We start from the raw sequence: 49,028 nt of genomic DNA, 5'->3' as shown, positions 1-49,028 counted from the left end.
GGGCCCGCCCCCCCCCGCACCCCCCCCCCCCCCCCGCACCGCCCGCCCCCCCCCCCCCCCCCCCCCCCCCCCCCCCCCCCCCCCCCCCCCCCCCCCCCCCACCGCGGGGGCGACCGCCTCAGAGCATCGTGCGCAGGCGCTCGCGGCGGGCGCGCAGGACCTCGACCGGCGCCGAGGCCGACGGCGGCCCCGGCACGTGCTGGCGCAGCTGCGTGTGCACCACGGCGTGCGGCGTCGACGTCTTCGCCGACACCCGGCTGACCAGGCGGTTGATCTCCCGCCGCAGCTCGGCGACGTCGCGCCAGCCGCGGCCGGCGTCGTCCTCGTCGGGGTGGTCCTGGACGATCGGCAGCTCGCCGGTGTCCTCCTCGTGCACGCGCTGGGCGATCCGCAGCCGCAGCTCGTCGTCGCGCTTGGCCAGCAGCGACGCCGTCTGCTCGGCGGTGAGCAGGCCGGGGATGCCGAGGAACTCCTCGTCCTCCGGCGCGACGGCAACCGCGCCGGCCCCCTCGCCGGTGTGCGCCGTCCCGCCGTGCAGCACGTGCGCGAAGCGGGCCTCGGCCTCCAGCGCCTCCCACTGCTTCAGGCCGACCGCCTCGCGCTCCTCGGGCGGCAGCGGGTCGAGGTCGAGCGCCTCGGGGTCCTTGGCCTTCGGCGGCGGCATGACGTGGTTGCGTTCCTTCTCCATGGACGCCGCCAGCGACAGCAGCGGCCGCACCGCGGGGAGGAACACCGTCGCCGTCTCGTGCGACGCCCGGGAGCGGACGACCCGGCCGACGGCCTGGGCGAAGAACAGCGGCGTCCGGTAGGAGGTCATCCACGCGAGGACGGCGGCGCGCGGGACGTCGACGCCCTCGGAGATCATCCGCACGCAGACGGCGATCCGCGCGGACCCGGTCGAGAAGCGCTCGATCTTCTTCGACGCCTTGGGGTCGTCGGACAGGATCAGCTCGGGCGCCTTGCCGGTGATCCGCTTGACGATGCGGGCGTAGGCGCGGGCGTCGTCCTGGTCGCTGGCGAGGATCAGCCCGGCGGCGTCGGGCATGCCGCCGTGCTCGCGCAGCTGGGTGATCCGGTCGTCCATGGCGGCGACGACGTGCGGCACCCACTGGCCCTTGGGGTCCAGCGCGGTGCGCCAGGCGGCCATCTCCACCGAGCGTGTGCCGGCCTCCGACAGCGACGCGGCCACGACCTCGCCGGCCGAGTTCCGCCAGCGCGAGGTGCCGGTGTAGGCGGCGAAGACGACCGGGCGGACGACGTTGTCGGCCAGCGCCTCCTTGTAGCCGTAGGTGTAGTCGGCGCGGCTGACCAGCCCGGCGCCGGCCTCCCCGGCGTCGCCCTCGAAGCCGTCCTCCTCGTAGCGCACGAAGGGGATCCGCTCGTCCGGCTTGGTGCGGAACGGCGTCCCGGTCAGGCACAGCCGGCGGGCGGCGAATCCGTAGGCCTCCTCGATCGCCTCGCCCCAGGACAGGCCGTCGCCGGCGTGGTGCACCTCGTCGAGGATCACCAGCGTCTTGACGGCGGTGGCGCGCGCGGCGTGCAGCATCGGCTTGCCCGCGACCTGCGCGTACGTCGTCACGTAGCCCTGGGTGCCGGCGCGCACGGGGCCGACGGCGTTGGTCAGGCCCGGGTCGAGGACGATGCCCATCCGGTCGGCGGCGTCGGCCCACTGCATCCGCAGGTGGTCGGTCGGGCAGACCACGATCACGCGGGCGACCTCGCGCCGCTGCAGCAGCCGCGAGGCCAGCGTCAGCGCGAAGGTGGTCTTGCCGGCGCCCGGGGTCGCGGTGACCAGGAAGTCCTTGGGGGAGGACTCCTCGTAGCGCTCGAGCGCCGCCTGCTGCCAGGCCCGGAGCGGTCGGCTGGTCGTCTGCGGGGCGACCGCCCCCGCCCGTGCTGCACTCGCCATCTCGCGGCCCATCCTGCCTGCGCGCGGGAGGACACGCCCAACCGGCCACCTCCCGCGCGCCCGCCCGCGGCCGTCGTATACGCGACACCCGGCACGCGTCTGAGCTGCGGTTTCGTCCGCGGCGACCGGTGCGGCGTGGCAGGCCTCACATCGGGAACGGACTGGTCCGGCGCGTCCCGCCGGCCTCGTCCGCCCCGCGGCTCAGGGCAGCCCCGGCAGCAGCTTGTCCAGGGTCACCGGCAGGTGCCGCACCCGGACGCCGGTGGCGTGGAAGACGGCGTTGACGACCGCGGCCGCCGTTCCGACGATGCCGATCTCGCCGATGCCCTTGCTGCCCATCGCGTTGACGTACGGGTCGTGCTCGTCGATCCAGTGCGCCTGCACGTCGCCGACGTCGGCGTTGACCGTGACGTGGTACTCGGCGAGGTCGTGGTTGGCGACCTGGCCGATGCGGGTGTCCCAGGCGCTGTTCTCGTGCAGCGCCATCGACAGCCCCATGGTCATGCCGCCGACGAACTGCGAGCGGGCGGTGCGCGGGTTGACGATCCGGCCGCAGGCGAAGACGCCGAGCAGCCGCGGCACCCGCACCTCGCCGGTGTCGGCGTGCACCCGCGCCTCGACGAACTGCGCACCGAACGCGTAGGTGGCGTGTTCCTGGTCCTTGGCGGCCTGGTCCACCGAGCCCTGCGCCTCGTCGCCCTCCTCGGGCCGCGGGCCGAACTTGCCGCGGAACTCCCGCGCCGCCTCGACGATCGCCGAGCCCCACGTGTTCGTCCCCGAGGAGCCACCGGCCACCGAGGCGATCGGGTAGCGGGTGTCGCCGATGCGCACCTCGACGTCGTCGACGTCGACGTCGAGCGCGTCCGCGGCGATCTGCGGCAGCACCGTCCAGGCACCGGTGCCGAGGTCGGCGGCGCCGATCTCGACGACGTACCGGCCGTCCTCGCGCCGGACGGTCGCCGTCGACTGCGCCTGCCGCATGGTCGGGTAGACCGACGACGCGACGCCGGTGCCGACCAGCCAGCCGTCCTCGTGCCGGACGCCGGGGCGCGGGTCCCGGTCCGCCCAGCCGAACCGCTCGGCGCCCTCGCGCAGGCACTCGACCAGGTGCCGGCTCGACCACGGTTGGCCGGTCTCGGGGTCCTGCTCGGGCTCGTTGCGGACCCGCAGCTCCACCGGGTCGATGCCGAGCTCGTGCGCCAGCTCGTCCATGGCGACCTCGGGGCCGAACATGCCGGGGCACTCGCCGGGCGCGCGGAACCAGGAGGGCACGGGGACGTCGAGGGCGGCCAGCCGGTGCGTCGTCCGCCGGGCGGCGGCGGTGTACATCATCCGGGCCGGGACGCCGGTCTGTTCGGCGAACTCCTTGATCCGCGAGGTCTGCTCGACGACGTCGAGGGCCAGCGCGCGGATGCGGCCGTCGCGGTCGGCGCCGAGCTGCATCCGCTGGATGGTGGGCGTCCGGTAGCCGGCCATCGTGAACATCTGCTGGCGGGTGAGGGCCAGCTTGACCGCGCGCCCGGGCACCGCGCGGGCGGCCAGGGTCACCAGGACGACGTTGGCGTGCGGGGTGCCCTTCGAGCCGAACCCGCCGCCGACGTACGGGCAGACGACCTGCACCTGCTCCTGCCCGAGCCCGAACACCTCGCAGACCGCCGCCCGGTCGGGGTGCACGCCCTGCGTGGAGTCCCACAGGGTGAGCTTCCCGCTGCCGGCGGCGTCCCAGAGCGCGGTCGAGGCGTGCGGCTCCAGCGGGTTGTTGTGCACCATCGCCGTCGCGTAGGTCTGCTCGACCCGGACCGCGCTGGCAGCGAGCTCGGCGTCGACGTCGCCCTGGACGGTGTCCGTGTCGTAGGACGGGTTGACCTCATCGGGCGCGTAGAGGTCGTCGCGGTCGGCGGCGAGGGCGCTGTCGTGCGGCTGCTCGTCGTAGGTGACCCGCACGAGGTCGGCGGCCTGCCGGGCAACCTCCGAGGTCTCCGCGACGACGACGCCGATCGGCTGGCCGCGGAAGGCGACGTCGGGGGACTGCAGGACGGCGAGCTCGGCGTCGTCGGTGGAGGCCAGCCGCTCGGCGTTCTCGTGGGTGAGGACCGCGAGGACGCCGTCGAGCGCCTCGGCGGCGCCCGTGTCGACGGCGGTGATCCGGCCGCGCGCCACCGTGGCGGTGACCGGGTGGGCGAAGGCGGGGGTGTCGACGGGCGTCTCGTAGGCGTAGGTCGCCGTCCCGCGGACCTTCTGCACGCCGTCGCGGCGGACCAGGTCGTGGCCGATGGCGCGCGGTTCGAGCAGCTCGGTCATCGGTCAGCCCTCCCGGCCTGTGAGGACCCGCAGGGCGGCGGCGAGCGTGCGCGCGACCAGCGGGAGCTTGAACGCGTTGCCGCCGTCGATGCCCGGCTGCGGGACGGCGTCGGTCAGCTCGGCCTCGGCGGCCGCGCGGGCGGCGTCGTCGGTGGCCTGCTGCCCCCGCAGAGCCTCCTCGGCGCGGGTGGCCCGCCACGGCTTGTGCGCCACGCCGCCGAGGGCGATGCGGGCGTCGCGGACCGTGCCGTCGTCGGCGAGGTCGACCGCGGCCGCCACGCTGACCAGGGCGAAGGCGTAGGAGGCGCGGTCGCGGACCTTGCGGTAGGTGGACCTGCGCGCCGTCTCCAGCGGCGGCAGCTCGATCGCGGTGACCAGCTCGCCGTGCTCGAGGACGGTGTCGCGGGACGGGTCGTCGCCGGGGAGCCGGTGCAGCTCACCGAAGGGGATGGTGCGCGCGCCTCCGGGCCCCTCGGTGTGGACGACGGCGTCGAGGGCGGTCAGCGCCACGGCCATGTCCGAGGGGTGGGTGGCGATGCAGTGGTCACTCGCGCCGAGGATCGCGTGGTAGCGGGTGTAGCCGCCGATCGCGGCGCAGCCGCTCCCCGGCTCGCGCTTGTTGCACGCGGTGGTGACGTCTTGGAAGTAGACGCACCGGGTGCGCTGCAGCGGGTTGCCGCCGACCGTGGCGAGGTTGCGCAGCTGCCCGTTCGCGCCGGCGAGCAGCGCCTGGGTGAGCACCGGCCAGCGCTCGCGGACCCGCCGGTCGGCGGCCAGCTCGCTGTTGGTGACGGCGGCGCCGACGAGCAGGCCGCCGTCGTCGGTGTCGGTGATCTCGCGGGAGGTGAGCGTCCGGACGTCGACGACGAGGTCGGGCCGGGCGACGCCGAGCTTGAGGTGGTCGACGAGGTTGGTGCCGCCGCCGAGGAAGACGGCGTTCGGCTCCGCGGCGACCTCGCGGACGGCCCCGGCGACGTCCCCGGGCCGGGCGTAGGCGAAGGGCTTCACCGCGCGCCGCCGGCCTGCTGCACGGCGGGGGTGATGTGGGCGTAGGCGGCGCAGCGGCAGAGGTTGCCACTCATCCGCTCGCTGACCTCGTCGGTGGTCAGCTCGGGGTCGGCGGTGAGGTCGCCGGTGGCGTGGCTGGGCCAGCCCCGGTCGACCTCGCTGAGCACGCCGACCGCGCTGCACACCTGGCCTGGCGTGCAGTAGCCGCACTGGAAGGCGTCGTGGTCGAGGAAGGCCTGCTGGACCGGGTGCAGCTCCCCCTCGGGCGCCAGGCCGTCCGCCGTGGTGATCTCCGCACCGTCGTGGGCGACGGCGAGCGCGAGGCAGAGCAGGGCCCGCTCGCCGTCGAGGAGCACGGTGCAGGCGCCGCACTGGCCGTGGTCGCAGCCCTTCTTCGGGCTGGTGTTGCCCAGCCGCTCGCGGAGCAGGTCGAGCAGCGTGGTGCGCGTGTCCACGGTGAGCTCGTGGAGCTCGCCGTCCACTCGCAGCCTGATGTCGGCGTCCATGGCGGGCTCGGTGCCCGGTGCGCTCGGCGTGGCAAACCGCCGTCGCGGGCCGCCTGGTTCCGGATGATGCGGGGGCTGTTCTTCGCTTCCGTGAACGACCTGGCCGGCTACTGCGCCTGCCACCACCGCGGCAAGCACCAGGCACCCGGCTGGCGCCACCACCTGGCGCCCGACGGCATCCTCACCGTCACCACACCCACCGGCCTCACCGCCGTCACCACCCCACCGCCCTACTGAGCCGGAGCCCACGGGCTCCGGTCGGCTTGAGCGCACCCTTCGTCCTCGTGGGGTGACGCCTGCGCGCCCGGGTCCGGCCCAGGCTGGGGGTCACGAGCAGGTGCACCAGGGCGGTGTCGTTCTCGCGGACGACCGAGAGGGGCAACGGATGAACGGCTGGCTCATGTGGGGCGTGATCCTCCCGTTGCTGCTGGTCGTCGCCGGGATCATCACCATCCGCCGCCGCAACCACCGGCCCTGACGGGGCATCCCGGCGTCCCTGTCAGAGGGCGGGGCTCAGTGCGTGAGCTTGAGCCCGATCACGCAGCCGACGATGCCGAGCAGGAGCAGCACCCGCAGCGCGGACAGCGGCTCCTCGCCCGACGCCATGGCGTAGCCGGCGGTCAGGGCCGCGCCGATGCCCACCCAGACCGCGTACGCCGTCCCGACGGGCAGGGTGCGCATCGCCCAGGCGAGGCCGAGCATGCTGCCGACCAGGCCGAGGACGAACACGACGGTCGGCGCGAGCCGGGTGAGGCCCTCCGTGCGGCCGAGCGCAGTGGCCCACACCGCCTCGAGGGCACCGGACAGGACGAGGACGAACCAGGACACGACGACTCCCGAGGACGCCGTCTTGTCGCTGTCCGGGTACGGCGCCGCTCGTCCGGGGGCCCGCTGCGGACCCGCCTCCACGGTCGCACACCCCGGCCGCCCCGGCTGGTGAGAACGGCCACCACCCCTGGGAGGTCAGGCCCTCCAGCACCGCGAGCGCGCGGTCGGCGTCGTCGACGGGGACGAACAGGTGGTCGTGGTGGTACCCGGCCACCACGTTGCAGCTGATCCCGGCGTCCGCCAGCGCCGTGCTCACCGCCGCGGTCAGCCCCACGGCGGCGAGGTCCGAGTGCACGTGCAGCGTCACCCGGGCGGCGAGGAACCCGTACGCCAGCCCGGCCCGGTCGGCGTCCACGCGGAGCAGGACCAGCGTCAGGCCCTCGTCCTCCCGCACGGTGGCGAACGGCGCCGGTCCGGCCGGCAGCCCGGGGCCGGGGACGGTCGTGAAGACGTACGTCCCCGGCGCGCGTCGCGGCGCCATGCCGGCCAGCAGCCGCCCGAGGTCCCGTTCACCGGCCACGGGCGCATCCTGCCCGGCGGACGACCGCGGCCCCCGGGTCACGGGGACCAGGGGGCCGCGGGCGACGGAACTCAGTCGGCGGGCTCGTCGACCCAGTCGGGGCCGTTGACCTCGCCGGGGCCGGCCAGGTCGGCGGCGTCGACGATCGTGTACGCGTAGCCCTGCTCGGCGAGGAAGCGCTGCCGGTGGGCGGCGTACTCGGCGTCGAGGGTGTCGCGGCTGACCACCGTGTAGAAGTGCGCCTGCCGGCCGTCGGCCTTGGGCCGCAGCACCCGGCCCAGCCGCTGCGCCTCCTCCTGCCGCGACCCGAAGGTCCCCGACACCTGGACGGCGACCGCGGCCTCGGGCAGGTCGATGGAGAAGTTGGCGACCTTCGACACGACGAGCGTCTTGACCTCCCCGGCGCGGAACGCGTCGAAGAGCTTCTCCCGCTCGCGGTTGGTGGTCGACCCCTGGATCACCGGGGCGTCCAGCGCCCGCCCGAGCTCCTCGAGCTGGTCGAGGTAGGCCCCGATGACCAGCTTCTGCTCGTCGGGGTGCCGCTCGAGCACCCGCCGGATCACCGGCAGCTTCGACGACGCCGTGGCCGCGATCCGGTACCGCTCCTCGGGCTCGGCGACCGCGTAGGTCATCCGCTCCTCGTCGTCGAGACCCACCCGCACCTCGATGCACTCGGCCGGAGCGATGTAGCCCTGCGACTCGATGTCCTTCCACGGCGCGTCGTAGCGCTTGGGCCCGATGAGCGAGAAGACGTCGTCCTCCCGCCCGTCCTCGCGCACCAGCGTCGCGGTCAGCCCGAGCCGGCGGCGGGACTGCAGGTCGGCGGTGAGCCGGAAGATCGGCGCGGGCAGCAGGTGCACCTCGTCGTAGACGATGAGGCCCCAGTCCTGGGCGTCGAACAGGTCCAGGTGCCGGTACTCGCCCTTCCGGCGGGTGGTCATCACCTGGTAGGTGGCGATGGTGACCGGGCGGATCTCCTTGCGCTCGCCCGAGTACTCGCCGATCTCGTCCTCGGTCAGCGTGGTGCGGGCCAGCAGCTCGCGCTTCCACTGCCGCCCGGAGACGGTGTTGGTCACCAGGATCAGCGTGGTCGCCCGGGCCTGGGCCATCGCCGCGGCGCCGACCAGCGTCTTGCCCGCGCCGCAGGGGAGGACGACGACGCCCGAGCCGCCGGCCCAGAACCCGTCGACGGCCTCCTGCTGGTAGTCGCGCAGGTGCCAGCCGTCCTGCGCCAGCTCGATCGGGTGCGCCTGCCCGTCGACGTAGCCGGCGAGGTCCTCGGCCGGCCAGCCCACCTTGAGCAGCGCCTGCTTGAGCCGCCCGCGCTCGGAGGGGTGCACCACGACGGTGTCGGGGTCGATCCGCGCCCCGAGCATCGGCGCCACCCGCTTGGAGCGGATGACCTCCTCCAGCACCGCGCGGTCGGTGGTGGTGAGCACCAGCCCGTGCACCGGGTTGTTGACCAGCGTCAGCCGGCCGAAGCGGTCCATCGTGTCGGCGACGTCGACCAGCAGCGCGTGCGGCACCGGGTAGCGCGAGTAGCGCACCAGCGCGTCCACGACCTGCTCGGCGTCGTGCCCGGCGGCGCGGGCGTTCCACAGCGCCAGCGGGGTGACCCGGTAGGTGTGCACGTGCTCGGGCGAGCGCTCGAGCTCGGCGAACGGCGCGATGGCCGCGCGGCACTCGCGGGCCGCCGGGTGGTCGACCTCGAGCAGCAGCGTCTTGTCCGACTGGACGATGAGGGGTCCGTCGTTCACGGGGATGGGTGGCCTCTCCTCGGCGGGTGGGCGTCTGTCAGGTCAACCGTTGCCGGCGGCCGGGGCTTCCTCGTCGACCAGCGCCACCGAGGTGATCCGGTGCACCGCGAAGGTGCGGTTCTCCTGCCGGCGCTCGTCCCACCCCTGGAGGAAACCACCGGCCAGTGACACCGGCTGCACCACGCGCTGGCTGCCGCTGCCCTGGGCGTCGACGTAGCCCAGCCACACGGGGACGCCCTCGCGGACGGCGCGGGACAGCAGCTCCAGCGTGCCCGCGGTGGTCACCCCGGGGACCTGCCGGACGGGGGCGGTGGGCCGGGCGGCGAGCGCGGCGTCGCCGGCGCGGATCTCGCGGACGGTCGCCTCCGCCTCGGCCGGCGTCAGCGGGCGCCCGGCGGCCGAGGGCGGCGGCCCGGGACGGCGGCCGGCGGCGCGGGGCCGGGCCGGCGGGCGGGTGAGCACCGCGCCGCCCGGCGACTCCCCGGCCGGGGCGTACCCGGCGGCCCGCAGCACGGTGAGCACCTCGTCGGCGCCCAGCCCGCTGACCAGCACACCCGGGGCCAGCCGGCGCAGCTCGGCACCCGTCGTCCGCCGGTCGCCGAGCACCTGGGACAGCAGCCCGTGGTCGTCGGAGCGGACGTAGCACTCGATCGCGCCGACCCGCAGCCGGCCGTGCTGGCGCGCCACGTCGTCGACCAGGTACCGCAGCGCCTGCGGCACCGGCGTCCGCGAGGCGCGGGTGAAGAACTCGTGCAGGTCGGTGGCCGACCACCCGGCGTCCAGCGCCCGGCGCACCGAGGACTCCGACACCCGGAACACCGTCGCCCCGCCGGAGGACTCGACGTCGGCGACGACGGCGAGGGTGTCGGCGAGGTCGGCCACCAGCGGGCCCGGCGCGACGAGGGTGAGGTCGGGCTGGGCGAGCACGTGGTCGACCGGCTCGGGCAGCAGCCCCTGGACCCCGTCGGCGGCGCCCTCCTCGCCGCGGGTCAGCAGGCCGCGCCCGCCGGAGGACAGCACCCCGCCCACCAGGACGCCGACCCGCGCGGCCTCGGCGAGCATGTCGGGCACCGGCGCGAGCCGGTCGGCGCGCCGCGGGGTCCGCCAGCGCAGCAGTGCGACGAGGTCGTCGGGCGCCAGGCCGCAGCCGGGCGGGGCGTCCAGCAGCGCGGCCAGCGCCGAGCGGCGGATCGCCGGGGCGGTGTGCCGGACCAGGTCGGGCGACAGCGCGTTGACCGCCTTGCCCGCCACGTCCCGCGACCCGACCAGGGAGGGCAGCCGGGTGCTGTCCAGCCAGCCCGCGACCAGCGCCGCCCACCGGTCGGGCAGCGGCTGCTCGCGCCACAGGTCGTAGCCGCGGGTGGGCAGCCACTCGTCGCGGTGCGGCCCGCCGACGTCGAGCAGCCCCGCGGCGAAGGCCAGCTCCAGCAGCCACCCGGCGTCGGTCTCGGACACCGACAGCGCCCTGGCCAGCCGCTTGCGGTCGCGGACGGCGACCCCGCCGCTGCGCAGCAGCCCGGCCGGCTCCTCCTCGAGCACCGCCAGCAGCTCGCCGACCCGCCCGACCGCCTCCAGCGCCGCCCCGGCCGCCTGCCGGTCGACCGCGGCGGGGTCCCGCTCCACGGCGGCGGGCTCCGGGCGCAGCCGCGGCGGGCCGTAGGGGAGGTCCCCGCGCAGCAGCAGGCCGATCTCGCGCGGCAGCTCGACGTTGAGCGCGTCGATGCGGGCCAGCAGCCCGGCCTGCAGCAGCCGCCGGGCGGGGGACGCCGCGCCGCCGCCGGTCTCGGGCAGGTGCCCGACCGGGCGGTCGCCGGCCAGCCGCTCGAGCACCTCGCGCTCGCTGGGGGCCAGCCCGCCGACGGCGGCGGCCAGGTCGGCGGGCAGGGTCACCCGCAGCTCGACGGCCCGGCGGCCGAGGCCCGCGGGGTACCGGACGGCGCGGCGCACCTGGTCGGGGGCGTGCAGGACCTCGTCGCCCCACAGCAGCGCCCGGGTGGTCAGCCGCTCGATCGCCGCGTCGACGACGTCCTCGGGCAGCCCGGGCAGCGCCGCGACGACGTCGGCGGCCGCCGCGCCGTCGGTGGGGGCGAGCAGCACGACGTCCAGCACCTGCAGGGTGGCGGCATCGAGCTCGTCGAGGGCGCGGTCCACCGACACGGGCACCGCCAGCCGGCCGGCCAGCGCGACGACGTCGGAGGGCGCGGGCCGGGCCACGTCGGGCCGCGCGGCCAGCAGCGCCCCGAGCTGGGCGTCGCTGCGGGTGCGCAGCCACGCGGCCAGCGTGGCGGGGCGGTCGGCAGGCATCCGGACCACGTTACGTCCGCCCCCGACCGTGCCGCCCCGGCGGCCGGTCCTGCCAGCATGGACGCCGTGCAGCCGGCCGCCGACGACCCGCACACCCGGACCGCCCTGGAGGGCTACCGGGCCGGCGCGCTGCGCTGGCTGGTGGGCGGGCTGATCGCCGTCGTCCTGGCCGTGCTGCTCGGCGCGGTCGTCGTCGCCGTCGCGGAGGACCGCGGCCGCCCGGTGCCGCTGGCCGGGACGGTCGTCGTCGCCCTGGTCGTCGTCGGCCTGGTCGCCGCCGGCGCGGGCCTGGGCGCGATGGCCCGCGCCCTGCGCTGGCGGCGGGCGCTGGCCGCCGTCGCCTGGCAGCGCGGGCTGCTGCGGATCGCCGGGCCGGCGATCGTGGCCTTCGAGCCCGAGGGCTACGACGAGTGGGACCCCACCCACGAGCCGGTGCGGCTGACGCTGGCGAGCACCTCGGTCTGGCGCACCCGCCAGGTGCAGGGGCTCGACGGCGGCGAGGTCCGGCTCGCGCCGGTCGGCCCGGGGCAGTGGGTGCTCACCGCCGAGGGGCTGCCCACCCTCTACGGCGCCCGGTCCGCCCGCCGCGCTCCCCGCGATCGGGGGTGACGCGGACCGGGCTGCTGCGGGTAGGACCAGGGACACGCGAGAATGACGCCGCACGTGCGCCCCCCGAGGGAGCGCACCGGACACGGAGGCGAGATGGCCAAGCGCAACGAGAAGCACGCCCACCTGGTGGAGCCGACCTGGGGCCAGTCGGAGAACGCCGGCCCGCCGGTCACCGAGTTCCTCGGGGAGATGGCCGGCCCGCTGTCGCCGTTCGGCGAGGACCACAGCTTCCCGCTCCCGCCGGACCGCATCCGCTACGCCCACCCCACCGACAAGCCCAACCGGGCCGGGGTCCAGCTGCCCGAGAACCGGCGGCCGTGACCACCCCCGCGCTGCCGTCCTACGCCAGCGGCACCTCCACCGTCCCCCTCCTCGGGGACACGATCGGTGCGGACCTCGACCGGACGGCAGCGCGGGTGGGCGACCACGAGGCGCTCGTCGAGTGCGCCACCGGCCGGCGCTGGACGTACCCGCAGCTGGTCGCCGACGTCGACGCCTGCGCCCTCGGCCTCGACGCCCTCGGCGTGCAGAAGGGCGACCGGGTCGGCATCTGGGCGCCCAACTGCGCCGAGTGGGTGTTCGTCCAGTACGGCACCGCCAAGCTCGGCGCGATCCTGGTCAACATCAACCCGGCGTACCGCACGCACGAGCTGGCCTACGTGCTGCGCCAGGCCGGCATCTCCGTGCTGGTCGCCGCGCCGGAGTTCAAGACCAGCGACTACCGGGCCATGGTGGCCGAGGTCCGCGACGACTGCCCCGACCTGCGCGAGGTCGTCTTCCTCGGCGACCCGGAGTGGGAGCGGCTGCTGGCCACCGGCCGCGCCGCCGACCGCGCACTGCTGAGCGAGCGCGCCGCCGAGCTCTCGCCCGACGACCCGATCAACATCCAGTACACGTCGGGGACCACCGGCTTCCCCAAGGGCGCCACGCTGTCCCACCACAACCTGCTCAACAACGGGTTCTTCGTGGGCGAGGGCTGCGGCTACACCGAGGCCGACCGGATCTGCATCCCGGTGCCCTACTACCACTGCTTCGGCATGGGCATGGGCAACCTCGGGGCCACCAGCCACGGCGCGACGATGGTCATCCCCGCGCCCGCCTTCGACCCGGCGGCCACGCTGCGGGCGGTGCAGGACGAGCGGTGCACCTCGCTGTACGGCGTCCCGACGATGTTCATCGCCGAGCTGGCGCTGCCGGACTTCGGCACCTACGACCTCTCCAGCCTGCGCACCGGGATCATGGCCGGCTCGCCGTGCCCGGTGGAGGTGATGAAGCGGGTGGTCGCCGAGATGGGCATGACCGAGGTGACCATCTGCTACGGCATGACCGAGACCTCCCCGGTCTCCACCCAGACCGGCGCCGACGACGACCTCGACCGCCGCACCTCGACCGTCGGCCGGGTGCACCCGCACCTCGAGGTCAAGGTCGTCGACGCCGAGACCGGCACCACCGTGCCGCGCGGGACGCCGGGGGAGTTCTGCACCCGCGGCTACTCGGTGATGCTCGGCTACTGGGGCGAGCCGGAGAAGACCGCCGAGGTCATCGACGCCGCCCGCTGGATGCACACCGGCGACCTCGCCGTCATGGACGAGGCCGGCTACCTCAACATCGTCGGCCGGATCAAGGACATGGTCATCCGCGGCGGGGAGAACGTGTACCCGCGGGAGGTCGAGGAGTTCCTCTACACCCACCCCGACGTCGTCGACGCGCAGGTGATCGGCGTCCCCGACGAGCGGTACGGCGAGGAGCTCATGGCCTGGGTCCGGCTGCGCGAGGGCGCCGAGCCGCTCACGCCCGAGGCGCTGCGCGAGTTCTGCGCCGGGAAGCTGGCGCACTACAAGGTGCCCCGCTACGTCAAGGTCGTCGAGGGCTTCCCGATGACGGTGACCGGCAAGGTCCGCAAGGTCGAGATGCGCGAGGTCTCGGTGGAGGAGCTGGGCCTGGAGGCGGCCGCCGCGGTCCGGAACGCCTAGACGAAGGACCCCGTCCTCCCCATCCTCCGCAGGCTCAGGACGGGACCCGGGACGGGGCCACCTGCCGATCGAACGGGGTCCTAGGGCGCGAGCTTCACCAGCAGCTTGGACACCAGGTTGCCGACGACGACCCAGACCAGCGCGGCGATCGCGGCGTTGACCGTCTCGCCGGTGCGCGGGTCCGACGGCCGGAACAGGTCGACGGTGAACCAGCCGAGGTCCCGGCGCACGTCCGCGGCGGCCGAGACCAGCGTGTTCGCCGGGTTCGCCTCGAAGAAGGTGAACACCGCGTGGAGCACGATCACCACCGCCACGAGCGAGGCGACCAGTCGCACCGCCGAGGCGACCAGGGTGAAGGCGCGGGTGCCGACGTCGGACGCAGCCATGGGCTGATCGTGACACCCGTCGCTGTCACGACGCCAACCGCCTCACCCGACCGCGCACGGCACCACCAGCGCGCGGTGGTCCGACAGCGGCAGCCGCACCACCTCGGCCGGGCCGGTGGCGGTCACCGGCCCGCGGGCCAGCACGTGGTCCAGCTGCCGGACCGGGACGTCGGCGGGGAAGGTCAGCCCCGCGGCCAGCGGCCGCAGCCCGCTGACCCGGGCGGCCTTGGGCGGCTCCATGTTGAGGTCGCCGAGGACCAGCAGCGGCTCGCGCGTCCCGCGCAGCGACCGCACCAGCCCGCGCAGCTGGACGGTGTTCCAGTACGGCACGAACGACAGGTGCGTGCAGGTGACGGTGAACTGCCCGGTCGGCCCGTCGATGACGGCGGCGACGGCGACCCGCGGCTCCTCGCTGACCAGCTGCGGCCGGCGCGCGCCACGGAACCACACCGGCACCCGCCCGCGCAGCGTCGGCATCCGCACCACCCGCCAGGACACCACCGGGTAGCGCGACAGCAGCGCGACGCCGTAGCTGGCCGCACCGGGCTGCTCGTCGCCGGTGGCCGCCATCCACGTGCCGCCGGGGGTCCCCGACAGCGCCGCCACGAACTGCTGGTCGACCGCGCCCATCGCCTCGGCGGCCACCGCGGTGAGGTCGGCGTTCATCGAGCGGGGCTGGTCGCGGTCGACCTCCTGCAGCGCCAGGACGTCGGCGTCCAGCGTCTTGACCGCCGAGGCCAGCCGGTCGACGTCGACCCGGTCGTCCTCGGGCGAGCGCCCGTGCAGGATGTTGAAGGTCGCGATGCGCACGGGACTCCCGTGCCCTCGCGGGCGGGACTCAACCGTGCGTGACCGGCCGGGCGCCGGGTAGACGCACCCCGTGCTGCCCTCCGACCGCGACGAGATCCGTGACCTCCTCAAGCGCACCGCCGTGGCCCTCAAGGAGGGCGGGGTGCCCTTCGCCCTGTGCGGCGGCTACGCCGCGTTCGTGCGCGGCGCCCCCGAGCCCGACCACGACGCCGACTTCCTCGTTCCCGCGGCCGAGGCCGAGCGGGCGGCCAAGGTGCTCGCCGACGCCGGCCTGCAGGTGGAGGACCCGGCCGAGGACTGGCTGACCAAGGTCGTGCAGGGCAACTCGTTCGTCGACGTCCTCTGGCGCACCTGCGGCAAACCGGTGGAGACCGACCTCATCGACCGCGCCGAGGACCTCTCCGTGCTGTCGGTGCACATGCCGGTGCTCGCGGCCACCGACATCCTGGTCACCAAGCTGATGACGCTCGACGAGCACTACTGCGACTTCGCGCGCCTCCTGCCGGTGGCCCGGGCGCTGCGCGAGCAGGTCGACTGGCCGTCCGTCCGGCGGGAGGTCGCCGGCAACGACTTCGCCGTCGTGTTCCTCGACCTGCTCGGCCGGCTCGGCGTCGTCGATCCCGAGGTGGTCAGCGGCTGAGCAGGGTCGCGGCGGCCGCCAGCGCCGTCGCGACGACGGCGACGGTGACCACCGCGGCCGCGGCCGGCGCCGGCCCGGGGGTCCGGGCGAGCGCGCGGGCCCGCCGGCGCGCGAGGACACCGAGGACGCCGAGGCCGGTGAGCGCCACCGCGGCCGCGAGGGCCAGGGGCAGCACCCGCTCGTCGAGCACGGCATGCGAGCCGAGCACCGCGGCGACGCCGAGCAGGCCCAGCCCGGTGCGCTGCCAGGAGAGGACGGTGCGCTGCGGCTGGGTCTCCGGTGCGGTCATCAGGCGACCTCGACGACCAGCAGCACCGCCACCAGCAGCACCACCGCCGTGACCAGCGCGACCAGCACCGGGACCTCGGGACCGACGCTCAGCGGGGCGTCGGTGGCGATCGCCCGCTCGTTGCGCCGCCACCGTCGGTAGCCGGCCAGCGCGGTGCCGAGCCCGGTCGCCACGAGCGCCAGGCCGACCGCGCCGCCGCCCCAGGACGCCCCCAGCCGGGGCACGTACGCCGCCACCGCCACCCCGCCGGCGACCAGCGCCAGCCCGGTGCGCAGCCAGGCCAGCAGGGTGCGTTCGTTGGCGAGGGTGAACCGGTAGTCCGGGTGCGGGGGAACCGGGTGCGCGGCGGACTCGGACGCGGGCGGCACCCGGCCAATCTAGGTGCGCGGGACGGCTAACCTGGCAGCGAGCGGTGCGCCCGCGCCGCCGTCCGCCGGCCCCGCGCCGGGACACCCGCGAGCAGAAGCGACCCGAGGGATCAACGTGCCCACCGGCAGAGTCAAGTGGTTCAACCCCGAGAAGGGCTTCGGCTTCCTCTCGCGCGAGGACGGGCCCGACGTCTTCGTGCACAAGGACGCCCTCCCCACGGGCACCGCCGAGCTCAAGCCGGGCCAGCGGGTGGAGTTCGGCATCGTCGCCGGCCGCCGGGGCGACCAGGCGCTGCAGGTGCGGGTCCTCGACCCGCTGCCCTCGGTGGCGGCCAAGGTGGCCGAGGCGCGGCGGAAGAAGCCCGACGAGCTGGTCCCGATCATCGAGGACCTCATCAAGCTGCTCGACGACGTCTCGAACTCCCTGCGCCGCGGCCGGCACCCCGACCGCGCCGAGTCGCGCAAGGTCGCGGCGGTGCTGCGGGCGGTCGCCGGGGACCTCGAGGCCTGACCGTCAGCCGGCGGGCGTCGGCGGGGGCGTCGTGGTGGGCGTCGTGGTGGGCGTCGTGCCGACGTCCCCGCCGGCGCGCAGGAAGCCGATCGGCCAGGAGCCGGTGAGCAGGCAGTCGTCGTGCTCGTCCTCGACGACGACGAGGTAGTACGCCGGCGGGACGACGTCGGAGCTGTTGATCCCGTCGAACGTGGTCGTGCCCGCGTCGACGTCCACCTCGCCGAGCCGCTCCTCGAGGCGCTCGTCGAACACCTGCACGCTCCAGCCGTTCGCGGCGACGTCGTCGGGCACGGTGAGCGCGATCGGGGTGTCGGGGGAGACCTCGACCACCGGCGGCGAGACGTCGTAGCGCTGCCCCTGGCCGGACCCGCAGTACTGGCTCGGCCGGGCGGTGACCTCCTGCGGCCCGGCGGTCACCGTGACCTCGGGCGGGGTGTCCGACGAGCCGGACGAGCCGCCGCACCCGGTCAGCACGGCGGGGAGCGCGCCGGCCAGCAGGACTGCGGCGGCGCGGGTGGGGGTCCTCACGGGCGGGGTGCCTCCGGCACGGTCGGGGCGTCGGGCGCGGCGGGGACGGCGCCCGGGACGGTGGGGGCGTTCGGGTCGACCGGCGCCCACCGGCGGCGGCGCGGTGTCCACAGCACCAGTCCGACGGCGAGCACGAGCAGGGCCGCGGCCACGGTGAAGCCGAGCCAGCCGATCGGCGGCAGCGCGATGCCGAGCGCGCCGCCGAGGACCCAGGCCAGCTGCAGGACGGTCTCGGAGCGGGCGAACGCCGAGGCGCGCAGGCCCTCGGGCACCTCGCGCTGGATGATCGCGTCGAGGGCGACCTTGCCGAGGGCGTTGGCGACCGCCGCGACCCCGGCGACGGCGGCCGCGGTGGCCAGCCCGAAGAACACCGCGGCGAGCACGGTGACCGCGGCGGCGACGCCGGCCGACCAGACGACCACCCGGTCGGGGTCGGCGTGGTGCAGCCGCGACCCGATGCCGGTGCCGAGCACGCTGCCCGCCCCGGCCGCGCCGGCGATGGCGCCCAGCGCGAGGCTGGCCTCCCACCCGCCGTCGACGGTGGCCTGCACGAGGAACGCGGAGAAGATCGTCAGGAAGCCGCCGAGCCCGCGCAGCGCCGCGTTGGCGCGCAGCGCGAGCACCACGTGGGGGTTGACCGGGCGCCGCCGGCGGCCGGCGACGGGCACCGGGCCGGTGCTGAGCACGTCGGCCGGCTGCTCGCCGGCGGGGACGTCGACGTGCCGGGGCAGCCGGACGGCGAGCACCGCGGTGACGGCGAAGACCGCGGCGGTCACCCACAGCAGCGGCTCGAAGCCGAACGCCCAGGCGAGCCCCGCGCCGATGCCGCCGAAGACGCCGGCGGTGACCAGGCCGAACACCGACAGCCGGGCGTTGGCCGAGGTGAGCGACATGGCCCCGGGCAGCACCCGGGGGACGACGGCGGCGCGCAGCACGTTGTGCGCCTTGGACAGCACCAGCACGCCGAGCGCCGCGGGGTAGAGCAGCCAGTCGGTCTGGTGCGCGGCCATGACCAGCGCCAGCGCCGCCCGGCCCAGCGAGGCCGCGCCGAGGGCCCAGCGGCGGCCGCGCTGCAGCCGGTCCAGCAGCGGGCCGACCACCGGGGCGACCACCGCGAACGGCGCCATCGTGACCAGCAGGTACAGCGCGACGTTGCCGCGCTGCGCGTCGGCGGCCGCGGCGAAGAACAGGGTGCCGGCGAGCGAGACGGCGACCATCGCGTCGCCGGCCATGTGCAGGGCGTTGACCCACAGTAGGTGGGTGAGGCCGCTCTCGGCGGCGCCGTCGGCCCGGCTGGCGGCGCGCACCCGGGCGACGGCCGCGCCGGTGAGCTCGCGGGTGCGCGCGACGGCGACCCGGGTGACGGTCACCCGCGGCGGCGCCTGCGGCGCCGCCGGCGGCTCGCCGGGCGGCGGGACCGGCGGGGGGGCGTAGCCGGGCGGCAGCGCCTGCGGCGGGGGGCCGTAGCCGGGCGGCGCCGGGGCGGTCGGCGGGCCGTACCCGGGCGGGGGTGCTGCGGCCTGCGGCTGCGTTGCCCGGCGGGGCAGGTCCAGCGGGGTGGTGTCCAGGCGCTCGGGCGGGACCGGCTCCGGTCGCGACCGGCGCAGCGGGCCCCGGCGGGACCCGGGCGGACGCGACGACGGCACGTCCCCATGGTGCCGCACCTGCCTGGCAGTCCGGGGTGGGCGTGATCACGCGGGCTGCCCGCGTGCGCGTCGCCGGCACCCCCGTCTGGGAACATGGGGGCCGTGACCCCCGATCCCGCCCCCAGCGACGTGCTGACCGGCGCGGTCGACCTCGCCCGCGCCGCGGCCGAGGAGACCGCCGGCGACCCCGCGGTGGTCGGCGAGCACCTGGGCGCGTCCCCGGAGCGGCCCGGGGACGCCGCGGCTCCCCCCGACGTCCTCGGCGAGGTGGTCACGCACTCGTTCGCCAGCCGGCTGCCCGGCTACGTCGGCTGGCACTGGGCGGTCACCCTCGCCCACGTCCCGGGCGAGGACGGGGCCACCGTCGACGAGGTCGTGCTCCTGCCCGGCGACGCCGCGCTGCTGGCGCCGGCCTGGGTGCCCTGGCACGAGCGGCTGCGCCCGGGCGACCTGTCGGTGGGCGACGTCCTGCCGGCCACCGAGGACGACCCGCGGCTGGTGCCCTCCTACACGGCCGAGGACGACGCCGCGGCCGACCCCGAGGCGCAGGCGCTGGCGAGCGAGATCGGCCTGGGCCGGGAGCGGGTCATGTCCCGCGAGGGGCGCAGCGCCGCGGCCGCCCGCTGGCTGGCCGGGGACTTCGGCCCGCGCGCGCCGATGGCCCGCCAGGCCCCGGGCCCGTGCGGCACCTGCGGCTTCTTCCTCCCGCTCGCCGGGTCGCTGCGGACCCTGCTCGGCGCCTGCGGCAACGAGTACGCGCCCGCCGACGGTCGCGTCGTCGCCGTCGACTACGGCTGCGGGGCGCACAGCCAGGCCACCCTCGTCGGCGGGGAGCCGGCCGAGGTCGTGACGTCGGCGCGCTACGACACCGCGGAGTTCGACGTCCTCACCGACTAGCGGCCGTGCCCGTCAACGGCGGGGCCCCAGCTGGCCCTGCCAGCGCATGACCGCCAGCCCCACTCCGGCCAGCACGATCCCGGCCACGCAGGTCCACGTCCACACGCGGTCCACCCGGTCGCCGAGGAGCAGCAGGACGACGAGGGCAAGCGCCCACAGCGCCGTCAGGGCGAGGACGACGCGGGCGGTGTCGACGCGTAGAGGGGGAGGGGCCTGCTTCAGGGGGCCGGGTGCAGCGGGGCGGGACACACGGCCGACACTAGGCGTCGTCCCCCGGAGACCGGCGGGGAGGCGCGCGTGCGGTGTGGCACGCTGTCGCGGCTCGCCGCCCGGCAGCCGCATGTCCGCAGGAGCACGCATGCCCGAGAAGTCCCGTCCCGCCCGCGGCGCCCGCGCAGCCCGCGTCGACACCCCCACGGGGGGCACACCGGCCGACGTCGCGGTGGAGGCGCCCCGGCCGCGCCGCAGCGCCGGCCCGCAGGTCCGGCCGCGCAACGGGCTGGACCGCTACTTCGGCATCAGCGCGCGGCGCAGCACGGTCGGCCGCGAGGTCCGCGGCGGGCTGACCACGTTCTTCACGATGGCCTACATCGTGGTGCTCAACCCGATCATCCTGTCCGGGGTCGACGTCACGGGCGCCTCGCTGCCGTTCGGGGCCGTCGCCGCGGTCACCGCGCTGGTCGCCGGGGCGCTCACCGTCCTCATGGGCGTCGTCGGCCGGTACCCGTTCGCGCTGGCCACGGGCCTCGGCATCAACGCGATCGTCGCGGTCTTCGCCGCCACCCAGCTGGCCTGGCCGGAGGTCATGGGCCTGGTCGTGCTCGAGGGCCTGCTGATCACCGTCCTCGTGCTCACCGGCTTCCGGCGGGCGGTGTTCGAGGCGATCCCGCCGCAGCTGAAGACGGCGATCGCGGTCGGCATCGGCTTCTTCCTCACGATCATCGGCCTGGCCGACGCCGGGGTGATCCGCCCCGGCTCGCCGCTGATCAGCTTCGGCGTGGGCGGCCAGCTCGCCGGGTGGCCGCTGCTGGTGTTCGTCGTCGGGCTGCTGCTCACCGCCGTCCTGGTGGTGCGGAAGGTCCGCGGCGCGCTGTTGATCGGCATCGTGGTCTCGACCGTGCTGGCCATCGTGGTCGAGGCGGTCGCGGAGATCGGGCCGCGCGTCGGTCCCGACGGCCAGGAGCTCGACGCGCGCGGCTGGGCGCTGCAGGTGCCCACCCTCCCCGCCGACGTCATCAGCGCCCCCGACCTGTCGATCGTCGGGCAGTTCTCGCTGTTCGGCGGGTTCGAGCGGATCGGCGTCGTCGCCGCGCTGCTCATCGTCTTCTCGATCATGATCGCCGACTTCTTCGACACCGTCGGCACGGTCACCGCCGTCGGCGCGGAGGGCGACCTGCTGGACGAGGACCGCAACCTGCCCGGCTCCCAGCCGGTCCTGCTGGTCGACTCGGTGGCCGCGGCGGCCGGCGGCGCGGCGAGCGTCTCGTCGAACACGACCTACATCGAGAGCGCCTCCGGCGTGGCCGACGGCGCCCGCACCGGCCTGGCCAGCGTCGTCACCGGCGTGATGTTCCTGCTGGCGATGTTCTTCACGCCGCTGGTGCAGGTCGTGCCCTCGGAGGCCGCCGCCCCGGCGCTGGTGATCGTCGGCGCGCTGATGATCAGCCAGATCCGCACGCTGACCTGGGACGACATGTCCCTGGTCATCCCGGCCTTCCTCACCATCGCGCTCATGCCGTTCACGTACTCGATCACCAACGGCATCGGCGCCGGCGTGGTCAGCTACGTCCTGCTGCGCACGGCGGTGGGCCGGCGCCGCGAGGTGCACCCGCTGATGTGGGTGATCGCGCTGGCGTTCGTCGTCTACTTCGCGCTGGAGCCACTCCAGCAACTGTTCTGAGCGGCGCTAACGACCGGTAGTCTGGACCCGTGACCCGGTCGACGCTGGACACCGCAGCGCTCGCCCACGACCTGCGGCTGGCGGTCATGCGCTTCTCCCGCCGGCTGCGCAACCAGCGGGTCGACACCTCGGTCACCCTCACCCACCTCGCCGCGCTGTCCACGCTCCAGCGGCACGGCGCGATGAGCCCGGGGGAGCTGGCCGCGCACGAGCGGGTGCAGCCGCCGTCGATGACCCGCGTCGTCGTCGCGCTCGAGGGCATGGGCCTGGTCACCCGCACGCCGCACCCGACCGACGGCCGGCAGGTAGTCATCGACCTGACCCCGGCCGCCGAGACGCTGCTGGCCGAGGAGGCCCGGGCCCGGGAGGCGTGGCTGTCGGGCCAGCTGCAGCGGCTCACCCCGCAGCAGCGGGCGACCCTGCGCGAGGCCGCGGAGATCATGGAGGAGCTCGCCGGTGGGTGACGTCGACGCCTGCTGAACCGAGCCCGGGGGGACCGGCTGCCGGCGGACGCAGCCCGTTCCGGTCCCTCCGGGTGCACAACTTCCGGCTCTACGCGTCGGCGAACCTGGTCAGCCTGACCGGCACGTGGATGCAGCGCATCGGCCAGGACTGGCTGGTGCTGCAGCTGTCCGGCGACAGCGGGGTGGCGCTCGGCCTGATCACCGCCCTGCAGTTCGGCCCCACCCTGCTGCTGAGCATGTACGGCGGGGTGCTGGCCGACCGCTACGACAAGCGCCGCGTCCTCGTCCTCACCCAGGCGCTCATGGGCCTGCTCGCGCTGGGCCTCGGCACGCTGGTGGCCACCGGCGCCGTCGCGCTCTGGCACGTGTTCGTCCTGGCCGGCGCGCTGGGGTGCGTGTCGGCGGTCGACGCCCCGGTGCGCCAGGCGTTCGTCTCGGAGATGGTCGGCGGCGACCTGCTGGCCAACGCGGTCGGGCTCAACTCGACGATCTTCAACGGCGCCCGGCTGGTCGGCCCGTCGCTGGCCGGGCTGCTCATCGGCGCCTCGGGCGGCGACACCGCGCCGGCGTTCCTCGTCAACGCCGGCAGCTTCGCGTTCACCATCGGCGCGCTGCTGCTCATGCGGGCCGGGGAGCTGCGCCGCAGCGAGCCGGTCGCGCGGGCCCGCGGGCAGCTGCGGGCGGGGCTGGCCTACACCTGGTCGCGCCCGGACCTGCGGCTGGCGATGGCGCTGGCGTTCGTGATCGGCACCTTCGGGTTCAACTTCCAGGTCACCATCGCGCTCATGGCCCGCGAGGTGTTCGACCTCGGCGCCGAGGCGTTCGGCCTGCTGTCGACGACGTTCGCCGTCGGCTCGCTGACCGGCGCGTTCCTGTCCACCCGCCGCAGCGCCCGCCCGCGGCAGCGGTTCCTGGTCACCGCGTCGGTCGTGTTCGGGCTGTTCACCGTGGCCTGCGGCCTGATGCCGGGCTTCTGGGCGTTCGCCGTCCTGCTGGTGCCCACCGGCGCGGCCGCCCTGGTGTTCAGCGTGGCCAACAACAGCTTCGTGCAGCTGGGCGCCGACCCGCAGATGCGCGGGCGGGTGATGGCCCTCTACTTCACGTGCTTCATGGGCGGCACGCCGCTGGGCGCCCCGCTCATCGGCTGGGCCTCCGAGCACCTCGGCGCGCCGTGGGGGCTGATCCTGGGCGGGCTGGTCGTCGCCGCGGCCGGCGCCGTCGCCGGGCTGTGGCTGGCCCGGGGGCGGCGGGTCCGGCTGGAGGCACGCGTCGTGCCGCCGCGGCTGCGGTTGCACGTCGGCGCGCGGGAGCCTGCGGGTCCCTGACCGGACCCCCTGGCGGAGCGCGGTGTCCGCACGTACCGTCGCGGCCACCGTCCCCACGGAGTGACGATGACCTCCGCCCTGCTGCAGCTGGCCGGCATCACCGCGATGCTCGTCGGCGCCTTCGCCCTGATGGGTTTCGCCTTCCGCCTGCTCACCGGGCAGTTCCTGTGCGACCTGCGCGCCCGCCGGAGGGCCCGCGAGCAGCCGGCGCCCGTGCGGGCCGCGCCCCGGCCGGTCCAGGCCGTCGCCGCCGACCTGCGGCGGCTGGGCCGCCAGCTCGACGCCGTCCCCGCCGGGGTGCCCCAGGCCCGCCGCCGGGGCCTGCAGGCGGCCTACGACGACGTCCTCGCCGAGGCCGCCGTGCTGCTCGACATCCGGCACGAGCTGGGCGCCGTGCCCCCCGGCTTCCCGCGCGACGTCGAGCGGCTGCGGGTGGAGACCGAGCTGGCGGGGGCCGGCCTGGTGGTGCGCTGAGCGCGCCGGCGCCGCTGCGGCTGTTCGTCGCGGTGACCCCGCCCCCGCCGGCCCGGGACTCCCTCGCGGCGGCGGTCGCGCCGCTGCGCGAGGCCCCCGGCGCGCCCCGCTGGGGCGACCCCGCGCGCTGGCACCTCACCCTGCTGTTCCTCGGCGCCGTCCCGCCGGCCCTGCTGGAGCAGCTCACCGCCGCGGTCGGGTCCGCGGTCGCCGGCACGCCCCCGACGGTGCTGCGGCTGGCCGGCGCCGGCCGGTTCGGGTCCGCGCGGCGGCCGCAGGTGTTCTGGGCGGGCCTGGACGGCGACGTCGCCGTCGTCACCGCCCTGGCCGGGCGGCTGGCCCGCGCCGCCCGCGGGCTGGGCCTGCCGGTCGAGGACCGGCCGTTCCGCCCGCACCTCACCCTCGGCCGCTGGCACCCCCGCCGCCCGGCCGACGGCGACCTGCCCGCCCGGCTGGCCGGCTACCGCGGGCCGGAGTGGGCCCTGGCGGAGGTGACCCTCGTGCGCAGCACCGGCGGGCGGCACGAGGTGCTGGGCACCTGGCCCGTTCCCGACCGGGCCGATCGCGGGAGCGGGCCCGCGGTCAGGTGACGGCGCCGGGCACCGGGACGACCGCCTCGGGGTCGACCTCCTCGCCCGGCTCGAGCTCCTCACCGCCGTCGGGGACCTCGTCCCCCGGCAGCTCGTCCTCCGGCAGCTCGTCCTCCGGCAGCTCGTCCTCCGGCAGCTCGTCCTCCGGGGTCTCCTCCTCGGGCGCCTCCACCGCCCGCGGGTCGATCGCGTCGGCCCACAGGAGGAAGGAGCCGAACCCGTAGCCCGGGCCGGGGTCGAAGTCCGGCGCGGCGTTGAAGTAGGAGGTGCCGTCGCAGGCCATCAGCCCCAGGACCACCTCGGCGACGATCGTGCCGCCGACCGGTCCCAACCGGGTGCCGCCGAGCAGCTCGGCCTCCTTGAGCACGTAGAACCACAGCGGTGCCCTGCCCTGCCAGCCCGGCTCGGTCAGGCCCAGCTGCTGGTTGGTCAGCGGGGTGATCCCCATCGCGGCCGCGACGTCCTGGCCGGCGGGCAGGCCGAGCCGCTTGCCGCGGAGCAGGTTCCGCTCGGCGAGGGAGGTGATCGCCCCGGCCGTCGGGGCGACCACGGTCGGCGGCAGGGTCGACAGGGGCAGCGACAGCCGGGTGTCGATCAGCCGTGCCAGGTTGCGGTCGTCGGGCGTGGTCATCCCCGGGATCTCGAAGAAGTAGTTCCAGTCGATCCACAGGTCGGCGGGCACCGGCCGGTTGCCCCGCAGGTCCTGGTGGCCCTCGTTCGCGAAGACCGGCACCGTGTGCCGGTCGTGCACCTCGTACTCGGCCCGGATCATGCTGTGCCCGAACCGGTAGGCCGCCCCGGAGTACTCGACCGGCATGTACGGCCGGCGCCGGTCGCGCGGCCGGTAGAAGCGCGCCGTGCACTCGATCGGGCCGGTGCCCCGGCGGCGGAGCAGCCGGCTGACCACGTCGCGCCCGACGATCCGCGGCAGGTAGTCGTTGACGATCAGCCACTGGTAGTGCCAGCGGACCTGCTGCCGGGCCTGCTCGAAGGTCATCCCCTCGTCGCGCAGCCGGTTGTGCAGGCGCAGGAAGACCGCGTGCAACTGGGCCACGACGAGGTTCTCGTCGTTGCGGGGGTCGCCGAGCCAGGCGGCGCCCACCTCGTCGCGGGGCAGGTCGCGGACGCCGTCGTGGTCGTTGCACAGCAGGTACCCCGGGCGGGCGGGGTCGTAGAGCTCGGGGCTGCCGGCCGGCCCACGGCCGTAGACGTTGCCCAGGTCGAAGCGCGGGGTGTCGTAGTTGACCGTCCCCCGCGGGTCCTGCTGCTGGAGGGTCAGCGGCGTGCGGTCCAGCGTCATGTCGTGGTCGATGAACTGGCCGAGGTAGATGTAGCCGGCCGGCATCCCCGGGTTGTCCGACGCCGGGTCGCTGTCGGCCACGTCGTCGAGCGGCGGACGGTCGTCGGTCATGCGCACCGCCAGCGCGGTCAGCAGCGCGTCCGGCGGGCTGAAGGCCGGGAGCTGCTTGAACATCACCCCGAACCGCGCCTCCCGGTCGCGGCCGATGCGCACCGCGACGTCGCTGCCCCGCGGGTTGCCGACGGCGTGCGCGCCGCGGGGAGCCCGGCGCGGAGCCGGTGGGGCGGGGGAGCGGGGCGGCGCTGCGGGCGGCCGCGGTGCGGCCTGTGCCGTCCCGCCGAGGACCGGCAACGCGGTCAGGGCCGCGAGTCCCGCCAGCACCGAGCGCCGGGTGAGCCGGACCGCGGCCGCGTCACGTGACCCGCTGAACGGGCAGCCGCCCCCGTCTCCCTCGAGACCCCGCACGATCCGCCCCCGCCGTCGGTGAGCGTGCCCCCCGCCGGCCGCTCTCGTCCCGGGGAGCGTCACGGCCGGACCAGCGGGCGGGACATCTCCGGGCGAGGGGTCGGTGCACCCCCAGTCCTGGGGACCGGTCCGGCGGGCCGCCGCGCTCGGGGTCCACGCGGTCACCGAGCGTCGACGGGCTCACCACGCGTACTCCATCGGAGCGGGCCGGAAGCCGGGGAAGACCTCGTCGAGGCGGTCGAGCTGGGCCCGCTCCAGCCGCACGTCGAGCGCGGCCAGCGACCCCGCGAACTGGTCCATCGTGCGCGGGCCGACGATCGGCGCGGTGACGCCGTCCCGGTGCAGCAACCAGGCCAGCGCGACGTCGGCCGGGGCGAGCCCCCACCCGCGGCAGGCGTCCTCGTAGGCCTGCAGGGCCGGGCGGTGCCGCTCGATGCGCCGCTGCTGGCGGTCCTCCGTGCGGCGGGTGCCCTCCGGCTGCCCCAGCGCGCCGGCGAGCAGGCCGCCGGCGAGCGGGCTCCACGGGATGACGCCGATGCCGTAGTGCCGCGCGGCGGGGAGCACCTCGAGCTCCACGTGCCGGGTGAGCAGGTTGTAGTGCGACTGCTCGCTGACCAGCCCGAGGAAGTGCCGGCGGGCGGCGGCCTCGTTGGCGGCGGCGAGCTGCCAGGCGGCGTGGTTGGACGACCCGACGTAGAGCACCTTGCCCTGGGCGACGAGCGTCTCGCAGGCCTGCCAGATCTCGTCCCACGGCGTCTCGAGGTCGACGTGGTGGAACTGGTAGAGGTCGATCCAGTCCGTCTGCATCCGGCGCAGCGACTCGTCGGCCGAGCGCACGAGGTTGCGCGCGGACAGGAACGTGTCGTTGGGCCACTCGCTCATCGAGCCGTAGACCTTGGTGGCCAGGACGGTGCGCTCGCGGCGGCCGCCGCCCTGCGCGAACCAGGTGCCCAGCACCTCCTCGGTGCGGCCCTTGCCGGCGTCGAAGCCGTAGACGTTGGCCGTGTCGAAGAAGTTCACGCCCTCGTCGTGCGCGCGGTCCATGATCGCGTGGGCGTCGGCCTCCTCGGTCTTCCAGCCGAAGTTCATGGTGCCCAGGCACAGCCGGGAGACCGACAGGCCGCTGCGCCCGAGGTGCGTGTACTCCACGGGGGACCACCCTGGCACCCTGTCCGCCGTGCCGCAGACCGACACCGTGCAGTCCGCCTTCGACCGGGCCACCGCCGTCACCCGCACCGAGGGCGGCGGTGTCCGGGCCGAGCTGGACCCGGGCTGGGACGTCGGCAGCGGCGTCCTCAACGGCGGCTACCTGCTCGCCGTCGTGGCGCGGGCGGCGCTGCTGTACAGCCCGCACCCGCACCCGGTGGCGCTGTCGGCGAGCTACCTGCGCGCCACGCCGGGCGGGCCGGCCGACCTCGCGGTCACCGCCGGGCCGGCCGGGCGCACGCTCGCGCACTCCTCGGTGCTGCTCGCCGGGGCGGGCGGGCCGTCCCTCGCCGTCCAGGTGACGACGGCGACCCTCGGCACCGACCCCGCGGACTACACGGTCAACCCGGCGCCGGAGCTGCCTCCGCCCGGCGAGTGCGTGGCGACCCGGACCACCGAGGGCGGGCCGGCCGTGGGCCTGGCCCGGCAGCTGGACACCCGGCTGGACCCGGCGACGGCGGGCTGGGTGTCCGGCCGGCCCTCGGACCGCCGGCTGCTCCGCGCCTGGATCCGGCTGGCCGACGGCCGCGACCCCGACCCGCTGGCGCTCCTGCTGTTCGCCGACGCGCTGCCGCCCACCGCCTTCGCCGTCGGGAAGCCCGGCTGGGCGCCCACCGTGCAGCTGCAGGTGCTGGTGCGCGCGCTCCCGGCGCCGGGCTGGTGCGTCGTCGAGTCCCGGTCCACCGAGGTCACCGGCGGCTGGTCGGACGAGGAGTGCCGGATCTGGGACTCCACCGGCCGGCTGGTCGCCCAGGCCCGGCAGCTGGCCCGCGTCGCGCGCTAGTCCCGCCTCGCCTGCTCGTCCCGCCGGCCCGGGAGGGCGACGTCCCCGGTCAGGTAGCGCTGCAGGGTGGGTCCGACGGCCGCGACCAGTTCCTCGGCCGGCGCGGAGGCCAGCGGCTCGACGCGGAGCACGTAGCGGGTCATCACCACGCCGACCAGCTGGGAGGCCACCAGCGCGCCGCGGGCCTCGCCCTCGGCGGGCGGCAGGTCGAGGGCGCCGAGCACCCGTCGCAGCACCTGCGAGACGAGGAACTCGCGCAGCAGCCGCGCGGTCCACTCGTTGCCGACCGCGGAGCGGACCAGCGCCAGGCCGGCGGGGCGCATGGGGCCGTCCCACACCCGCAGCAGCATGCGGACGACGTTCTCCCCGAGGTGCTCCGGGCCGGCCGCGAGCACCTCGGGGAGGAAGGCCTCGGGGTCGGCCGGGGCCTCGATCGCGGCGAGGAAGAGCTTGTCCTTGGTGCCGAAGTAGTGGTGCACCAGGGCGGGGTCCACGCCGGCGGCCGTGGCGACCGCGCGGATCGACGTCGCGTCGAAGCCGCGCTCGGCGAAGGCGGCGCGGGCCGCAGCCAGCACCGCCTGCCGGGTGTCGGGGTTGCCGGGGCGCCGTCCCGAGCGCCGTGCTGCCGTCAGCTGGTCCTCCTCCGCAGGGTCGCCGCCGCCAGGGCGAGGGCGAGCACCGCCGCGCCGGCCACGATGCCGACGTCCCGCCACATCGTCCCCGTCTCGGCGGCCGACCGCCCGACCTCCTGCAGCGCCTCCACCGCGTAGGTCAGCGGCAGCACGTCGCTGATCGCCTGCAGCCAGCCGGCCATCTGCTCGCGGGCCACCAGCAGCCCGCAGAGGAAGAACTGCGGCAGCACGATCACCGGCATGAACTGCACGGCCTGGAACTCGCTGCGGGCGAAGGCGCTGGCCAGCAGGCCCAGCGCCACCCCGAGGACGGCGTTGGCGACGGCGATGAGCACCACCAGCCACGGCGACCCGGCGATGTCGAGGTCGTAGAGCGTGGTGGCCACCGTGACCGTGACGACCGCCTGCACCGCGGCGGCCAGACCGAAGGCGGCGCCGTAGCCGAGCAGCAGGTCCAGCCGGGACAGCGGGGTGGTGAGCAGCCGCTCGAGCGTGCCGGAGGTCCGCTCGCGCAGCATCGCGATGCTGGTGACCAGGAACATCACCACGAAGGGGAAGACGCCGAGCATGGTCAGCCCGACCCGGTCGAAGACGCTGGGCTGACCGGGCAGCGTGGGCACGTCCCGCCAGAGCAGGTACAGCAGCCCCAGCAGCAGGCTGGGCAGCAGCACCATCATCGCGATGGTGCGGTGGTCGTGCCGCAGCTGCCGCAGCACCCGGGTGGTGATCGCGCCGGTGAGCCGGGGGCTCAGGACGGCGGCCGGGGCGCTCACGCCGCCACCTCCTGCTGCTGCGCCCGCACGAGGCGGAGGAAGGACTCCTCGAGGTCGTCGGTGCCGGAGTCGGCGCGCAGCCGCGCGGGGGTGGAGTCGGCCAGCAGCCGGCCCTCCCGGAGCAGCAGCAGCCGGTCGCAGCGCCCGGCCTCGTCCATGACGTGGCTGGAGACGACGAGGGTGGTGCCGGCCGCGGCGAGGGCGTGGAACCGGTCCCACAGCTCCACGCGCAGCACCGGGTCCAGGCCGACGGTCGGCTCGTCGAGGACCAGCAGTTCCGGCTCGCCCACCAGCGCGCAGGCCAGGGACGCCCGGCCGCGCTGGCCGCCGGAGAGGTCGCCGACCAGCTGCCCGGCGGCGTCGGTCAGGCCGACGGCGGCCAGCGCGTCGTCGGCGGCGCGGGCGCCCCGGCCGTACAGGGCGGCGAAGTGGCGGGCGTTCTCCCGCACGGTGAGGTCGGCGTAGACGCTCGGCGCCTGGGTGACGTACCCGACCCGTCGGCGCAGGCCGGGGGAGCCGGCGGGCTCGCCGAGCACGGTGACCGTGCCCGAGCGCACCTTCTGCACGCCGACCAGCGCGCGCATGAGCGTCGTCTTCCCGCTGCCGCTGGGCCCCAGCAGGCCGGTGACCCGCCCGGCGGGGACCGCGCACGACAGGTCGTGCAGCACCCGGCGGCGCCCGCGGTCGACGACGAGGTCGGTGACGGTGACGGCGTCGGTCATGTCGGCCTCCCGAGTGGCGAGAACTCAACGCCTGATGAACTCAACGCTAGATGAGTTCCGCGGGCGCCGTCAACGGCCCCGTGCGCGGGGAGGGGTCAGCGGCGGCGGGCGGCGGCGTCGACCAGCGCGATGAGCAGCAGCGGGACGGCGCACCACAGCCCGAGGACCCACGCGGCGCGGGCCACGCCGTCGCCGTCGAGGTAGGCCAGGCCGCGCAGCGCCCGCACCGCCACGCCGGGCGGCAGGACGGAGGCGAGCGGTTCGAGCCAGCCGGGCAGGTACTCGGGGGGGGAAGCTGCCGGTGCTGGTCGCGGCGCCGACCGTCAGCAGCACCGCGGTGGCGACGAAGGTGCCCGCGCCGCCGAGCAGGCGCAGGGCCAGCGCGGCCGCGCAGCCGCACGCCAGGGCCAGCAGGCCCACGAGCCCGGCCACCGGCCAGGAGCCGGCGGGCAGGGCGGCGAAGACCGGGCCGGCCAGCAGGGCGCCGGTCAGGCCCGCCGCGGCGGCGAAGAGGACGGCGCTGAGCAGCCGCAGCCCCAGCCGCTGCTGCGGGGCGACCTGGTAGCTGGTGATGCCGAACAGGAAGCCCCCGAGCACCACGCCGAACGCGAGGTGGTCGATCGCCCGCCCCCGCTGGTCGCCGGCCGCCAGCGGCGTGAGGTCGGTGACCGTGGGCGGGGTGCCGGTCCGCGCGGCGACCGCCGGGACGAGGACCTCGGTCAGGTCCTGCGTGACCGCCCGGCCGTGCGCCCCGGCCACCAGCAGGGCCGGGCCCGGCGGCCCCAGCACCAGGGCCGCGTACGCGTCGCCGGAGGTCACCGCCCGCTCGGCGGCCCCCGGGTCGGGCAGGGCGACGAACCGGACCGCACCCGGCCGCGCCTCGTCCACCGCCTGCCGGACCGCGTCGACCTCGGCCGCCGGGCCGGTGACGCCGACGGGCAGGTCGTGCGGCGCCGCGGTGGGGAAGGCGGCCAGGTAGACCACGACCAGCAGGGTGCCGATGGCGACGGCCACCGCCGCCGGCAGGACGATGCCGCGCAGGCCGGCCCGCGCCGGGGACCCGGCCGAGCGCTGCTCCTCGGCCGCCTGGTCGGCCGGGCCCGGGGGAGGGGCGAGGCCCGCGGGCACTCAGTGCCCGCCCAGCGCGGCGCCGAGCAGGTGCCCGCTGCTCCAGGCGCTCTCCACCTTCGACGGCGCCCGCCACCCGTCGCCGCAGACGCCGACGCCCTCGGCCAGCCCGAACGGCTCCTCGCGCGGCGCCGCCGGCTTGGCGAACGTCCAGCGGTGCACGTGCGTCCACGCCGGCGGCGCGTCGATGCCCAGCGCCCGGCACACGGCGGCGGTGACCTCCGGCGCCGCCCGGCCGGGGTCGTCGAGGTGCGCGGCGGCGGTGCCCGGCGTCGTGTGCGCCACCAGCACCGGGGCGCCGTCGCCGCGCCGGTCGCCGTCGTCGGCGATCCACTCGACCACCGGGTCGTCGTGCACGAAGGCGCCGTGCAGGTCGGCCGGCCAGGAGCGCTGGTCCCAGCCCAGCGCCACCGCCAGGGTCGGCTGCCAGGGCCGCGCGTCCTCGTCGCCGAGCAGGCGGGCGGCCAGGTCCGGCGGCAGCAGCCGGCGGGCCTGCGGGTCGGGCAGCGCGAGGACGGCGGCGGGCACGTCCGCGCCGTCGACCCGGGCGCCGGGTTCCACCCGCTCCACCGCGGACTCCTGGACGACGTCGAGGCCCGCGGCGAGGTCGGCGACCAGCGAGCGCAGCCCGCCGGGCGCGGCGTACCGGACCGGGCCGCTGCTGCTGTCCCGGATCCCGTCCGGCCCGGCGACGGCGAAGGTGTCGGTCCACGGCCGGGCCAGCCCGCGGGCCACCCAGTCCTCGACGACGGCGGTGAAGGGCGCGCCGGCCGACGCGGTCAGGTAGGAGGCGCCGAGGTCGGTGACCCGGCCGGCCAGCGTCCGGGACGCCATGCGGCCCCCGGGGCGGCGGCCGCGGTCGCGGACCCGCACCGGCACGCCCGCGTCCGCGAGCGCGCGGGCACAGGCGACGCCGGCGATCCCGGCTCCGACGACGACGGTCTCGTGGGGCACCACTGGATCCTGCGGGCAGCCGGCGCGGACCGCTCGGGGAGGATCGGGGCGTGAGCGTGCCGATCACCGACGTCGCCGACGAGCGGGTGGCCGACTTCCGCGACCTGCACGCCGGCGACCGCCCCGCCGGGCGGGCGCGGGGGACCGGCCCGGTGATCGTCGAGGGCGTCCCGGCGGTGCAGCGGCTGCTGGCCTCGCCGTACCGGGTGCGGGCGGTGCTCGGCGTACCCGGGCGGCTGGCCGAGCTGGACCTGCCCGAGGGCGTGCCGGCCTACGAGATGGACAAGTGGGCGCTGTCGGAGCTGATCGGCTTCCGGCTGACCCGCGGCGTCCTGGCCTCGGCGGACCGTCGCCCCCCGGCCGACGTCGGCGCGCTGCTGGCCGGGCCGGACCCGGCGGCGCCGCGGCGGCTGGCGGTGCTCGAGGCGCTCAACGACGCCGAGAACCTCGGCTCGATCGCCCGCTCGGCGGTGGCCCTCGGCGTCGACGGGCTGCTGCTGGACCCGCGCTGCGCCGACCCGCTCTACCGGCGCGCGGTGCGGGTCTCGATGGGACACGTGCTGGTGCTGCCGTTCGCCGTCCTGCCCGACTGGCCGGCGGGGCTCGAGCGGCTGCACGCGGCCGGCTACCTCACCGTCGCGCTGACCCCCGCCGCCGACGCGGTGGACCTGGACGAGGTGGACCCGCGGGCGCACCCGCGCACCGCGGTGCTGCTCGGCGCGGAGGGACCCGGGCTCACCCCGGAGGCGCAGGCCGCCGCCCGGGTGCGCGCCCGGATCCCCATGCGGGCCGGCGTCGACTCCCTCGGCGTCGCCGCCGCGGCCGCCGTCGCGTTCGCGACCCTGAGATGAGTCGCCCTCCGGCCCCCTCGCAGGGGCCCGCGGCGAGCGTGCGAGCCGTGGGAGCGAGGGGGTCCTCCTACTGACGCAGGGACCAGCGGGCCAGGATGGCGCGGGCCTCCTCGGCGCGGGAGGGGTCGCACATGACGTCGTACCGGCTCGCGGTGACCTGCGAGACGCTGGTGAAGTCGCGCTGGCCGCGGGTGGCCGCGTAGCCCACGGCGCCGAACAGCGCGCCGAACGCGAGGCCGATGAGCAGCCCGGTCAGCACCGCGCTGAGCCAGCTGGTGCCGTCGGGGGCGAAGATGCCCAGCAGCAGGCCCACGAACAGGCCCCACCAGGCACCGCCGGCGGCACCCGCGCCGATCGCCCGGCCCCAGGTGAGCCGTCCGGTGACCCGCTCGACCAGCCGCAGGTCGGACCCGATGATCGTCACGTTCTCGACCGGGAACTTCTCGTCGGAGAGGTGGTCCACCGCGGCCTGCGCCGCCTGGTAGGTGTCGTACGACCCGACCTGGACACCGCCCAGGGGCATCGACACGGACATCGACATGTTGCGCTCCACTCCCGCACTCGTTCGGTTGTGGACGACGTACCCGCGGCCCCCCGGACGGACACGTCGGTCCGGAGCGGTGAGCGTACTGCTCAGCGGTTGCGGCGGACCCCGAAGACGATGTCCTCCCAGGCGGGCACCCGGGCGCGCGGGTCCTCGTCCTCGCCGTCGGACTCGCCGGTGCGCAGGACGACGGTGTCGTGCTCGGAGACGTCCTCGTCCTCGGTGGGGTCGGTGCGCCGCTCACCGCCGCCGGGGCGCGGCTCGTCGGCCGGCGGCACCGGCCGCTCGGGCGCGGGCCGCTCCGGGACGGCGGCGTTGCGGTGCACGGGCAGCGCCGGGCGCTCGGCGGGCACCCCGGGGACGACGCGGACCAGCCGGGTGCCCTCCGCGAAGTCGCGGGTGGGGGCGTCGAGGGGGCTGACCGCGCGGCCGGCGAGGTCGTAGGCCCACTGCGTGGTGCCCTCCTTGGTCCCGGCGCGCCAGGCGGCGGTGACCACCCAGGTGCCGTCCTCGGAGCGGGCGGCGTCCCAGCGGACGGCGTCGAGGTCGGCGCCGAGCAGCCGCAGCCGCTCGGCCATGAACTGCTGGAGCGGCTCGCCGGAGGTGCCCTCCGACAGCCGGACCCGCGCCTGGCGGGCCTGCTCGGCCATGCGGGCGCGCTCCTGCAGCACCGTGTGCGCGAAGCGCATGATCCGCTCGACCCGGGTGCCCGAGGCGGCCGCGACCTGCTCGGGGGTCTCGCCGGCGCGGATGCGGGCCTGGATCACCCGCGGCGACAGGCCGCCGTCGGACTCCATCTGACCCAGCCGGCGGGTGTCCCCGCGGGCCGCGGCGCGCACCCGGTCGTCGATCGGCAGCTCGAAGCGCTCGCCCTCCTCGCCGTCCCCGCCGTCGAGGGCGAGGACCAGGCTGCGGCCGTCGTCGGACAGGCCCACGAGACGCAGCGAGCGCACGGGACCTCCTCGGGCGGACGGCGGGACGACGGGATCCCCTGGGTGACAGGGGACCACGCGCGAGGCTATCCGCGGCAGCCGGGTCCGTGCCGGACGTGCCCCGGCGTGGCGGGCCCCCGGGGCGCCCGGCCGGCCCGCCTTAGACTCGACCTCCATGCTGACCGGTCCCCGGGACGACGCCGGCCTCGTCCGCGACGACGGCGAGCTCAACCCCCGTTTCCTGCCGAGTCCGGTCGACGCGGGGCAGAAGCGCCTGCCCATCGACATGGACTACGTCCAGCGCGTGCTGCTGGAGATGCTCGACATCCCGAGCCCCTCCGGGCGCACCGACCACGTCATGCAGCTGATCGGCGGTGAGCTGCGCAGCCTGGGCATGGACTTCGAGGTCACCCGCCGCGGCGCGCTGCTGGCCGAGCTGCCCAGCGCCTCGCCCGGCGCCGACCGGACCGTCGTGGTGCACGCCGACACGATCGGCTGCATGGTCAGCGGGCTCAAGGACAACGGCCGGCTGGCGATCGTGCCGGTGGGCACGCACAGCGCCCGCTTCGCCGAGGGCGCCCGGGTGATCATCTTCTCCGACGACGTCTCGGGCGACTACCGGCACACCGGGACGATCCTGCCCAACAAGGCCAGCGGGCACCGCTTCGGCGACGAGGTCGACGAGCAGGGCGTGGGCTGGGACCACGTCGAGGTCCGCGTCGACGAGGTGGTGCACAGCCGCGCCGACCTCGAGCGCCTGGGCATCCAGGTCGGCGACTTCGTGGCCATCGACCCGCAGCCGGTGATCACCTCGAGCGGCTTCGTCAACAGCCGCCACCTCGACGACAAGGCCGGCATCGCCGCCGCGCTGGGCGCGTTCAAGGCGATCATCGACTCCGGCACCCAGGTGCCGGTGACCGCGCACCTGCTGGTCACCATCGCCGAGGAGGTGGGCCTGGGGGCCAGCCACGGCCTCGACGCCGACGTCGCCGAGCTCGTCTCCATCGACACCTCGGTGGTCGCGCCCGGTCAGGCGTCGTCCGAGCAGTGCGTGAACATCGCGATGCAGGACTCGACCGGGCCGTTCGACTACCACCTGACCCGGCACCTGATCGACCTGTGCCGGGTGCACGAGGTGCCGCACCGCCGCGACGTCTACAAGTACTACCGCTCCGACGCCGCCTCGGCGCTGGAGGCCGGCGCCAACACCCGCGCCGCGCTCATCGGGTTCGGCATCGACGGCAGCCACGGCAACGAGCGCACCCACCTCGAGGGCATCCGCAGCACTGCCGAGCTGGTCGCGCTGTACCTGCAGACGGACCTGACCTTCCGCAGCTGGGACCGTCGCCCGTCCGGCGACCTGCGGGACTTCCCGAGCACCGCCGTCCAGCCGGCCGACGGCGAGCAGGCCCGGTGAGGAGCCTCCGGACGTGCTGGAACGGCCCCCTCGCAGGGTCCCGCCGCGAGCCGCGCGAGTGGCGGGACCCTGCGAGGGGGTCCTTCCTCAGAGGCGCTCGACGACGAAGTCGATGCAGGCGGTCAGCGCGCTGACGTCGTCGGGGTCGACGGCGGGGAACATGCCGACCCGCAGCTGGTTGCGGCCGAGCTTGCGGTAGGGCTCGACGTCGACCACGCCGTTGGCCCGCAGCACCCTCGCCACCTCGGCGGCGTCGACGGACGGGTCGAAGTCGACCGTGCCGACGACGAGGCTGCGCTGCTCCGGGTCGGCGACGAACGGCGTCGTGTACGGGGTCTTCTCCGCCCACCCGTAGAGCCGGCTCGAGGACTCCCGGCTGCGGGCGACCGCGCCGGAGAGCCCGCCGAGGCCGAGCATCCAGCGGACCTGGTCGGCGAGCAGGAACAGCGTCGCGACCGCGGGGGTGTTGTAGGTCTGGTCCTTGGTGGAGTTGTCGACGGCGATCGACAGGTCCAGGAACCCGGGGATCCACCGCCCCGACGCCTTGACCTCCGCCACCCGCTCCAGCGCCGCCGGGCTCATCAGCGCGATCCAGAGCCCGCCGTCGGAGGCGAAGGACTTCTGCGGCGCGAAGTAGTAGGCGTCAGCCTCGGCGACGTCGACCGGGAGGCCGCCGGCGCCGCTGGTGGCGTCGATCAGCACGAGTGCGTCGTCGTCGGCGCCGTGCGGGCGCACCACCGGCGCCATGACCCCGGTCGAGGTCTCGTTGTGCGCCCACGCGTAGGCGTCGACGCCGGGCTGCGCCGTCGGCAGCGCCAGCGTGCCCGGCTCGCCCCGCACGACGACCGGCTCCTCGAGGAACGGCGCCTCGGCGACCGCGGAGGCGAACTTCGCGGAGAACTCGCCGTAGGTGCCGTGGGCGCTGCGCCGCCGCACCAGCCCCAGCGCGGCGGCGTCCCAGAACGCCGTCGACCCACCGTTGCCGAGCACGACCTCGTACCCCTCGGGCAGGTCGAACAGCTGGGCCAGCCCCTCGCGGACCTGCCGGACCAAGCCCTTGACCGGGGCCTGGCGGTGCGAGGTGCCCATGAACGCCGCGCCGTCGGACGCCAGCGCCCGCAGCGCCTCCGGGCGGACCTTCGACGGGCCGCAGCCGAACCGCCCGTCGGCGGGCAGCAGGTCGGCGGGGATGGTGGTGCTCATGCCGGTGGGTGCTCCTCGACGGGCGGTGCGGCCGCGGGTCAGGCGGGGGCGGCCTCGTTGACGGCCTTGACCGTGATGGTGTCGAAGCCGTCGACCTCCTCGGGCTTGCGCGCGGCCGGCCCGACGTAGCGGGCCGACGGGCGCACGAGGCGGCCGGTCTGCTTCTGCTCCAGGATGTGCGCGCACCAGCCGGCGGTGCGGGCACAGGTGAACATCGACGTGAACATGTGGCTGGGGACCTCGGCGAAGTCGAGGACGATCGCCGCCCAGAACTCGACGTTGGTCTCGATCGGCCGGTCGGGACGCCGCTCGCGCAGCTCCTTGAGCGCGGCGTTCTCCAGCGCCAGCGCGGCCTCGAAGCGCGGCGCGCCGAGCTCCTTGGCGGCCTTGCGCAGCGTGCGGGCGCGGGGGTCCTCGGCCCGGTAGACCCGGTGCCCGAAGCCCATCAGGCGCTCCTTGCGGTCCAGCAGGTCCTTGACGTACTTCTCCGCGTCGCCGGCCTGCTCCACGCCGTCGAGCATGTGCAGCACGCGCGAGGGGGCGCCGCCGTGCAGCGGGCCGGACATCGCGCCGATCGCGCCGGACATGGCGGCGGCGACGTCGGCGCCGGTGGAGGCGATGACGCGGGCGGTGAAGGTGGAGGCGTTCATGCCGTGCTCGGCGGCCGACGTCCAGTAGGCGTCGACGGCGGCGACGTGGCGGGGGTCGGGCTCGCCGCGCCAGCGGACCATGAACCGCTCGACGATGGTCGCGGCCTCGTCGACGCGGCTCTGCGGCACGGCCGGGACGCCGATGCCGCGCGCGGACTGGGCGACGTAGGACAGCGCCATGACCGCGGCGCGGGCCAGCTGGTCGCGGGCCTCGTCGTCGCTGATGTCCAGCAGCGGGCGGTAGCCCCAGAACGGGGCGAGCATCGCCAGCGCGGCCTGGACGTCGACGCGCACGTCGCCGCTGTGCACCGGGATCGGGAACGGCTCGGCCGGGGGCAGGCCGGGGCCGAACTTGCCGTCGACCAGCAGCGCCCAGACGTTGCCGAAGGTGATCTTGCCGACCAGGTCCTCGATGTCGACCCCGCGGTAGCGGAGGGAACCGCCGTCCTTGTCGGGCTCCGCGATCGTGGTCTCGAAGGCGATGACGCCCTCCAGGCCGGGTACGAAGTCGTCGGCCATCTCGCATGCTCCTCTGCGCGCGCGGACCTCGTGCCCGCACGTTCAGCGGCGCACGACTGCACCGCGACACTAGGCCCAGCGGCCGCCTCCGTTCCATCCGGGGCTGCCGCCCAGCGGGAGCCGTTCCGCACCCGGCCCCCGGCGCGGTGTCAGCATGGCGGGGTGGCCGACCTCTCCCGCATGCGCAGGGACTACGACCGCCCGGGGCTGCGCGAGGAGGACCTCGCGCCCACCTGGGTCGAGCAGTTCGACGCCTGGTTCCGCGACGTCGTCGCCGCCGACGTCCCCGACCCGAACGCGGTGGTCGTGGCCACGGCCGACGCCGACGGCGCCCCCGACGCGCGGATCGTGCTGCTCAAGGGCTACGACGAGGCCGGCTTCGTCTTCGGCACCAGCTACGCCTCGGCCAAGGGCGCGCAGCTGGCCGCCAACCCGCGCGCGGCGCTGGTCTTCCCGTGGCACGCGCTGCAGCGCCAGGTCCGGGTGACCGGCCGGGTCGAGCGGATCGGCGGCGCCGCCTCCGACGACCTGTGGGACCCCCGCCCGCGCGAGGCGCAGCTGGCCGCGGTCGCCTCGGTGCAGTCGACCGTCGTCGACTCCCGGGAGGAGCTCGAGGCGCGGGTGCGGCTGCTCGACGAGGAGACGACGACGGAGAAGGTGCCCCGGCCGCCGGTCTGGGGCGGCTACCGGGTGGTGCCGCGGACCGTCGAGTTCTGGCAGGGCGGCCCCGGGCGGCTGCACGACCGGCTGCGGTTCGTCCGCGACGACGAGGAGGGCGGCGGCTGGGTGCTCCAGCGCCTCGCCCCGTGAGGAAGGACCCCACCGGGCAGCTGCCCGTCGACCCGGTCGAGCCCGGGGAGGTCGCCGAGCCGGTGCCCGTGCCGGAGCCCGCCCCGCGCCGCCGCGGCTGGGCGCTGGACACCAGCCCGCTGCGCAACCCCGGCTACCGGCGGCTGTTCTGGGGGCTGACCGCGACGACGGTCGGCCAGCAGATGACGCTGGTCGCCGTCCCCGTGCAGGTGTACGCGATCACCCGCGACTCGCTGCTGGTCGGCATCACGTCGATGGTCTCGCTGGTGCCGCTGGTGGTCTTCGGCCTGCTCGGCGGGGCGATCGCCGACGCGATGGACCGGCGCAAGCTGATGCTGGTCACCGGGGTCGGCTCGGCGGTGACCAGCGCGCTGCTGGCCCTGCAGGCACTGCTGCCCGGCGGCGGGAACCTCTGGCTGCTGTGGCTGCTCGTGGCCGCGGTCTCCGGCTTCACCGCGGTCAACCAGCCCGCCCGCAGCGCGGTGATCCCGGCGCTGGTCGGGCCGGAGGGCGTGGCGGCGGCCAACGCGCTGGCGATGACCGTGCGGCAGGTCGGCGTCATCGTCGGCCCGCTGGTGGCCGGGCTGCTCATCGGCCTGGGCGACCTGTTCGTCGCCTACGCCGTCGACGCGGCCACGCTGCTGGTCGCCGTGCTCCTGGTGCGCGGGCTGCCGCCGCTGCCGCCGGGCGGGAACACCGGGCCGCTGCGGCTGGGGGCCGCCGTCCGCGGGGTGGGGGAGGGCTTCGCCTTCCTGCGCACCCAGCCGGTGCTGCTCATGACCTTCGTCGTCGACGTCATCGCGATGCTGTTCGCCTGGCCGCAGGCGGTGTTCCCCGAGCTCGCCGCCGACCGGTACGCCGGCTCGGCCAACGCCTACGGGTGGCTGTTCGCCGGCATCTCCATCGGCGCGCTGCTCATGGGCCTGACGTCGGGCTGGGTGTCGCGGGTCGACCGGCAGGGCGCGGTGGTGCTCGCCGCGATCGCCGTGTGGGGTGTAGCGATCATCGGGTTCGGGCTCGCGCAGTCGCTGTGGCTGGCGGTGTTCTTCCTCGCCGTCGCCGGCGCCGGGGACATGGTCAGCGCGGTGCTGCGCTCGTCGATGCTGCAGACCGCCGCGCCCGACGAGATGCGCGGGCGGATGCAGGGCGTGTTCATCGTCGTCGTGGCCGGCGGGCCGCGGCTGGGCGACCTGCGGGCCGGCGCGGTGGCCAGTGCCGCGGGCGTCGGCGTCGCGATGGTCTCCGGCGGCGTGGTCGTCGTCGTCGCGATGGCGGTGGTCGCGCTGCTGGTGCCCTCGTTCCGGCTGTTCCGGGCGTCCCGGGTCGCTTAGGCCAGGGCGCCGGCGACGACCCGCAGGTCCGCCACCAGGGCGTCGAAGGCCGCGGCGCGGGCGTCGTCCGGCGTCCGCAGGATCGCCGAGGGGTGCGCGGTCGCGAGCATCCAGGTCTGCGCCGGCTCGTCCTCCTCCGGCTCGTCGTCGCCGGCCTCGGCGCGGGCGACGCCCGGCGGCGTCCACGGCATGAGCTTCCCGCGCTCCTTGGTGATCCGGAACGACGGCGAGATGAGCGCCTTGGCCGCCGTCGCGCCCAGGCAGACGACGACCTCGGGCTTGAGCACCTCGAACTCCGCCTCCAGCCACGGCCGGCAGGCCCGGAGGTGCTCGGCGCCCGGCGACTGGTGGATCCGCCGCTTGGGCGTCGGCGTGAAGCGGAAGTGCTTGACCGCGTTGGTGACGTAGGCGTCCCTGCGCTCGATGCCGGCGTCGGCCAGCGCCCGGTCCAGCAGCCGGCCGGCCGGGCCGACGAACGGCTCGCCCCTGCGGTCCTCCTGGTCGCCGGGCTGCTCGCCGACGAACACGATCCGCGCGGTCTCGGGGCCCTCCCCGAACACGGTCTGGGTCGCCGGCTCCCACAGCTCGCAGGCCCGGCAGCCGGCCGCGGCCTGGCGCAGCCCGTCCAGCCCGACGCCCGACGGCGGGCTGGCGGGGACGTTCTCCTGGCTCATGGGCCTGATGACACCGCAGCGGACGCCGGAGCGCGAGGGGAGCCGGCGGCCGTCCGGATCCGCTCAGCTCGCGAGGGCCTCCGCCAGCCGGTCGAGGCTGTCCGACCAGCCGGCCCGGTGCAGGTCCTCCCGTTCCCGCGTGGCGAACGGCTCCTGGGTCAGGGACAGCACGGTCCCGGTGCCGCGGTCCCCGAGGACGAGCGTCACCACCGTCTCCCGGTCGTCGGGTGCGGGCTCCTCGTACCGGAAGGTGTAGGAGAGCCCGCGGCCCGGGTCGACGGACAGGAACCGCCCGGACAGGTGGAACGGGGGAGCTCCCGGCGGCTGCACGGTGAACCGGTAGCGGCCGCCCACCCGCAGGTCGACCTCGGCGCCGACCAGCATGAACCCCCGGGGTCCCCACCAGCGCACGAGCTCGCCCGGCTCGGTCAGCGCGCGGAACACCCGCCCGGGCGGCGCCCCGAGCACGCGGCTGAGGGTCAGGCGCAGTCCGTCGTCCCGGTCCACGGGTCGACGGTGGCACCCCGGGGGTCCCTCCCGGTGGTCCGGGCGCGCGGCGGGACACGGTCCCGGTCGGGCGGGCGTCGTCGCCTCGACCGATAGCGTCGCCGCGCACGGGGATCATGGGACGGAGGCACGGTGCTCGAGTTCGACGGGCTCCACAAGAGCTACGGGGACAACCGCGTGCTGGAGGGCGTCGGCTTCACCGTCGCCCCCGGCTCGATGTTCGGCTTCTGCGGGTCCAACGGGGCCGGGAAGACGACGACCATGCGCATCGCCATGGGCCTGGCCCGGGCCGACGCGGGCGAGGTGCGCTGGCGCGGCCGGCCGCTGGACGAGGAGACCCGCCGGCGCATCGGCTACATGCCGGAGGAGCGCGGGCTCTACCCCAAGATGCGGGTCGGCGAGCAGCTGGCCTACTTCGCCCGGCTGCACGGCATGGGCGCCGCCGCCGCGGCCCGCGCCGCGGAGGAGTGGTCCGGGCGGCTGGGCCTGGCCGCGCGCCGCGGCGACCCCGTCGAGAAGCTCTCGCTGGGCAACCAGCAGCGGGTGCAGCTGGCCGCCGCGCTCGTCAGCCGGCCCGAGGTGCTCATCCTCGACGAGCCGTTCAGCGGCCTGGACCCGGTCGGCGTCGACGCGCTGGCCGAGGCGCTGCTCGAGCAGTGCCGGGCCGGGGTGCCGGTCGTGTTCTCCAGCCACCAGCTCGACCTGGTGGAGCGGCTGTGCGACTCCGTCGGCATCCTCGCCCGCGGCCGCATGGTCGCCACGGGCACCGTCGAGGAGCTGCGCCGCCGCGAGGCCGGGCGGCTGCTGCGGGTCGTCGCCCCCGACGCCGCGCCCGGCTGGGCCGCCGCCGTGCCCGGCGTCCGGGTCGTCTCCGAGCGGGCCGGTGACACGCTGCTGGAGCTGGCCGCGGGCGCCGACGACCAGCAGGTCCTCGCCGCCGCGGTGCGCACCGGCCGGGTCACGCACTTCGCCTGGCGGGAGGCCACGCTGGTCGAGCTGTTCCGCGAGGCCGTCGCCGACCCGGCGCAGCAGGCCGCCGACCGCGAGGAGGTGGCCGCGTGAGCTCCCCGCTCTCCAGCGCGCAGTTGGTCCGCCTGGTCGCCGCCCGCGAGGTCTCCACGCGCATCCGCGACAAGACGTTCATCGCCAGCTCGGTGCTGATGATCGTGCTCATCCTCGGCGTGCTGGTCTTCCAGATCGTCGTCAACTCCGGCGGGGACACCAGCCGGGTGGGCGTCGCCGCCGAGCCCGGGCGGGTGGGCCAGGCCCTCGAGGCCCAGGGCGAGGCGCTCGGCGTCGACGTCGAGGTGGTCCGGTTCGACACCGACGACGCCGCCCGCGCCGCCGTCGAGTCCGAGGACGTCGACGGCGCCCTGGTCGGCGCGGCCGCCGCCCCCGAGCTGGTGGTCCGCGAGCCGGACACCACGCTGGAGGCGGTCGTGTCCGGCGCGGTCGGGGCGGTCGCGCTCACCGACGCGCTGGCGCAGGCCGGCGTCGACCCCGCCGACCTGCCACAGCTGTCGGTGACCGCGCTCGACGGCGACGACGACGGGCAGGGCGTCGTGGTCGCGATCGTCGGCGTCGTCGTGCTCTACAGCCTGCTCATCCTCTTCGCCCAGTTCGTCGCGCAGGGCGTCGTCGAGGAGAAGTCCAGCCGGGTGGTGGAGCTGCTGCTGGCCACGATGCGGCCGTGGCAGCTGCTGGCCGGGAAGATCCTCGGCCTCGGCGTGCTGGGCCTCGGGCAGATCGCCGTCATCGCCGCGATCGGGGTCGGCGGCGCGCTGGCCTTCGACGTCGTCGACCTGCCCGGCGAGCTGGTCGGCACGGTGCTGTGGCTGCTGTTCTGGTTCGTCCTCGGCTACGCGCTCTACGCGTCGCTGTTCGCCGTCGCCGCCTCGCTGGTCAGCCGGCAGGAGGACCTCGGCAGCGTGCTGACGCCGGCGTCGCTGGTGCTGGTCGCCGGGTTCGTCGTCGCGGTCCAGGCGGCGAGCGACCCGGACGGGACGCTGGCCGCGGTGACCTCGTACGTGCCGGGGCTGTCGCCGATGGTCATGCCGGTGCGCCAGGCGGCCGGCGACGTCGCGCCGTGGGAGGTGGGCGTGGCCGTCGCCCTCATGCTGGTGGCGATCGCGCTGGTGGTCCGGCTGGGCGGCCGGGTGTACTCCGGAGCCCTGCTCCGGACCAGCGGCAAGACCAAGCTGCGGGAGGCCCTGCGGGCCGGGCAGGCCTGAGCGCCGGGCGGCGGGACACCCGCCCGGACGAGCACCGGACACGTTGGGGTGACCTCACCCCTGCGGAGGGCGTGCGCCCAGGTCAGCCCGGCCATCATCGGCGCCATGACCGAGGACCTGGACGCGCGCCTCTGGCGGCTGCAGGCCTCCGAGGACGCCGACGAGCTGATCGACCTGGGCTGCGACCTCGCCGACGCCGGCCGGCAGACCGACGCCGAGTGGTGCTTCCGCCGCGCGGCGGAGCTCGGCGACGTCACCGGCTACTACGACCTGGGCAACAGCCTCGCCGCGCAGGAGCGCTGGACCGAGGCCGCCGAGGCCTACGAGGTCGCCCTGGCCGGGGGCGAGGACGACGCCTGGCGCAACCTCGGGCTGGTGCTCGAGCAGCTCGGCGACCTCGCGGGGGCCATGGCCGCCTACCGCGGTGCCGCCGAGGCGGGTGACACCGCGGGCGGCCTGCAGCTGGCCTTCCTGCTGCGCGAGCAGGGGGAGCGGGACCAGGCCCTGGACGTCGCCGAGGAGCTGGCCGCGGCCGGCGACGCCGAGGCCGACGCCGTCGCCGCCTGCTGGCAGTGGTGCGCGACCCTCGACCCGGCCCTGGAGGACCGGCTGCGCACCGGCGCCGCCCACTTCGCCGCCGCCCGCGCCGACCTCGCCGCGCTGCTGCTGCAGACCGGCCGCCCCGAGGAGGCCCGGTCGGTGCTCGAGCGCGGCGCCAAGCTCGGCGAGCAGGTGGCCTGGCTGCCGCTGGGCAACCTCTACCGCGAGCTGCTCGCCGACGACGAGGCCGCCGAGGAGGCATACCGCGCCGGGATCCAGGCCGGCGACGCGTACTGCCACCACAACCTCGGCGTGCTGCTGGCCGACCGCGGCGACCTCCCCGGCGCCGCGGAGGAGTTCGAGCGGGGCGCCGCGGCCGGCGACCGGCTCGCCGCCGCCGCGCTGGCCCTGCTCCAGGGGAGCTAGACCAGCCGGCGCAGGCCGCTGAGCGGGCCGCGGTAGGGGTCGGCCGGCGCGCCGGTGACGCCGGGCCGGACGGTGAACAGCCGCCCCGCCGCGTCCTCGTCACCGTCGCCGTGCGCGGTGCTGATCACCAGCAGGCCGCGGTCCGGTCCGGCGAAGGCGCAGCTGGAGGTGTTGGCCACCGGCACCTCGACGACGGCGAGCAGCTCGCCCTCCGGTGACCAGCGGCGCACCTGCCCGCCGCCCCACATCGCCGTCCACAGGCACCCCTCGTCGTCGACGGTGAGGCCGTCGGCCACGCCGTCGGGACCGCCGGTCTCCAGCAGCACCCGCCCGCGGCTCCACGCACCGGAGGACGGGTCGTGGTCGAAGGCGTGCACCAGCCCGGGGCCGGAGTCGGCGAGGTAGACGGTGCGGTCGTCCGGCGACCAGCCCAGCCCGTTGGAGACGGTCAGCCCCTCGCGGACGGTCGTGACGGTGCCGTCGGTGTCCAGCCGGTAGAGGGTGCCGGCGCCGGGGCGCTGGTCGAAGGCCATCGTCCCGGCGTAGAACCGGCCGGCGCGGTCGCACTTCGCGTCGTTCATGCGGGTGCCGCCGTCGTCCGGGCCGCCGCCCTCGCCGGCCAGTTCCAGCAGCACCCGCGCGGTGCCGTCCTCGGCGAGGTGGGTGAAGCCCGCGCCGGCGGCGGCCAGCCACCCGCCGCCCGCGGCCGGGACGACGGCGCCGACGGTGTCGCCGGCGTGCAGCGAGCCGGTGTCCGTGAGGGTGTCGCCGTCGAGGGCGGCCCGCCGGACCCTCCCGGCGCTGATGTCGACCCACAGCAGCTCGGAGCGGGCGTCGTCCCAGGTGGGGCCCTCGCCGTGGTCGGCGCGGGCGGGGTCGGCGGGGGTGGCGCGCAGCGTCAGCACGCGGGGGAGCTTCCCCCGGGACACCCGCGCGTCACATGGGGGGCCGATACTGCCCGCATGTCGGAAGCCACCGTCGACGTCGCCGACCTGCGCCTGCCCGGGCGAACCCCGGAGGGGGACGGCCGGGCCGACGACGCCCCGCTGCGCGAGGACATCCGGCTGCTCGGCCGGGTCCTCGGCGAGGTGATCAGGGAGCAGAGCGGCGACGACGTCCTGGACCTGGTCGAGTCCACGCGCGTGCAGGCCTTCGCCGTCCGCCGCTCGGAGACCGACCGCGCGGAGGTCGCCGCCCGCATGGGGGACCTCGACGTCCGCGCGGCCAACCACGTCATCCGCGCGTTCAGCCACTTCTCGCTGCTGGCCAACCTCGCCGAGGACCTGCACCACGAGCGCCGCCGCCGGCACCACCGCCGGGCCGGGTCGCCGCCGCAGCCGGGCAGCCTCGCGGCCACCTTCGCGCTGCTGGACCGGGCGGACCTGGACCCCGACGTCGTCGCTCGGGAGCTGACCGGCGCGCTGGTGGTCCCGGTGGTCACCGCGCACCCCACCGAGGTGCGCCGCAAGACGGTCTCCCAGGTGCAGCAGCAGGTCACCGAGCTGATCCGGGAGCGCGACCGGATGGCGCCGGGCGAGGTCGACGAGGCCGCCTGGTCGGCGCAGCTGGAGCGGGCGGTGCTCACCCTCTGGCAGACGGCGCTGCTGCGGCTGTCCCGGCTGCGGCTGGCCGACGAGATCGACGAGGCGCTGCGCTACTACGACCTGTCGCTGTTCCGGGTGGTCCCCGAGATCAACGCCGACCTGCGCCGCGCGCTGCGGGAGCGCTGGCCGCACGCCGCCCTGCCGACCCAGCCGGTGCTGCAGCCGGGCTCGTGGATCGGCGGCGACCGCGACGGCAACCCGTTCGTCACCGCCGACGCCGTCCGCCGGGCCAGCACCCGCCAGGCCGAGACGGCGCTGGCCCACCACCTCGGCGAGCTGGTGCAGCTGTACCGCGAGCTGTCGATGTCCGACCGGCTGGTCACGCCGACGCCGGAGCTGGCGCACCTGGCCGAGGCCTCCCGCGACGACTCGCCGTTCCGCGCCGACGAGCCCTACCGGCGGGCGCTCAACGGCGTGCACGCCCGGCTGGCCGCCACCGCCAAGCGGGTCGTCGGGCGGGTGCCCGGCGTGCCGCCGATCGCGGAGCTCGACCCCTACGACACCCCTGACGAGCTGCTCGCCGACCTCGCCGTCGTCGACGCCTCGCTGCGCAGCCACGGCGCAGGAGCGCTGGCCGACGACCGGCTCGCCCGGCTGCGCGACGCCGTCGAGGTGTTCGGCTTCCACCTCGCCGGGCTGGACATGCGGCAGAACTCCTCGGTCCACGAGGAGGTGCTCGCCGAGCTGCTGGCCTGGGCCGGCGTCTGCCCCGACTACGCCTCCCTCGACGAGGCCGCCCGGGTGGAGCTGCTGGCCGGGGAGCTGCGGATGCGCCGGCCGCTGGTGCGCCCGGGCGCCGAGCTGTCGGAGCTGGCCCGCGGGGAGCTGGACCTGCTGGAGGCCGCCGCCGGGCAGGTCGCGCTGCTCGGGCCGCGGGCGATCCCGAACTACGTGATCAGCATGTGCGAGTCGGTGAGCGACGTGCTGGAGGTCGCCGTCCTGCTCAAGGAGGTCGGCCTGCTCGACCCCGACGGCGAGGACGGCCCCACCTGCCCGGTCGGCATCTCGCCGCTGTTCGAGACGATCGCCGACCTGCAGGGCGCCGGGGAGACGATGACCGCCGTCCTCGCCCAGCCGGTGTACCGGGCGCTGGTGGCCAACCGCGGCGACGCGCAGGAGGTCATGCTCGGCTACTCCGACAGCAACAAGGACGGCGGCTACCTCGCCGCCAACTGGGCGCTGTACCGGGCCGAGCTCGCGCTGGTCGAGGTGGCGCGGGGCGAGGGCATCCGGCTGCGGCTGTTCCACGGCCGCGGCGGCACGGTCGGCCGCGGTGGCGGCCCGAGCTACGAGGCGATCCGCGCCCAGCCGCCCGGCGCGGTGGCCGGTGCGCTGCGGCTCACCGAGCAGGGCGAGGTCATCGCGGCCAAGTACGGCGAGCCCGACCTCGCCCGCCGCAACCTCGAGGCGCTGGTGGCGGCGACGCTGGAGGCCACGCTGCTCGACGTCGAGGGCCTCGGCGACGGTGCCGAGGACGCCTACGCGCTGCTCGACGACCTCGCCGCCCGCGCGCAGGCGGCCTACCGGGCCCTGGTCCACGAGACCCCGGGGTTCGTGGAGTGGTTCCGCGCCGCGACGCCCATCCGCGAGCTGGCCGAGCTGAACATCGGCAGCCGCCCGCCCTCGCGCAAGGCCGGCGACCGGATCGCCGACCTGCGGGCCATCCCGTGGGTGTTCAGCTGGTCGCAGGCGCGGATCATGCTGCCCGGCTGGTACGGCACCGGGTCGGCGCTGGAGTCCTGGATCGGGGACGACCCGGCGCGGCTGGCGCGGCTGCAGGAGCTGCACCGGCGGTGGCCGTTCTTCCGGACGGTCCTGTCGAACATGGGGATGGTCCTGGCCAAGACCGACCTCGACCTCGCCGCCCGCTACGCGGGACTGGTGCCCGACGAGGAGCTGCGGGCGCGGGTGTTCGACCAGATCACCGCCGAGCACGAGCGCACCTGCCGGGTGCTGCTCGCGGTCACCGGCGACGACCACCTGCTGGCCGACAACCCGTCGCTGGCCCGGTCGATCCGCAACCGGTTCCCCTACCTGGAGCCGCTGCACCACCTGCAGGTGGAGATGCTGCGCCGGCGCCGGACCGGGGACGACGACGAGCTGGTGCGGCGCAACATCCAGCTGACGATCAACGGGATCGCGACGGCGCTCCGGAACTCGGGTTGAGCCGGGACGGGCTCAGCGACCCGGGCTGACGTCGAGGCGGTTGGCCTCCAGCCAGGCCGCCAGCCGGTCGCCGTCCCACGGGCGGCGCCGGCGGGCGGCCGCCATCGCCAGCCCGC

Annotated in this window: 51 protein-coding genes, 1 pseudogene and 1 riboswitch (1 of these 53 cut by a window edge); of the genes and pseudogenes, 22 read left to right on the top strand and 30 right to left on the bottom strand. The window is 76.0% G+C overall.

Annotated elements, in window-relative coordinates; genetic code table 11:
- Positions 1-118 precede the first annotated feature (118 nt).
- The 4 genes from ACI798_RS16335 to ACI798_RS16320 all read right to left on the bottom strand — a co-directional run bounded on the left by ACI798_RS16335 (position 119) and on the right by ACI798_RS16320 (position 5,724).
- Positions 119-1,909 (bottom strand): DEAD/DEAH box helicase, encoded by a 1,791-nt coding sequence (locus tag ACI798_RS16335; RefSeq protein ID WP_456941840.1) that lies wholly within the window; start codon positions 1,907-1,909, stop codon positions 119-121.
- Positions 1,910-2,110: 201 nt separating this feature from the next.
- Entirely contained in the window at positions 2,111-4,210 is a 2,100-nt protein-coding gene (locus ACI798_RS16330) for a xanthine dehydrogenase family protein molybdopterin-binding subunit (protein WP_456941839.1), read from the bottom strand.
- A 3-nt stretch (positions 4,211-4,213) separates the two neighbouring features.
- Entirely contained in the window at positions 4,214-5,218 is a 1,005-nt protein-coding gene (locus ACI798_RS16325) for an FAD binding domain-containing protein (RefSeq protein ID WP_457048399.1), read from the bottom strand.
- The gene (locus tag ACI798_RS16320; RefSeq protein ID WP_456941837.1) at positions 5,215-5,724 is read right to left on the bottom strand and encodes a 2Fe-2S iron-sulfur cluster-binding protein; all 510 of its coding nucleotides are present in this window, start codon (positions 5,722-5,724) and stop codon (positions 5,215-5,217) included. The genes ACI798_RS16325 and ACI798_RS16320 overlap by 4 nt, the downstream gene beginning before the upstream one ends.
- Positions 5,725-5,814: 90 nt before the next feature.
- On the opposite strand from ACI798_RS16320, the gene ACI798_RS16315 reads away from it, so the two are divergent.
- Both ACI798_RS16315 and ACI798_RS16310 read left to right on the top strand, forming a co-directional pair.
- Positions 5,815-5,961, top strand: coding sequence for a hypothetical protein (locus ACI798_RS16315; RefSeq protein ID WP_456941836.1), 147 nt, complete (start codon positions 5,815-5,817; stop codon positions 5,959-5,961).
- 148 nt (positions 5,962-6,109) lie between these two features.
- Positions 6,110-6,202, top strand: a complete 93-nt coding sequence (locus ACI798_RS16310) for an LPXTG cell wall anchor domain-containing protein (protein ID WP_456941835.1) — start codon at positions 6,110-6,112, stop codon at positions 6,200-6,202.
- 35 nt (positions 6,203-6,237) lie between these two features.
- Here the strand turns inward: ACI798_RS16310 and ACI798_RS16305 are convergent, their stop codons facing one another.
- From ACI798_RS16305 to ACI798_RS16290, 4 genes and pseudogenes are all read right to left on the bottom strand, one after another.
- Positions 6,238-6,552, bottom strand: a complete 315-nt coding sequence (locus ACI798_RS16305; RefSeq protein ID WP_456941834.1) for a DMT family transporter — start codon at positions 6,550-6,552, stop codon at positions 6,238-6,240.
- An 11-nt stretch (positions 6,553-6,563) separates the two neighbouring features.
- A riboswitch (guanidine-III (ykkC-III) riboswitch) is annotated at positions 6,564-6,628 on the bottom strand.
- A gap of 78 nt (positions 6,629-6,706) precedes the next feature.
- Positions 6,707-7,072 (bottom strand): annotated as a pseudogene (locus ACI798_RS16300) (ACT domain-containing protein); the annotation flags it as partial.
- Between the two features lie 71 nt (positions 7,073-7,143).
- Entirely contained in the window at positions 7,144-8,829 is a 1,686-nt protein-coding gene (locus tag ACI798_RS16295; protein ID WP_457048398.1) for a DNA repair helicase XPB, read from the bottom strand.
- A gap of 42 nt (positions 8,830-8,871) precedes the next feature.
- The gene (locus ACI798_RS16290; RefSeq protein ID WP_457048397.1) at positions 8,872-11,133 is read right to left on the bottom strand and encodes a helicase-associated domain-containing protein; all 2,262 of its coding nucleotides are present in this window, start codon (positions 11,131-11,133) and stop codon (positions 8,872-8,874) included.
- Positions 11,134-11,190: 57 nt separating this feature from the next.
- Here ACI798_RS16290 and ACI798_RS16285 point away from each other — a divergent pair, with 57 nt between their 5' ends.
- The 3 genes from ACI798_RS16285 to ACI798_RS16275 all read left to right on the top strand — a co-directional run bounded on the left by ACI798_RS16285 (position 11,191) and on the right by ACI798_RS16275 (position 13,715).
- Complete coding sequence (locus ACI798_RS16285) at positions 11,191-11,742, top strand: hypothetical protein (RefSeq protein WP_456941831.1); 552 nt, start codon at positions 11,191-11,193, stop codon at positions 11,740-11,742.
- A 93-nt stretch (positions 11,743-11,835) separates the two neighbouring features.
- A complete protein-coding gene (locus ACI798_RS16280) occupies positions 11,836-12,063 on the top strand; it encodes a hypothetical protein (RefSeq protein WP_387988018.1) in 228 nt (75 codons plus the stop codon).
- Positions 12,060-13,715 carry an AMP-binding protein gene (locus ACI798_RS16275; protein ID WP_457048396.1) on the top strand — a complete coding sequence of 552 codons (1,656 nt, stop codon included), beginning with the start codon at positions 12,060-12,062 and terminating at the stop codon, positions 13,713-13,715. The genes ACI798_RS16280 and ACI798_RS16275 overlap by 4 nt, the downstream gene beginning before the upstream one ends.
- An 80-nt stretch (positions 13,716-13,795) precedes the next feature.
- Here the strand turns inward: ACI798_RS16275 and ACI798_RS16270 are convergent, their stop codons facing one another.
- On the bottom strand, positions 13,796-14,101 hold the full coding sequence (locus ACI798_RS16270) for a hypothetical protein (RefSeq protein ID WP_457048395.1): 306 nt from the start codon (positions 14,099-14,101) through the stop codon (positions 13,796-13,798).
- 42 nt (positions 14,102-14,143) lie between these two features.
- On the bottom strand, positions 14,144-14,911 hold the full coding sequence (locus ACI798_RS16265; protein WP_457048394.1) for an endonuclease/exonuclease/phosphatase family protein: 768 nt from the start codon (positions 14,909-14,911) through the stop codon (positions 14,144-14,146).
- A gap of 70 nt (positions 14,912-14,981) precedes the next feature.
- Here ACI798_RS16265 and ACI798_RS16260 point away from each other — a divergent pair, with 70 nt between their 5' ends.
- On the top strand, positions 14,982-15,551 hold the full coding sequence (locus tag ACI798_RS16260) for a nucleotidyltransferase family protein (RefSeq protein ID WP_456941827.1): 570 nt from the start codon (positions 14,982-14,984) through the stop codon (positions 15,549-15,551).
- On the opposite strand, the gene ACI798_RS16255 is transcribed toward ACI798_RS16260, so the two are convergent.
- On the bottom strand, positions 15,541-15,840 hold the full coding sequence (locus ACI798_RS16255) for a DUF202 domain-containing protein (RefSeq protein ID WP_456941826.1): 300 nt from the start codon (positions 15,838-15,840) through the stop codon (positions 15,541-15,543). The two genes, ACI798_RS16260 and ACI798_RS16255, sit on opposite strands and share 11 nt — an antisense overlap.
- On the bottom strand, positions 15,840-16,208 hold the full coding sequence (locus ACI798_RS16250; RefSeq protein WP_457048393.1) for a YidH family protein: 369 nt from the start codon (positions 16,206-16,208) through the stop codon (positions 15,840-15,842). The genes ACI798_RS16255 and ACI798_RS16250 overlap by 1 nt, the downstream gene beginning before the upstream one ends.
- Positions 16,209-16,323: 115 nt before the next feature.
- Between ACI798_RS16250 and ACI798_RS16245 the strand changes: the two genes are divergently transcribed.
- Entirely contained in the window at positions 16,324-16,719 is a 396-nt protein-coding gene (locus ACI798_RS16245; protein WP_456901690.1) for a cold-shock protein, read from the top strand.
- Positions 16,720-16,722: 3 nt separating this feature from the next.
- On the opposite strand, the gene ACI798_RS16240 is transcribed toward ACI798_RS16245, so the two are convergent.
- On the bottom strand, positions 16,723-17,247 hold the full coding sequence (locus ACI798_RS16240; RefSeq protein WP_457048392.1) for a DUF2771 family protein: 525 nt from the start codon (positions 17,245-17,247) through the stop codon (positions 16,723-16,725).
- Positions 17,244-18,893 carry an MFS transporter gene (locus ACI798_RS16235; RefSeq protein WP_457048391.1) on the bottom strand — a complete coding sequence of 550 codons (1,650 nt, stop codon included), beginning with the start codon at positions 18,891-18,893 and terminating at the stop codon, positions 17,244-17,246. Before ACI798_RS16235 ends, ACI798_RS16240 begins: the two co-directional genes overlap by 4 nt.
- A 93-nt stretch (positions 18,894-18,986) precedes the next feature.
- Here ACI798_RS16235 and ACI798_RS16230 point away from each other — a divergent pair, with 93 nt between their 5' ends.
- Complete coding sequence (locus ACI798_RS16230) at positions 18,987-19,790, top strand: DUF3027 domain-containing protein (protein WP_457048390.1); 804 nt, start codon at positions 18,987-18,989, stop codon at positions 19,788-19,790.
- Between the two features lie 12 nt (positions 19,791-19,802).
- Here the strand turns inward: ACI798_RS16230 and ACI798_RS16225 are convergent, their stop codons facing one another.
- Positions 19,803-20,039 carry a DUF2530 domain-containing protein gene (locus tag ACI798_RS16225; protein ID WP_456941821.1) on the bottom strand — a complete coding sequence of 79 codons (237 nt, stop codon included), beginning with the start codon at positions 20,037-20,039 and terminating at the stop codon, positions 19,803-19,805.
- A gap of 109 nt (positions 20,040-20,148) precedes the next feature.
- Between ACI798_RS16225 and ACI798_RS16220 the strand changes: the two genes are divergently transcribed.
- The 5 genes from ACI798_RS16220 (at position 20,149) to thpR (ending at position 24,543) form a co-directional block, all read left to right on the top strand.
- The gene (locus ACI798_RS16220) at positions 20,149-21,690 is read left to right on the top strand and encodes an NCS2 family permease (protein WP_457048389.1); all 1,542 of its coding nucleotides are present in this window, start codon (positions 20,149-20,151) and stop codon (positions 21,688-21,690) included.
- A 29-nt stretch (positions 21,691-21,719) separates the two neighbouring features.
- Entirely contained in the window at positions 21,720-22,154 is a 435-nt protein-coding gene (locus tag ACI798_RS16215; RefSeq protein ID WP_456941819.1) for a MarR family winged helix-turn-helix transcriptional regulator, read from the top strand.
- Positions 22,151-23,479, top strand: a complete 1,329-nt coding sequence (locus tag ACI798_RS16210; RefSeq protein WP_457048388.1) for an MFS transporter — start codon at positions 22,151-22,153, stop codon at positions 23,477-23,479. Before ACI798_RS16215 ends, ACI798_RS16210 begins: the two co-directional genes overlap by 4 nt.
- Positions 23,480-23,545: 66 nt before the next feature.
- Positions 23,546-23,953 carry a hypothetical protein gene (locus ACI798_RS16205; protein ID WP_457048387.1) on the top strand — a complete coding sequence of 136 codons (408 nt, stop codon included), beginning with the start codon at positions 23,546-23,548 and terminating at the stop codon, positions 23,951-23,953.
- A complete protein-coding gene (gene thpR / locus ACI798_RS16200; protein ID WP_457048401.1) occupies positions 23,950-24,543 on the top strand; it encodes an RNA 2',3'-cyclic phosphodiesterase in 594 nt (197 codons plus the stop codon). Before ACI798_RS16205 ends, thpR begins: the two co-directional genes overlap by 4 nt.
- Here thpR and ACI798_RS16195 read toward each other — a convergent pair.
- Complete coding sequence (locus tag ACI798_RS16195; protein WP_457048386.1) at positions 24,536-26,224, bottom strand: peroxidase family protein; 1,689 nt, start codon at positions 26,222-26,224, stop codon at positions 24,536-24,538. The genes thpR and ACI798_RS16195 overlap by 8 nt on opposite strands.
- Positions 26,225-26,488: 264 nt before the next feature.
- Complete coding sequence (locus tag ACI798_RS16190; RefSeq protein ID WP_457048385.1) at positions 26,489-27,457, bottom strand: aldo/keto reductase; 969 nt, start codon at positions 27,455-27,457, stop codon at positions 26,489-26,491.
- Between the two features lie 28 nt (positions 27,458-27,485).
- Between ACI798_RS16190 and ACI798_RS16185 the strand changes: the two genes are divergently transcribed.
- Positions 27,486-28,298, top strand: coding sequence for a thioesterase family protein (locus ACI798_RS16185; RefSeq protein WP_456941814.1), 813 nt, complete (start codon positions 27,486-27,488; stop codon positions 28,296-28,298).
- Here ACI798_RS16185 and ACI798_RS16180 read toward each other — a convergent pair.
- The 5 genes from ACI798_RS16180 to ACI798_RS16160 form a co-directional block, all read right to left on the bottom strand.
- Positions 28,295-28,873, bottom strand: a complete 579-nt coding sequence (locus tag ACI798_RS16180) for a TetR/AcrR family transcriptional regulator (RefSeq protein WP_456941813.1) — start codon at positions 28,871-28,873, stop codon at positions 28,295-28,297. The two genes, ACI798_RS16185 and ACI798_RS16180, sit on opposite strands and share 4 nt — an antisense overlap.
- 53 nt (positions 28,874-28,926) lie before the next feature.
- Positions 28,927-29,703 carry an ABC transporter permease gene (locus ACI798_RS16175; protein WP_456941812.1) on the bottom strand — a complete coding sequence of 259 codons (777 nt, stop codon included), beginning with the start codon at positions 29,701-29,703 and terminating at the stop codon, positions 28,927-28,929.
- Positions 29,700-30,425 (bottom strand): ABC transporter ATP-binding protein, encoded by a 726-nt coding sequence (locus ACI798_RS16170; RefSeq protein ID WP_456941811.1) that lies wholly within the window; start codon positions 30,423-30,425, stop codon positions 29,700-29,702. Before ACI798_RS16170 ends, ACI798_RS16175 begins: the two co-directional genes overlap by 4 nt.
- Before the next feature lie 69 nt (positions 30,426-30,494).
- On the bottom strand, positions 30,495-31,553 hold the full coding sequence (locus tag ACI798_RS16165; protein ID WP_457048384.1) for a hypothetical protein: 1,059 nt from the start codon (positions 31,551-31,553) through the stop codon (positions 30,495-30,497).
- Positions 31,554-32,507, bottom strand: coding sequence for an NAD(P)/FAD-dependent oxidoreductase (locus tag ACI798_RS16160; protein ID WP_456941809.1), 954 nt, complete (start codon positions 32,505-32,507; stop codon positions 31,554-31,556).
- 50 nt (positions 32,508-32,557) lie between these two features.
- Here ACI798_RS16160 and ACI798_RS16155 point away from each other — a divergent pair, with 50 nt between their 5' ends.
- Positions 32,558-33,358 (top strand): TrmH family RNA methyltransferase, encoded by an 801-nt coding sequence (locus ACI798_RS16155; protein ID WP_456941808.1) that lies wholly within the window; start codon positions 32,558-32,560, stop codon positions 33,356-33,358.
- A 67-nt stretch (positions 33,359-33,425) separates the two neighbouring features.
- On the opposite strand, the gene ACI798_RS16150 is transcribed toward ACI798_RS16155, so the two are convergent.
- Entirely contained in the window at positions 33,426-33,899 is a 474-nt protein-coding gene (locus ACI798_RS16150) for a general stress protein (protein ID WP_456941807.1), read from the bottom strand.
- Positions 33,900-33,991: 92 nt separating this feature from the next.
- Positions 33,992-34,855 (bottom strand): septation protein SepH, encoded by an 864-nt coding sequence (gene sepH, locus ACI798_RS16145; RefSeq protein ID WP_456941806.1) that lies wholly within the window; start codon positions 34,853-34,855, stop codon positions 33,992-33,994.
- Positions 34,856-35,009: 154 nt separating this feature from the next.
- Here sepH and ACI798_RS16140 point away from each other — a divergent pair, with 154 nt between their 5' ends.
- On the top strand, positions 35,010-36,251 hold the full coding sequence (locus ACI798_RS16140; RefSeq protein ID WP_456941805.1) for an osmoprotectant NAGGN system M42 family peptidase: 1,242 nt from the start codon (positions 35,010-35,012) through the stop codon (positions 36,249-36,251).
- An 87-nt stretch (positions 36,252-36,338) separates the two neighbouring features.
- On the opposite strand, the gene serC is transcribed toward ACI798_RS16140, so the two are convergent.
- Positions 36,339-37,454, bottom strand: coding sequence for a phosphoserine transaminase (gene serC, locus ACI798_RS16135; RefSeq protein ID WP_456941804.1), 1,116 nt, complete (start codon positions 37,452-37,454; stop codon positions 36,339-36,341).
- A gap of 38 nt (positions 37,455-37,492) precedes the next feature.
- Positions 37,493-38,623, bottom strand: coding sequence for a citrate synthase 2 (locus ACI798_RS16130; protein WP_456941803.1), 1,131 nt, complete (start codon positions 38,621-38,623; stop codon positions 37,493-37,495).
- A gap of 162 nt (positions 38,624-38,785) precedes the next feature.
- On the opposite strand from ACI798_RS16130, the gene pdxH reads away from it, so the two are divergent.
- Together pdxH and ACI798_RS16120 are read left to right on the top strand one after the other, a co-directional pair.
- Entirely contained in the window at positions 38,786-39,433 is a 648-nt protein-coding gene (gene pdxH / locus ACI798_RS16125; protein WP_456941802.1) for a pyridoxamine 5'-phosphate oxidase, read from the top strand.
- Positions 39,430-40,764 carry an MFS transporter gene (locus ACI798_RS16120; protein ID WP_456941801.1) on the top strand — a complete coding sequence of 445 codons (1,335 nt, stop codon included), beginning with the start codon at positions 39,430-39,432 and terminating at the stop codon, positions 40,762-40,764. Before pdxH ends, ACI798_RS16120 begins: the two co-directional genes overlap by 4 nt.
- Here the strand turns inward: ACI798_RS16120 and ACI798_RS16115 are convergent.
- Together ACI798_RS16115 and ACI798_RS16110 are read right to left on the bottom strand one after the other, a co-directional pair.
- The gene (locus ACI798_RS16115; RefSeq protein WP_456941800.1) at positions 40,761-41,438 is read right to left on the bottom strand and encodes a UdgX family uracil-DNA binding protein; all 678 of its coding nucleotides are present in this window, start codon (positions 41,436-41,438) and stop codon (positions 40,761-40,763) included. The genes ACI798_RS16120 and ACI798_RS16115 overlap by 4 nt on opposite strands.
- A 63-nt stretch (positions 41,439-41,501) precedes the next feature.
- Positions 41,502-41,945, bottom strand: a complete 444-nt coding sequence (locus ACI798_RS16110) for an SRPBCC family protein (RefSeq protein ID WP_457048383.1) — start codon at positions 41,943-41,945, stop codon at positions 41,502-41,504.
- A gap of 132 nt (positions 41,946-42,077) precedes the next feature.
- Here ACI798_RS16110 and ACI798_RS16105 point away from each other — a divergent pair, with 132 nt between their 5' ends.
- The 3 genes from ACI798_RS16105 (at position 42,078) to ACI798_RS16095 (ending at position 45,142) form a co-directional block, all read left to right on the top strand.
- The gene (locus ACI798_RS16105; protein WP_457048382.1) at positions 42,078-43,007 is read left to right on the top strand and encodes an ABC transporter ATP-binding protein; all 930 of its coding nucleotides are present in this window, start codon (positions 42,078-42,080) and stop codon (positions 43,005-43,007) included.
- The gene (locus ACI798_RS16100; protein WP_457048381.1) at positions 43,004-44,176 is read left to right on the top strand and encodes an ABC transporter permease; all 1,173 of its coding nucleotides are present in this window, start codon (positions 43,004-43,006) and stop codon (positions 44,174-44,176) included. The genes ACI798_RS16105 and ACI798_RS16100 overlap by 4 nt, the downstream gene beginning before the upstream one ends.
- 105 nt (positions 44,177-44,281) lie before the next feature.
- On the top strand, positions 44,282-45,142 hold the full coding sequence (locus ACI798_RS16095) for a tetratricopeptide repeat protein (RefSeq protein WP_457048380.1): 861 nt from the start codon (positions 44,282-44,284) through the stop codon (positions 45,140-45,142).
- Here the strand turns inward: ACI798_RS16095 and ACI798_RS16090 are convergent.
- Positions 45,139-46,047, bottom strand: coding sequence for an SMP-30/gluconolactonase/LRE family protein (locus tag ACI798_RS16090; RefSeq protein ID WP_457048379.1), 909 nt, complete (start codon positions 46,045-46,047; stop codon positions 45,139-45,141). The genes ACI798_RS16095 and ACI798_RS16090 overlap by 4 nt on opposite strands.
- A 57-nt stretch (positions 46,048-46,104) precedes the next feature.
- Here ACI798_RS16090 and ppc point away from each other — a divergent pair, with 57 nt between their 5' ends.
- Positions 46,105-48,912 carry a phosphoenolpyruvate carboxylase gene (gene ppc, locus ACI798_RS16085; protein ID WP_457048378.1) on the top strand — a complete coding sequence of 936 codons (2,808 nt, stop codon included), beginning with the start codon at positions 46,105-46,107 and terminating at the stop codon, positions 48,910-48,912.
- Between the two features lie 12 nt (positions 48,913-48,924).
- Here the strand turns inward: ppc and ACI798_RS16080 are convergent, their stop codons facing one another.
- Positions 48,925-49,028, bottom strand: partial view of a glycosyltransferase gene (locus ACI798_RS16080; protein ID WP_457048377.1) — the final stretch only. The gene runs 823 nt beyond the window's last position; 104 of the gene's 927 nt are visible here — the last part of the coding sequence; its start codon lies beyond the right edge, outside the window; the stop codon is at positions 48,925-48,927.

The organism is Geodermatophilus sp. SYSU D01045 (assembly GCF_054050295.1).
The sequence above is the reverse complement of the archived record's forward strand: the minus strand, read 5'-3'. Positions and strand labels throughout refer to the sequence as shown.

What these genes read in the sequence shown, in the direction of transcription:
- ACI798_RS16220 (WP_457048389.1), top strand. Translation starts at nt 20,149, where the DNA reads ATGCCCGAGAAGTCCCGTCCCGCCCGCGGCGCCCGCGCAGCCCGCGTC.
- ACI798_RS16095 (WP_457048380.1), top strand. Translation starts at nt 44,282, where the DNA reads ATGACCGAGGACCTGGACGCGCGCCTCTGGCGGCTGCAGGCCTCCGAG.
- ACI798_RS16130 (WP_456941803.1), bottom strand. Translation starts at nt 38,623, where the DNA reads ATGGCCGACGACTTCGTACCCGGCCTGGAGGGCGTCATCGCCTTCGAG.
- ACI798_RS16285 (WP_456941831.1), top strand. Translation starts at nt 11,191, where the DNA reads ATGGACGCCGTGCAGCCGGCCGCCGACGACCCGCACACCCGGACCGCC.
- ppc (WP_457048378.1), top strand. Translation starts at nt 46,105, where the DNA reads ATGTCGGAAGCCACCGTCGACGTCGCCGACCTGCGCCTGCCCGGGCGA.
- ACI798_RS16310 (WP_456941835.1), top strand. Translation starts at nt 6,110, where the DNA reads ATGAACGGCTGGCTCATGTGGGGCGTGATCCTCCCGTTGCTGCTGGTC.
- ACI798_RS16150 (WP_456941807.1), bottom strand. Translation starts at nt 33,899, where the DNA reads ATGTCGATGTCCGTGTCGATGCCCCTGGGCGGTGTCCAGGTCGGGTCG.
- ACI798_RS16320 (WP_456941837.1), bottom strand. Translation starts at nt 5,724, where the DNA reads ATGGACGCCGACATCAGGCTGCGAGTGGACGGCGAGCTCCACGAGCTC.
- ACI798_RS16140 (WP_456941805.1), top strand. Translation starts at nt 35,010, where the DNA reads ATGCTGACCGGTCCCCGGGACGACGCCGGCCTCGTCCGCGACGACGGC.
- ACI798_RS16205 (WP_457048387.1), top strand. Translation starts at nt 23,546, where the DNA reads ATGACCTCCGCCCTGCTGCAGCTGGCCGGCATCACCGCGATGCTCGTC.
- ACI798_RS16115 (WP_456941800.1), bottom strand. Translation starts at nt 41,438, where the DNA reads ATGAGCCAGGAGAACGTCCCCGCCAGCCCGCCGTCGGGCGTCGGGCTG.
- ACI798_RS16280 (WP_387988018.1), top strand. Translation starts at nt 11,836, where the DNA reads ATGGCCAAGCGCAACGAGAAGCACGCCCACCTGGTGGAGCCGACCTGG.
- ACI798_RS16255 (WP_456941826.1), bottom strand. Translation starts at nt 15,840, where the DNA reads ATGACCGCACCGGAGACCCAGCCGCAGCGCACCGTCCTCTCCTGGCAG.
- ACI798_RS16270 (WP_457048395.1), bottom strand. Translation starts at nt 14,101, where the DNA reads ATGGCTGCGTCCGACGTCGGCACCCGCGCCTTCACCCTGGTCGCCTCG.
- ACI798_RS16290 (WP_457048397.1), bottom strand. Translation starts at nt 11,133, where the DNA reads ATGCCTGCCGACCGCCCCGCCACGCTGGCCGCGTGGCTGCGCACCCGC.
- ACI798_RS16230 (WP_457048390.1), top strand. Translation starts at nt 18,987, where the DNA reads ATGGGGGCCGTGACCCCCGATCCCGCCCCCAGCGACGTGCTGACCGGC.
- ACI798_RS16335 (WP_456941840.1), bottom strand. Translation starts at nt 1,909, where the DNA reads ATGGCGAGTGCAGCACGGGCGGGGGCGGTCGCCCCGCAGACGACCAGC.
- ACI798_RS16330 (WP_456941839.1), bottom strand. Translation starts at nt 4,210, where the DNA reads ATGACCGAGCTGCTCGAACCGCGCGCCATCGGCCACGACCTGGTCCGC.
- ACI798_RS16170 (WP_456941811.1), bottom strand. Translation starts at nt 30,425, where the DNA reads ATGACCGACGCCGTCACCGTCACCGACCTCGTCGTCGACCGCGGGCGC.
- serC (WP_456941804.1), bottom strand. Translation starts at nt 37,454, where the DNA reads ATGAGCACCACCATCCCCGCCGACCTGCTGCCCGCCGACGGGCGGTTC.